The sequence below is a fragment of the Planctobacterium sp. AWH2_060 genome (genome assembly GCF_056158425.1).
The window spans coordinates 1,441,783-1,499,453 of the sequence record NZ_JBSWTG010000001.1 but is presented as its reverse complement, the minus strand read 5'-3'; the positions used below and the strand labels follow the sequence as shown (position 1 = coordinate 1,499,453).

51 protein-coding genes, 1 tRNA gene and 1 other RNA gene (2 of these 53 only partly in view) are annotated in these 57,671 nt (G+C 44.7%); 40 read left to right on the top strand and 13 right to left on the bottom strand.

Annotated features, from left to right (window positions below; translation table 11 throughout):
* From ACXAD8_RS06590 to ACXAD8_RS06575, 4 genes are all read left to right on the top strand, one after another.
* Positions 1-366, top strand: the final stretch of a protein-coding gene (locus ACXAD8_RS06590; protein WP_475226389.1) for a restriction endonuclease subunit S. It extends 807 nt beyond the left edge of the window; only the last 366 of its 1,173 coding nucleotides appear in the window; its start codon lies beyond the left edge, outside the window; it ends in the stop codon at positions 364-366.
* Positions 367-443: 77 nt separating this feature from the next.
* Positions 444-1,391: an IS1595 family transposase gene (locus ACXAD8_RS06585; protein ID WP_475226386.1), complete on the top strand. Its 948-nt coding sequence runs from the start codon at positions 444-446 to the stop codon at positions 1,389-1,391.
* A 54-nt stretch (positions 1,392-1,445) separates the two neighbouring features.
* Positions 1,446-2,798 (top strand): hypothetical protein, encoded by a 1,353-nt coding sequence (locus tag ACXAD8_RS06580; RefSeq protein WP_475226383.1) that lies wholly within the window; start codon positions 1,446-1,448, stop codon positions 2,796-2,798.
* A 344-nt stretch (positions 2,799-3,142) separates the two neighbouring features.
* On the top strand, positions 3,143-3,772 hold the full coding sequence (locus ACXAD8_RS06575) for a hypothetical protein (protein ID WP_475226380.1): 630 nt from the start codon (positions 3,143-3,145) through the stop codon (positions 3,770-3,772).
* Positions 3,773-3,866: 94 nt separating this feature from the next.
* Here the strand turns inward: ACXAD8_RS06575 and ssrA are convergent.
* Both ssrA and smpB read right to left on the bottom strand, forming a co-directional pair.
* Positions 3,867-4,223: a transfer-messenger RNA gene (gene ssrA, locus ACXAD8_RS06570) on the bottom strand.
* 195 nt (positions 4,224-4,418) lie between these two features.
* Positions 4,419-4,898 carry an SsrA-binding protein SmpB gene (gene smpB, locus ACXAD8_RS06565; protein WP_229530599.1) on the bottom strand — a complete coding sequence of 160 codons (480 nt, stop codon included), beginning with the start codon at positions 4,896-4,898 and terminating at the stop codon, positions 4,419-4,421.
* Positions 4,899-5,014: 116 nt separating this feature from the next.
* Here smpB and ACXAD8_RS06560 point away from each other — a divergent pair, with 116 nt between their 5' ends.
* Both ACXAD8_RS06560 and ACXAD8_RS06555 read left to right on the top strand, forming a co-directional pair.
* Entirely contained in the window at positions 5,015-5,449 is a 435-nt protein-coding gene (locus ACXAD8_RS06560) for a type II toxin-antitoxin system RatA family toxin (protein ID WP_475226378.1), read from the top strand.
* Between the two features lie 37 nt (positions 5,450-5,486).
* Positions 5,487-5,822, top strand: coding sequence for an RnfH family protein (locus tag ACXAD8_RS06555; RefSeq protein WP_475232901.1), 336 nt, complete (start codon positions 5,487-5,489; stop codon positions 5,820-5,822).
* Between the two features lie 23 nt (positions 5,823-5,845).
* Here the strand turns inward: ACXAD8_RS06555 and ACXAD8_RS06550 are convergent, their stop codons facing one another.
* From ACXAD8_RS06550 to nadK, 3 genes are all read right to left on the bottom strand, one after another.
* The gene (locus ACXAD8_RS06550) at positions 5,846-6,199 is read right to left on the bottom strand and encodes an outer membrane protein assembly factor BamE (RefSeq protein WP_475226375.1); all 354 of its coding nucleotides are present in this window, start codon (positions 6,197-6,199) and stop codon (positions 5,846-5,848) included.
* 224 nt (positions 6,200-6,423) lie between these two features.
* Positions 6,424-8,094: a DNA repair protein RecN gene (recN, locus tag ACXAD8_RS06545; RefSeq protein ID WP_475226373.1), complete on the bottom strand. Its 1,671-nt coding sequence runs from the start codon at positions 8,092-8,094 to the stop codon at positions 6,424-6,426.
* A gap of 92 nt (positions 8,095-8,186) precedes the next feature.
* The gene (gene nadK / locus ACXAD8_RS06540; protein WP_475226370.1) at positions 8,187-9,068 is read right to left on the bottom strand and encodes an NAD(+) kinase; all 882 of its coding nucleotides are present in this window, start codon (positions 9,066-9,068) and stop codon (positions 8,187-8,189) included.
* Between the two features lie 197 nt (positions 9,069-9,265).
* On the opposite strand from nadK, the gene grpE reads away from it, so the two are divergent.
* The 4 genes from grpE (at position 9,266) to ACXAD8_RS06520 (ending at position 13,790) form a co-directional block, all read left to right on the top strand.
* A complete protein-coding gene (gene grpE / locus ACXAD8_RS06535; RefSeq protein WP_473023096.1) occupies positions 9,266-9,895 on the top strand; it encodes a nucleotide exchange factor GrpE in 630 nt (209 codons plus the stop codon).
* A gap of 97 nt (positions 9,896-9,992) precedes the next feature.
* The gene (gene dnaK / locus ACXAD8_RS06530; RefSeq protein WP_475226366.1) at positions 9,993-11,912 is read left to right on the top strand and encodes a molecular chaperone DnaK; all 1,920 of its coding nucleotides are present in this window, start codon (positions 9,993-9,995) and stop codon (positions 11,910-11,912) included.
* A gap of 151 nt (positions 11,913-12,063) precedes the next feature.
* Positions 12,064-13,188, top strand: coding sequence for a molecular chaperone DnaJ (dnaJ, locus tag ACXAD8_RS06525; RefSeq protein ID WP_475226363.1), 1,125 nt, complete (start codon positions 12,064-12,066; stop codon positions 13,186-13,188).
* Between the two features lie 134 nt (positions 13,189-13,322).
* Positions 13,323-13,790 (top strand): c-type cytochrome, encoded by a 468-nt coding sequence (locus tag ACXAD8_RS06520; RefSeq protein WP_475226360.1) that lies wholly within the window; start codon positions 13,323-13,325, stop codon positions 13,788-13,790.
* 77 nt (positions 13,791-13,867) lie between these two features.
* On the opposite strand, the gene ACXAD8_RS06515 is transcribed toward ACXAD8_RS06520, so the two are convergent.
* The gene (locus ACXAD8_RS06515; RefSeq protein WP_475226357.1) at positions 13,868-14,548 is read right to left on the bottom strand and encodes a cytochrome b/b6 domain-containing protein; all 681 of its coding nucleotides are present in this window, start codon (positions 14,546-14,548) and stop codon (positions 13,868-13,870) included.
* Between the two features lie 181 nt (positions 14,549-14,729).
* On the opposite strand from ACXAD8_RS06515, the gene dapB reads away from it, so the two are divergent.
* The 4 genes from dapB to greA all read left to right on the top strand — a co-directional run bounded on the left by dapB (position 14,730) and on the right by greA (position 20,665).
* Positions 14,730-15,530, top strand: a complete 801-nt coding sequence (gene dapB, locus ACXAD8_RS06510) for a 4-hydroxy-tetrahydrodipicolinate reductase (RefSeq protein WP_475232900.1) — start codon at positions 14,730-14,732, stop codon at positions 15,528-15,530.
* A gap of 297 nt (positions 15,531-15,827) precedes the next feature.
* Positions 15,828-16,958 (top strand): glutamine-hydrolyzing carbamoyl-phosphate synthase small subunit, encoded by a 1,131-nt coding sequence (carA, locus tag ACXAD8_RS06505; RefSeq protein WP_475226355.1) that lies wholly within the window; start codon positions 15,828-15,830, stop codon positions 16,956-16,958.
* 12 nt (positions 16,959-16,970) lie between these two features.
* The gene (carB, locus tag ACXAD8_RS06500) at positions 16,971-20,192 is read left to right on the top strand and encodes a carbamoyl-phosphate synthase large subunit (RefSeq protein ID WP_475226352.1); all 3,222 of its coding nucleotides are present in this window, start codon (positions 16,971-16,973) and stop codon (positions 20,190-20,192) included.
* Entirely contained in the window at positions 20,189-20,665 is a 477-nt protein-coding gene (greA, locus tag ACXAD8_RS06495; protein ID WP_475226350.1) for a transcription elongation factor GreA, read from the top strand. The genes carB and greA overlap by 4 nt, the downstream gene beginning before the upstream one ends.
* Positions 20,666-20,739: 74 nt before the next feature.
* Here the strand turns inward: greA and yhbY are convergent, their stop codons facing one another.
* Entirely contained in the window at positions 20,740-21,036 is a 297-nt protein-coding gene (gene yhbY, locus ACXAD8_RS06490) for a ribosome assembly RNA-binding protein YhbY (protein ID WP_475226347.1), read from the bottom strand.
* A gap of 234 nt (positions 21,037-21,270) precedes the next feature.
* Here yhbY and ACXAD8_RS06485 point away from each other — a divergent pair, with 234 nt between their 5' ends.
* The 9 genes from ACXAD8_RS06485 to ACXAD8_RS06445 all read left to right on the top strand — a co-directional run bounded on the left by ACXAD8_RS06485 (position 21,271) and on the right by ACXAD8_RS06445 (position 31,073).
* A complete protein-coding gene (locus ACXAD8_RS06485; RefSeq protein ID WP_475226344.1) occupies positions 21,271-22,812 on the top strand; it encodes a sensor histidine kinase in 1,542 nt (513 codons plus the stop codon).
* Positions 22,802-23,263, top strand: a complete 462-nt coding sequence (locus ACXAD8_RS06480; RefSeq protein ID WP_475226342.1) for a response regulator — start codon at positions 22,802-22,804, stop codon at positions 23,261-23,263. The genes ACXAD8_RS06485 and ACXAD8_RS06480 overlap by 11 nt, the downstream gene beginning before the upstream one ends.
* Positions 23,244-24,971 (top strand): putative bifunctional diguanylate cyclase/phosphodiesterase, encoded by a 1,728-nt coding sequence (locus tag ACXAD8_RS06475; protein ID WP_475226339.1) that lies wholly within the window; start codon positions 23,244-23,246, stop codon positions 24,969-24,971. The genes ACXAD8_RS06480 and ACXAD8_RS06475 overlap by 20 nt, the downstream gene beginning before the upstream one ends.
* Positions 24,972-25,561: 590 nt before the next feature.
* Complete coding sequence (ftsH, locus tag ACXAD8_RS06470; RefSeq protein ID WP_475226337.1) at positions 25,562-27,523, top strand: ATP-dependent zinc metalloprotease FtsH; 1,962 nt, start codon at positions 25,562-25,564, stop codon at positions 27,521-27,523.
* A gap of 123 nt (positions 27,524-27,646) precedes the next feature.
* The gene (gene folP / locus ACXAD8_RS06465) at positions 27,647-28,426 is read left to right on the top strand and encodes a dihydropteroate synthase (RefSeq protein ID WP_475226334.1); all 780 of its coding nucleotides are present in this window, start codon (positions 27,647-27,649) and stop codon (positions 28,424-28,426) included.
* Positions 28,427-28,434: 8 nt separating this feature from the next.
* Positions 28,435-29,769, top strand: coding sequence for a phosphoglucosamine mutase (glmM, locus tag ACXAD8_RS06460; protein ID WP_475226331.1), 1,335 nt, complete (start codon positions 28,435-28,437; stop codon positions 29,767-29,769).
* Positions 29,770-29,859: 90 nt separating this feature from the next.
* The gene (gene tpiA, locus ACXAD8_RS06455) at positions 29,860-30,600 is read left to right on the top strand and encodes a triose-phosphate isomerase (RefSeq protein ID WP_475226329.1); all 741 of its coding nucleotides are present in this window, start codon (positions 29,860-29,862) and stop codon (positions 30,598-30,600) included.
* A gap of 18 nt (positions 30,601-30,618) precedes the next feature.
* Positions 30,619-30,981, top strand: coding sequence for a preprotein translocase subunit SecG (gene secG, locus ACXAD8_RS06450; RefSeq protein ID WP_475226326.1), 363 nt, complete (start codon positions 30,619-30,621; stop codon positions 30,979-30,981).
* 6 nt (positions 30,982-30,987) lie between these two features.
* Positions 30,988-31,073, top strand: a tRNA-Leu gene (locus ACXAD8_RS06445).
* 187 nt (positions 31,074-31,260) lie between these two features.
* On the opposite strand, the gene ACXAD8_RS06440 is transcribed toward ACXAD8_RS06445, so the two are convergent.
* From ACXAD8_RS06440 to ACXAD8_RS06430, 3 genes are all read right to left on the bottom strand, one after another.
* Entirely contained in the window at positions 31,261-32,373 is a 1,113-nt protein-coding gene (locus ACXAD8_RS06440) for a sensor histidine kinase (RefSeq protein WP_475226323.1), read from the bottom strand.
* Between the two features lie 14 nt (positions 32,374-32,387).
* Entirely contained in the window at positions 32,388-33,137 is a 750-nt protein-coding gene (locus tag ACXAD8_RS06435; RefSeq protein ID WP_475226321.1) for a LytR/AlgR family response regulator transcription factor, read from the bottom strand.
* A 170-nt stretch (positions 33,138-33,307) separates the two neighbouring features.
* The gene (locus ACXAD8_RS06430) at positions 33,308-34,528 is read right to left on the bottom strand and encodes a saccharopine dehydrogenase family protein (protein WP_475226318.1); all 1,221 of its coding nucleotides are present in this window, start codon (positions 34,526-34,528) and stop codon (positions 33,308-33,310) included.
* A gap of 164 nt (positions 34,529-34,692) precedes the next feature.
* Between ACXAD8_RS06430 and ACXAD8_RS06425 the strand changes: the two genes are divergently transcribed.
* The 16 genes from ACXAD8_RS06425 (at position 34,693) to ACXAD8_RS06350 (ending at position 54,409) form a co-directional block, all read left to right on the top strand.
* The gene (locus ACXAD8_RS06425) at positions 34,693-35,562 is read left to right on the top strand and encodes a sulfite exporter TauE/SafE family protein (protein ID WP_475226315.1); all 870 of its coding nucleotides are present in this window, start codon (positions 34,693-34,695) and stop codon (positions 35,560-35,562) included.
* Between the two features lie 44 nt (positions 35,563-35,606).
* A complete protein-coding gene (locus ACXAD8_RS06420; protein WP_475226312.1) occupies positions 35,607-37,517 on the top strand; it encodes an ATP-dependent DNA helicase in 1,911 nt (636 codons plus the stop codon).
* Positions 37,518-37,526: 9 nt separating this feature from the next.
* Positions 37,527-38,210: a tRNA (adenosine(37)-N6)-threonylcarbamoyltransferase complex dimerization subunit type 1 TsaB gene (gene tsaB, locus ACXAD8_RS06415; RefSeq protein WP_475226310.1), complete on the top strand. Its 684-nt coding sequence runs from the start codon at positions 37,527-37,529 to the stop codon at positions 38,208-38,210.
* A gap of 91 nt (positions 38,211-38,301) precedes the next feature.
* Positions 38,302-38,622, top strand: a complete 321-nt coding sequence (locus ACXAD8_RS06410) for a hypothetical protein (protein ID WP_475226308.1) — start codon at positions 38,302-38,304, stop codon at positions 38,620-38,622.
* Positions 38,623-38,739: 117 nt separating this feature from the next.
* Complete coding sequence (locus tag ACXAD8_RS06405; protein ID WP_475226306.1) at positions 38,740-39,447, top strand: Slp family lipoprotein; 708 nt, start codon at positions 38,740-38,742, stop codon at positions 39,445-39,447.
* 63 nt (positions 39,448-39,510) lie between these two features.
* Entirely contained in the window at positions 39,511-40,347 is an 837-nt protein-coding gene (locus ACXAD8_RS06400) for an alpha/beta fold hydrolase (RefSeq protein ID WP_475226304.1), read from the top strand.
* Between the two features lie 180 nt (positions 40,348-40,527).
* Positions 40,528-42,180, top strand: a complete 1,653-nt coding sequence (fadD, locus tag ACXAD8_RS06395) for a long-chain-fatty-acid--CoA ligase FadD (protein WP_475226302.1) — start codon at positions 40,528-40,530, stop codon at positions 42,178-42,180.
* A gap of 50 nt (positions 42,181-42,230) precedes the next feature.
* On the top strand, positions 42,231-43,358 hold the full coding sequence (gene rnd / locus ACXAD8_RS06390) for a ribonuclease D (RefSeq protein WP_475226300.1): 1,128 nt from the start codon (positions 42,231-42,233) through the stop codon (positions 43,356-43,358).
* A 24-nt stretch (positions 43,359-43,382) separates the two neighbouring features.
* Complete coding sequence (locus tag ACXAD8_RS06385) at positions 43,383-43,667, top strand: YcgL domain-containing protein (protein WP_475226297.1); 285 nt, start codon at positions 43,383-43,385, stop codon at positions 43,665-43,667.
* Complete coding sequence (locus ACXAD8_RS06380) at positions 43,663-44,658, top strand: lytic murein transglycosylase (RefSeq protein ID WP_475232897.1); 996 nt, start codon at positions 43,663-43,665, stop codon at positions 44,656-44,658. The genes ACXAD8_RS06385 and ACXAD8_RS06380 overlap by 5 nt, the downstream gene beginning before the upstream one ends.
* 3 nt (positions 44,659-44,661) lie before the next feature.
* Positions 44,662-45,339, top strand: coding sequence for a fumarylacetoacetate hydrolase family protein (locus tag ACXAD8_RS06375; protein WP_475226295.1), 678 nt, complete (start codon positions 44,662-44,664; stop codon positions 45,337-45,339).
* A 1-nt stretch (position 45,340) separates the two neighbouring features.
* On the top strand, positions 45,341-45,832 hold the full coding sequence (locus tag ACXAD8_RS06370; RefSeq protein ID WP_475226293.1) for a YcgN family cysteine cluster protein: 492 nt from the start codon (positions 45,341-45,343) through the stop codon (positions 45,830-45,832).
* 1,047 nt (positions 45,833-46,879) lie between these two features.
* Complete coding sequence (locus ACXAD8_RS06365; RefSeq protein WP_475226290.1) at positions 46,880-49,525, top strand: TonB-dependent receptor plug domain-containing protein; 2,646 nt, start codon at positions 46,880-46,882, stop codon at positions 49,523-49,525.
* A 129-nt stretch (positions 49,526-49,654) separates the two neighbouring features.
* On the top strand, positions 49,655-50,251 hold the full coding sequence (locus tag ACXAD8_RS06360; protein ID WP_475226288.1) for an RNA polymerase sigma factor: 597 nt from the start codon (positions 49,655-49,657) through the stop codon (positions 50,249-50,251).
* A 3-nt stretch (positions 50,252-50,254) separates the two neighbouring features.
* Positions 50,255-51,322, top strand: a complete 1,068-nt coding sequence (locus tag ACXAD8_RS06355; RefSeq protein WP_475226285.1) for a FecR family protein — start codon at positions 50,255-50,257, stop codon at positions 51,320-51,322.
* Positions 51,323-51,496: 174 nt separating this feature from the next.
* A complete protein-coding gene (locus ACXAD8_RS06350) occupies positions 51,497-54,409 on the top strand; it encodes a TonB-dependent receptor plug domain-containing protein (protein ID WP_475226282.1) in 2,913 nt (970 codons plus the stop codon).
* Here the strand turns inward: ACXAD8_RS06350 and ACXAD8_RS06345 are convergent.
* The 3 genes from ACXAD8_RS06345 to nhaB all read right to left on the bottom strand — a co-directional run bounded on the left by ACXAD8_RS06345 (position 54,400) and on the right by nhaB (position 57,159).
* Complete coding sequence (locus tag ACXAD8_RS06345; protein WP_475232895.1) at positions 54,400-54,804, bottom strand: FMN-binding negative transcriptional regulator; 405 nt, start codon at positions 54,802-54,804, stop codon at positions 54,400-54,402. The genes ACXAD8_RS06350 and ACXAD8_RS06345 overlap by 10 nt on opposite strands.
* A 161-nt stretch (positions 54,805-54,965) precedes the next feature.
* A complete protein-coding gene (gene dsbB, locus ACXAD8_RS06340) occupies positions 54,966-55,484 on the bottom strand; it encodes a disulfide bond formation protein DsbB (protein WP_475226280.1) in 519 nt (172 codons plus the stop codon).
* A 97-nt stretch (positions 55,485-55,581) separates the two neighbouring features.
* Positions 55,582-57,159 carry a sodium/proton antiporter NhaB gene (gene nhaB / locus ACXAD8_RS06335; RefSeq protein ID WP_475226278.1) on the bottom strand — a complete coding sequence of 526 codons (1,578 nt, stop codon included), beginning with the start codon at positions 57,157-57,159 and terminating at the stop codon, positions 55,582-55,584.
* A 432-nt stretch (positions 57,160-57,591) separates the two neighbouring features.
* Between nhaB and fadR the strand changes: the two genes are divergently transcribed.
* Positions 57,592-57,671, top strand: the beginning of a protein-coding gene (gene fadR / locus ACXAD8_RS06330) for a fatty acid metabolism transcriptional regulator FadR (protein ID WP_475226275.1). Its footprint extends 646 nt past the window's final position; 80 of the gene's 726 nt are visible here — the first part of the coding sequence; its start codon is at positions 57,592-57,594; the stop codon falls past the right edge of the window.

The following is a 57,671-nucleotide window of genomic DNA, read 5'->3' as shown; positions in this document are numbered from 1 at the left end:
CGTCCGTGGATTTCTAGTGGATTGAAAGTTTGTGTATTCCCAGAAAATGAAAGGGATACTTATCTTGTCCAGCGTGTTGCGAGAATAAGACCCAAAAATCCAAAGTATACTGACTTTCTGTATGCCAGCATATTGTCAAAGGCTTTTGAAAAGCACTGTTGCCCGACGGAAACTACAGTGCCACATATTTCGCCCGTGGAATTGAAAAACTTTAATGTACTTGTGCCTGATGAAAAGCTCGTGGATAAATATCACGATGCAGTAGTCAAAGTACGAAAGTCTAAATTAGCAATGCAAAAATCAGCAGTGGAAGCATCAAATGCATTCAACTCACTAAGCCAAAAAGCATTCGCTGGCAAACTATAGCTTTAGCCTTCCTGATTACCGATTTTGAGCATCCTGCGCTACACTGTATATAACAACAGTATTTAATGGGTGCAGAAATGGCGAAGAACAAAGTGCAGTTTCAAAAAGGGTATAGCGTTTTTGAGTTGATGGAAGATTATGGGACCGAAGAAAAGTGCAGAGAAGCCTTGTTCCGGTGGCGCTATCCTTCAGGGTTTGTATGTCGGGAATGCGGTCACAAGTCGCATTGTCAATTGAAGTGCCGTAACACGTTGCAGTGTAATCGTTGTAAACATCAACAATCACTGACCAGCGGTACAGTATTTGATAAGACCCGACTGCCACTGACAAAGTGGTTTATGGCGATGCACCTGCTAACGCAGTCTAAAACAGGTATTTCGGCCATGGAGCTAATGCGTCAGCTCAAAGTAAATTATGACACTGCATGGAAGATGAAACACAAACTGTTGCAGGCTATGAAAGAAAGTGAAGACGAGCACCAGATTGGCGGCATTATTCAACTGGATGATGTCTATTGGGGAGGTGAACGTCGTGGGGGAAAGCGCGGACGCGGCGCATCGGGTAAAACCCCGTTTGTTGCTGCGGTTGCACTGAATGAAGAAGGTCACCCCACCAGAATGAAAATGACAGTTGTTGAAGGGTTCAGAAGCCACGCTATGCGGAAATGGGCGGATAAGCATGTTCTGCCAGAAGCCATTGTGATTTCTGACGGATTACCTTGCTTCCGCGCTGTAGCAAGCGAAGACAGACATCACTTTTATGCGAAGACGGGAGGCGATCTGGAAAAGCTTGAGCATCCGGCTTTTAATTGGGGCAACACCATGATCGGGAATGTTAAGAACTCGCTGAGAGGGAGCTGCCACGCGATAGCCTCAAAGCACCTTCCGCGTCATCTGGCAGAGTATTGTTTCAGATTTAACAACCGATTTAATTTACGAAGATTGTTGCCCAGATTAGCAAAGGCGGCAGTTAAAACACCACCTATGCCGTATAAGCTATTGAAGCTGGCTGAGCTAAATGGGTAATCAGGTTAGCCTTTGGTTAGGTTATTGAAAATTAAAAAATAAAGGAAATGAAGAATGGAATTGAACCTACTATTGTCAGGTGCGCTTGGAGTCAGTTTTCTAGTATTTGTTGTGGTCTACCTCAAGCAAAGACAAAAGCTAATTCGGTTTAAAAGTGAGAAAGAGGCCATAGCTGTTCGAGATTACGAAACGCAACTATTGGCTATGCAAACTGAGAATGACAAAATTAAAGAACTCAATAATCAACTTCAATTAGGTATCGAAGATTCTGAATCACGTAATATATCTGGTTGTGTTATCCAAAATCAATCAGGTGAAAATCTGGTTACTGTCCACCAGTTGTTTAAGTTCCCAGAAAACGCAATTGATATTAGTGACAACAAAGATTTAAGCAAATGGGCAACACATCTTATGAGCGATATCGTTAAAGGTGGCATATCTATCCCTAATAAAAGTATCGAATTAGCTTTTAAGCCCAACACCCAAAAAGGCTTAGATAGTGGCAGTTATATTATGCAGACAACAAAAACTAATGAGGTTTTGGCTGATGTAATTGAACCAAAAACAGGGAAAATAGTAGGTAAAGGACGTATTGTGGAAGGCGGGAAAATGAAACGCTTTCTAACCGGTGGATATCATCTTGTTAGTATTGCTGTAGCGCAAGCGCATCTTTCTGAAATTACTGAAAAAATTGACCAACTTAATGCCAAATTGAATGAAATTCAAAAACACATGGAAATAGTCGAAAAGGCAAAAATTAAAGGCGCCATCAATTATTATCAAGAAGTATTGGATAAAACCTCAGAGAATAAGCTTGAGTTAGAAAAAGGATCTCCTGTTATAACAAATTTGGAAAGCTGTATTGTCGATTCACATGAGTGGGTTGAAGTGGCGCTGGGTAAATTTGAAGAGTTGAACGGTGCTATGAAGACCTTAGAAGATAAAGATACTTTTGGTACAGGGGCTTCTTACACTGAAGTTAAAAGGTTACTAGAAAACGGCAAAGCAATATCACATTATTATGATTTAATATTGAAATTTGACAACATCTCTACGGCCCTTCTTGGATACATTGATCCGCATGAAAAAAGCTTAACGAGGCCGGTTATTCAAAATGATGAATGGCGTAAGTTAATTAGTGAGTTTAAACGCTTGAGCCTAAGCAAAACTAAGAAGATCTTTAAAAGAGCCACTTTCAATTCATCAGATACTTTAGCGTTAAGAAGAGAAAACATAGAGTACAGCGTAATGAATACGCATGATCTAATGTTAGAAAACTTGGATAATTATCGAGTTCAACAGAAGTTGATTCATGAGCAATTAAAGATGTTAAAAGCGAATGAGATAAGAGTTGGTCTTTCATTTAGTGAAGATAAAACAATTCAAAAAGCAGTGCTTTTGCATTAAATGAAAAAGAAATGGTGATTTTTTATGGTTTGGCTGAAAGACTTGATATGAAAGGGTTTCAGAAGGTCTGGAGAAGTCCAGACCTTCTGAAGGTTTGGTGGAGCAAAGGGATGAACCTATGGAGTAGCTTGGTAGGTGGTGTTAACGCTCATAAAGTTTTTATAACTGCTACCCCGTACAGGAATGATTTAAGCTTGGGGCAAATTAGATTTCGGATCGGAAATTCTTATCCGTTCCGTATTTTTAACAGTGTCAATTTGGCAAATAGAATTATCACCTGAGGAAGCCGGTGCTGTCAGTTGCAAGGTGAAGATTTGTTTATCAACGATTAATGGAGTGACTATATGGAAAAAGTATTTTTTAGACCTTGGATTGGAAGTGAGTATGGCTTAGACGGCTCAGTTTTCAGTCAAAAAATTCTGGTTTTAGGTGATTCGCATTACGCTGATGAGTCTGATATCGGTATTTGGGGTGGTGAGCATAAGCAGGCTTGTGATTTTACTACAGGAGTTATTACCGATTACTTAAATCCAGAGTTAAGTGGGAAGTGGAAATCTACTTTTACAAAGTTCATGAATAGCTTGGTAAACTGTAGCGCTCACTCTGAACGCAGCCCCATCGAACTGTGGAATTCCGTTGCATTCTACAACTATTTACAAATCCCAGCCGGTAACGCCAGCCGCCTTACTCAGCATTTTGACTATTCAAAAGAAAAAGATAGGTTAGCATTTCTGGAAGTTATTGAAACGCTTAATCCCGATATCATAATAAGCTGGGGCAATAAGGTCTGGGATGCCTTACCTGAAGACATAGGATACGGACACTATGTTGCAAGTGAAGATTGTGGTGATTTTTTCTACAAATACCCATATAAAAATAAAGAACTAAAACTACTTGGCATCACTCACCCATCGACCTCCTATAAGTCTTCGTATTGGAGTGAAATATTTTCTAAATTAGGAATAAATATTTAGGTTGTACATAAAAAAGGGAATACGCACCCCCTGCGCGGGTCAGTCCCGCTCCACCAATAAAAAACCCCATACCTTTCGGTATGGGGTTTCTAATTGGTGGAGCAGGGGGGATTTGAACCCCCGTCCGCAATACCTACATCCTCGGTCCTACATGTGTAGTCTGTCTTTTATTTAACCAGTTGAACTCCGACAAACAGGATTTCTCGTGGCTGGTCTGATACTGTTTCGCGGTTCACCCTCAGACGAGGTTCCCTCGCTAGTCTTTTAGTATGACCTCCCGAGCCTTCACGAAAAGACAACGGCTGAAGTGGGAGGGCCTATGCAGGTTATTAAGCTGCTAGTGCGTAGTTTTCGTCGTTTGCGACTATTTAATTGCGGCTTTTTACGAGGCCAACCGCCCCTCGACATGCACCTTGGGTTTCGTGTATCCCGTCGAATCCTAATCTGCCCCAATTCTTTTCACATAACCCTTTATCGGCTTATGTTGTCAAAACTGGTGTAGAACACTTGCCTGTACTTAAATACATAGCAACGCTGTTCGAGGTTTTCAACCCAGAGTTCACTGATTTTATGGCTTTTGCCATACCCCTCAGCGAAAAAGGGGGAAGGAGGTTAACATAAAACTGCCAGGCTGCAAATAGCCGGATCAGGCTTTGTGTTTCATCATGCGCTCTTTTTGTCGCGCCCAGTCACGGTCCTTAATGGAATCGCGTTTGTCATGGGTTTGTTTACCCTTGGCAAGATGAATTTCTACTTTTACCCAGCACTTTTTCCAGTACATGGCGGTTGCCACGACGGTATAGCTTTGGCGCTCAACACTGCCTACCAGGCGGTTGAGTTCGCGGCGGTGCAAAAGTAGTTTCTTGGGACGAACCGGATCGCATATTACATGAGATGACGCTGATTCCAGTGGCGTAATTCGGCAATTAAGTAAATGTGCTTCCCCATCTTTGACATGCACATACACGTCGCTCAGGTTTACTTTACCGGCCCGGATACTTTTTATTTCCCAGCCCTGCAAAGCGACACCGGCTTCTAACTTTTCTTCTAAGAAAAAGTCATGACGGGCACGTTTATTCAGTGCGATAGTTCCGCTTGTATTGGATTTGTTCTGCTTCTTCTTCATGGCGGCGTATTATACGCAGTCGTAAATAATTGTCTTCTAGTTTGTTGCATCAAATCGTAAGTTACATGTTACTATTTCTGTTTTTCGTTATCAGACTCATAAGGAAGTAAGATTCAATGCCAGCGGTTCATCGCAGTGCCCTTGTGCCATTTAGTGCTGCGAAAATGTATGATTTAGTTAATGATGTTGAGCAGTACCCGCAGTTTTTGCCCGGTTGTGACGGTGCCCGTGTTTTGGAGCAGGAAGAGCAGTTAATGGTGGCTTCCTTGTTAGTATCAAAAGCGGGGGTAAAACAGTGGTTTACTACTCGCAATGAACTCACTAAAGATAGTGCAATTAGTATGAATTTGCAGGACGGGCCTTTTAAGCGCCTTACAGGTGGCTGGCGCTTTACTGAACTGGCCGAAAATGCCTGTAAAATTGAGCTGGAATTGGAGTTTGAATTCAGTAACTCCATCGCACAACTGGCATTTGGTAAGGTGTTTAGTAGTTTGGCAAATAGTATGGTAAAGGCGTTTACTGAACGTGCAAAGGAGGTTTACCGTGGCTGATAATACACCACCAGATACCGCTATTGAGTCACAGGAAGTGAAAAATAAGACCGCGAAAGTGGAAGTGGTATTTGCGTTACCGGATAAACAAACACTCCTGGATGTTGTGGTTGCTGCCGGGAGTTCCGTTGAAGAAGTTATTCAGGAGTCCGGTATGTTACAGCGTTATCCTGAGATCGACCTGACCCAAAATGCTGTGGGTATTTGGAATCGCACTTGTAAATTAAGCGACACTGTTGAAGATGGGGATCGCGTGGAAATTTACCGTCCCTTGATTGCCGATCCCAAAGAAGCAAGACGTCGTCGAGCGGAAAAGGCTAAAGAAGAAGGTAGAGCGGATAAAGTCACCGGTGGAAGAGCTAAAAAGCGATAGCTCTTCAACGGTTGCTTTGGATATCAGATATCTAATGGCGTGTTAAAGTCTTCAGGCTGATCAAAATCACCGGTCATTTTAGCCAGTTTGCCATCGTCAAAATGTAACACCAGATCTTTGCGGAAGTCTTCACCACGAGACTTCATACCACGCTTAATTTTATAGATATAGTAATAGGTGTTTTCGTCGAAGCTGTCTCTTAAAACCGGTGCACCCAAAACAAATTGAACCTGCTCTTTGGTCATGCCGATGCGCAATTTGTCTACGTCATCCTGAATAACATAGTTTCCCTGACCGACATCAATTCTGTATATCCAACTGGAACATCCGGTAATGGCAACAGCCAGAATTAATGATAATAACAACTTTAACTTCATGCTTCTCTTTTCATTCCTGAGTGGAAAACCGCTGTGAATCCTACTGTTTAATGACAACGACATCAACTCAATTGTTCCCGGCGATTTTATTTTTTGTTGGATCTAATGGAGATACGATTGGTTTGCCCGAATTAAACTTACCGATATTCGATACCTGGGGGTTGTGAGCCACGGAAGAGCAGGGCACTTTTGTGCCCTGTATCAATAGGAATGCTTTAACTTGGTTAGTTTTGTAGTAAGGCCCTGGCGTTAGCAATAGCTGTATCAGTGAGAATATCGCCTGCTAATAACCTTGCTAACTCTTCTACGCGTTTGTCTTCGTCCAGCGGGGTCATATGTGTTTCTGTGGTTTTGCCATCAGAAAACTTGGTTACCAGCATCTGGTTGCGTGCCTTGGCAGCCACTTGGGGGAGGTGGGTAACACAAAATACCTGAGCTTCGTTGTCTCCCAGGGTTTTCAGCAAGTCGCCTACCACCGAAGCGGTACTGCCACTGATGCCGGTATCCACTTCATCAAATATTAATGTAGGCACCGAGTGAGTTTTGTTGCCCAATACCTGTAGAGCCAAACCAATTCTGGAGAGCTCACCACCTGATGCGGCCTTTTCCAGTTTTTCCATATTCATGCCTTTGTTACTGCACAACAGGAACTCAATATGATCATGGCCCTTGCTGTTTATCTTATCTCTTTGGCTATCGGTAACAGCAATTTCAAATTCTGCGTCTGGCATGTTCATGCGGCGTATTTCAGTCGCTACGGCTTTTTGTAATCGCTTAGCCACTTTGCAACGGGTTGCATGTAGTTTGTCAGCCAGTAGCAGATAATCATTTTTCAATGTCTGCAGTTCTTCTTGTAGCGCTTCACCTTTATTTTCGCTGTCGAATAATGACTGGTACTCTGCTTTTAGTTGTTGATGGTGCTGGTACAGACTTTCTGGCTGAACCAGGTGCTTTCTGGCTAACTCTATCGCTTTGGAATAACGCAGTTCGGTTTGCTGCATTTTGAGCGGGTCGATTTCCAGACATTCTACGTAATTTGATAGTTCAACACCGGCTTCATCAATATTGATTTGCGCTTCCTGCAGCATTAACTGCACTGGTTTTAAGCTTTCATCGTGTTCCACCAGATCGCTGATGCGCTCCAGGCAGCGAGAAATGATACTAGCAGCATTGCCCTGTTCAGATTCGCACAATTCGTGGTAACTGATTTGCGAGTCTTCCAGCAACGACTGGCTGTGGCTCATCTTGCGAAACTCAGTTTCCAGGGATTCAAATTCGTTGTCCAACAGGCCGAACTCGTCCAATTCGGTAAGCTGGTATGACAGCAGGTTTTTGCGATCTTCGCTGCGTTGTCGCAGCTGATTTAACTGCTCCAATTCCTGTTGTACTTTGTTGTGTCTGGATACCAGGGTTTTTAGTTCGCTCAGTTGTTTTTGAATGACTTCATCACTGTCCAGTAAGGCTCGTTGGGCATCGCTTTTTAGCAGAGCCTGGTGAGCGTGCTGCCCGTGAATGGCGACTAATTTGGGACCCAGTTCTTTCAGTTGTTGCAAGGGCACTGGGCTGCCATTGATATAGGCACGTGAGCGTCCTTCACTGGAGATTACCCTGCGCAGAATACAGGTGTCGTCATGGTCGTCTAAATCGTGCTCCTGTAACCAGGTCAGGCAGCGAGGATTGTTTTTGATATTAAAACAGGCGGTGATTTCGGCTTTTTTCGCCCCTTTACGCACGCTGTTGCCTTCGGCCCGTTCACCTAAACATAAACCCAGGGCATCAATTGCAATGGATTTACCGGCTCCGGTTTCGCCTGTGATGGCGGTCATTCCCTGTTTAAATTCAATATCCAGAGATTTAACAATCGCAAAATTTTTAACGGAGAGTTGTGTAAGCATATCGAAAACCATGTATAGGTATACAGTTAACTGTAAATATATACATGTTTTTGTCGCTGTCTAGTGTTTGTGCAAAAAATATTTACAAAAGCTTAGTAAAGTTTACTGCCCCAATTTAGTTTGGTGCGCAGTACATTGAAATAGCTATAACCCTTGGGGTGGATGAGATGCAGTGAGCTGGGGTTCTTGCGGATCAAGATTTCATCACCCGGTACCACAGCCAGCATGACATGACTGTCACAACTAACCTGCAGGTTTTCGGTGTTGTCGTTTGATACTTTTAAGACTATCTCACTATTGGCATCTACTACTATGGGTCTGCTGCTGAGTGTGTGAGGAAACATAGGCACTATCGCCAGGGCATCCAGGTTGGGTGTCAGTATTGGGCCGCCACCAGATAAGGAATAAGCGGTAGATCCCGTTGGTGTGGCGACAATCAAACCATCCGAGCGTTGGCTGAACACAAACATGTCATCGACGTACAATTCGAACTCCATCATGTGCGCCACTTTCGTATGGTGCAGAACGGCCTCATTGATGGCCGCGTTGCTGCTTTTGAGTTCACCGTGACGATGAACTTCTACTTCCAGTAAAAAGCGTTCTTCACTGTTAAATTTGCCATCAAAAATATCGGTCATTTGCCGTTCTATTTCATCTGGTGCGATATCTGTTAAAAAACCTAAATTCCCTCTGTTAACACCTACTACGGCCACGTCGAAACGGGATAAAACCCGCGCTGCGCCGAGCATGTTGCCATCACCGCCCACCACAATGGCCAATTGTGCACTTTTGCCAATCGACACCATGTCCCGAACTTCCAGGTTATTTTCGTCGAGAACATTAGCAACACGCTCTTCAACCAACACATTACAGCCTTGATTCTTTAGGAATTTGTACAGAATTCGGAGACTTTCGCTGGCGCCAGAATGATTCGGTTTACCAATCAGACCAACTGTTTCAAACATTGGGGGCATAGGGTTGGCTCAAGGAAAAGTTAAAACAAACAGCCTTGTTATACACCAAATCGATTTTAAACGACAAGATAATTGCCCTCATTCGCAGGCTTTTCACAACAATATTAAAAATATGACAAATTGTAACTTGAATCATCTGTAACCATCCCCATCTAGCTCCCTAATTCAATTTTCATACATTTTCGGATTGCAAAATCATGAGTAACGACGTTCAAAATGACAAAGCAGTAAACCCTGAAGAGATGCAGCCAGAAGCGGTTGAAAATGAATCTCAGGAGTTACCTCAAGGTGAAACCGTTGATGCGGTATTGGAAACCGTAGAGCAACAGCGTATCGCAGAACTGGAAGTTGAGCTGGCTAAAGCACAGGCAACTGTGGTTGAACAGCAGGATTCAGTGTTGCGCGCCAAAGCGGAAGCAGAAAATGCTCGCCGCCGCGCAGAAGGCGAAGTAGACAAAGCGAAGAAGTTCGCGTTAGAGCGTTTTGCCGGTGAGTTGTTACCTGTTATCGACAATCTGGAGCGCGCGTTACAGGCTTCTGATAATGCCAGTGACGAAATGAAGCCAATTTTGGAAGGGGTTGAGCTTACCCACAAATCATTTGTGGCAACAGTACAGAAATTTGGTTTAGAAGTTATCGATCCGCAAGGACAACCTTTTAACCCGGAACTGCATCAGGCTATGTCTATGCAGGAATCCGCAGACGTTGCGCCTAATACGGTAATCGCTGTAATGCAGAAAGGTTACCAGTTAAATGGTCGTCTGGTGAGACCAGCTATGGTGGCTGTTTCTCGCGCTGCTTCTGAAGGTGTAAACACCGAAGCGTAAAAAAAATGCAAAAAACTGGGTGCCGCTTTGTTGAAAAAAGTCTGAGCAACCCTATTAAAAATACAGTTTTAAAGAATTTTAAGTTGGAGACATTCTGATGGGTAAGATCATTGGTATAGACCTCGGTACTACAAACTCATGTGTTGCAGTGCTTGATGGTGATAAAGCAAAAGTTATTGAAAATGCAGAAGGGGATCGCACAACTCCCTCCATCATCGCTTATACACAAGATGGTGAAACCTTAGTTGGTCAGCCAGCTAAACGTCAGGCGGTGACAAACCCTAAAAATACCTTATTCGCAATCAAGCGTTTAATTGGTCGTCGCTTCGAAGATGCTGAGGTTCAGCGCGACATCGACATCATGCCTTATGAAATTGTTAAGGCTGATAACGGGGATGCATGGGTTGCAGCCAAAGGCGAAAAGATGGCACCACCTCAGGTTTCTGCTGAAGTGCTTAAGAAAATGAAGAAAACAGCAGAAGATTATCTGGGGGAGCCAGTAACTGGTGCGGTAATCACTGTTCCTGCTTACTTCAACGACTCTCAGCGTCAGGCCACTAAAGATGCTGGTCGTATCGCTGGTTTAGAAGTTAAGCGTATTATCAACGAGCCAACTGCTGCGGCACTGGCTTATGGTATGGACAAGAAGAAAGGCGACAACATTGTTGCTGTTTATGACTTAGGTGGTGGTACCTTCGATATTTCAATCATCGAGATTGATGAAGTTGAAGGCGAGCACACTTTCGAAGTATTGGCCACAAACGGTGATACTCACTTAGGTGGTGAAGATTTCGATAACCGTGTTATCACTTACCTGGTAGACGAGTTTAAGAAAGATCAGGGTATCGATCTGCGCAAAGATCCTTTGGCGATGCAGCGTCTGAAAGAAGCTGGTGAAAAAGCCAAAATCGAGTTGTCTTCTGCACAACAAACAGAAGTTAACTTGCCATACATCACAGCTGATGCCTCTGGTCCTAAGCACTTAGTTATCAAGGTAACACGTGCCAAGTTAGAGTCTTTAGTTGAAGACATGGTTAAGAAGTCTCTTGAGCCTGTTAAACAAGCTCTTGCGGATGCCGACCTGTCAGTTTCTGACATCCACGACATCATTCTGGTGGGTGGTCAGACACGTATGCCTTTAGTACAGAAATACGTTACAGAGTTCTTTGGTAAAGAAGCTCGTAAGGACGTAAACCCTGACGAGGCGGTAGCTGTAGGTGCGGCGATTCAGGGCGGCGTATTAGCCGGTGATGTAAAAGACGTATTGTTACTTGATGTAACACCACTGTCTCTGGGTATTGAAACTATGGGCGGCGTGATGACTCCGCTGATTGAGAAAAACACTACGATTCCTACTAAGAAGTCGCAAACGTTCTCAACCGCAGACGACAACCAGGCAGCAGTAACGGTTCACGTACTGCAGGGTGAGCGTAAGCAAGCTTCTGGTAACAAGTCGCTGGGTCAGTTTAACCTGGAAGGTATTCGTCCGGCACGTCGTGGTGAACCACAAATCGAAGTTACTTTCGATATCGATGCTGACGGTATCCTGCACGTATCTGCGAAAGATAAGGATACAGGCAAAGAGCAGAAGATCACTATCCAGGCTTCTTCTGGCTTGAGTGATGAAGAAGTGGAAAAAATGGTACGTGACGCCGAAGATAATGCGGCGGAAGATAAGAAGTTCGAAGAACTGGTATCGGCACGTAACCAGGCTGACGCTATGATCCACGGCACCAAGAAACAACTGGAAGAGTCTGGTGACGCGTTAAGCGCTGAAGACAAGTCTGCGATTGAAACGGCGCTTTCTGCGCTGGAAACTGCGGCGAAAGGCGAAGACAAAGCTGAAATCGAAGCTAAGACTCAGGAGCTCATTCAGGCGTCTGGCAAGCTGATGGAAGCTGCTCAGGCTGCACAAGCGGCTGAAGCTGCTGCCGGTGAAGGTGCTAAGTCTTCTGGCAAGCCTCAGGATGACGTTGTTGACGCTGAATTCGAAGAAGTCAAAGACGACAAAAAGTAAGGAAAGGACAGCATCAGTATCGTGATGCTGTTGATTGAAACATGGGCGCACCTCAGACTGCGCCCTTGTTTGTGTTAACAGGTTTAATATCTGAAACGGAAATCTGCTTAAGATTTCTGAAGCAAGGTTAAAGACGGGACATATTATCTCCATGTCAAAAAGAGATTATTACGAAGTACTCGGTGTCAGCAAAGGGGCCGAAGAACGCGAAATTAAGAAGGCTTATAAGCGCCTGGCGATGAAGTATCACCCTGACCGTACGTCGGGCGATAAAGAACTTGAAGAGAAGTTCAAAGAAATCCAGGAAGCTTATGAAATCCTGTGCGATAAAGAAAAACGCGCTGCTTATGATCAGTTTGGTCACGCTGGTGTTGATCCTAATCGCGGTGCAGGAGCCGGTGCGGCTGACTTCGGTGATATTTTTGGCGATGTGTTTGGTGATATCTTCGGTGGTGGCCGTGGTGGCGGTCGTCGACGTGCCAGACAGGGCGCAGATTTGCGCTACAACCTGGAAATGTCTTTAGAAGATGCCGTCAGAGGTAAATCAGTCGAAATCAAGGTACCCACCCTGGTATCCTGTGATTCTTGCGACGGCTCCGGTGCTAAAAAAGGCACTTCACCGACAACCTGTCCCACCTGTCATGGTAACGGTCAGGTACAAATGCGTCAGGGCTTTTTTGCGGTACAGCAGACCTGTCCTACCTGTGGTGGTAAAGGTAAAATCATTTCTGATCCCTGCCGTAAGTGTCATGGACATGGTCGTGTAGAAGAAACCAAAACCCTGTCGGTTAAAATTCCTGCGGGCGTGGATACGGGTGACAGAATTCGTCTTTCTGGTGAAGGTGAAGCCGGAGAAGCCGGTGCTCCTCCTGGCGATTTGTATGTTCAGGTAAATGTGCGCGATCATGAAATCTTCGTTCGCGACGAAAATAATCTGTACTGTGAAGTTCCGCTGAGCTTTACTATGGCAGCTTTAGGTGGCGAGCTGGATGTGCCTACCCTGGATGGTCAGGTTAAGTTAAAAATTCCGGCGGAAACCCAAACCGGCAAAATGTTCCGACTGCGCGGCAAAGGCGTTAAATCGGTTCGCAGTGGCGCTGTGGGTGATTTAATGTGTAAGGTGTTGGTGGAAACACCGGTAAACCTGAATAGCCGTCAAATCGAACTGTTGAAAGAATTTGATTCAACCATGGATTCTGAAAAGGAAAAGTATCGTCCAAAGGAAAAGGGCTTTTTCGACAGTGTTAAACAGTTTTTTGATGATCTGAAAGGCTAAAAAGCCAATCCTTTAGAATTAATTTTGATAAAACCCTCTTTTTTAGAGGGTTTTTTATTTTAAGGTCTTTATTTGCAGGCCTTTAACGTTTTTAATAAGGCATCACGTCCAATAATGAATACAACAGGTTTACTATGAAAAAAATTATCGCGCTAATGCTTTCGTTTTCGCTAATTTCTTCAGTGGCAATTGCCGAAGAGGAAGCGGCTTCTGTTAAAGAAGCACGAAACACACTTAAATTCAGACAATCTTTGTTCCAGCTGATCCGCAGCAATATGGGAGATTTAGGCGCCATGGCGAAGGGGGTTAAACCTTTTGATGCTGCGGTAATGGAAAAAAACGGTATGCGCCTGGAGCAATTGAGTTTAATGATTGCTGACTACCTGGCTACGGATACCAGAGAGCATGACCTGGAAACCGACGCATTGGATAAAATTTGGGAAGAGCCAGACAACTTCAACGAAAAAATCCTGGCGTTAACTACCGCAGCGCAACGATTACAGGCTGTTGCTAAAGCCGGTGATGAATCCCAGTTTCGCTCAGCTATAGGCGGTGTAGGTAAAAGCTGTAAAGGCTGTCATGACGTGTTTAAAGCTGAGTAAGTATTATCTTTAGGTATTCAACATACTTTGCAGAGAAAGGGCCTTAATGGCCCTTTTCAGTTTAATGGGCACGTTGATTAGTAATAGTCATCCAGGCTAGCTTCAGGCGCGAGGGTTATCAAAATATAAATAATTGCTGCTGCTATCAACAGCATAACCAGCGCCAGCCACAATTTTGAAGACGCAATGCGCTGCTCTTGGTCAATCATTTTCTTGCCATTGATCATGGCCATGATCAGGTTATTTTTCTTGAACAATAAATAATAGAAGGCGGCAGCAATGTGAATGGCGGCCGCGATCTGAATCAAAGTGAACAGGTTGTGGTGAGCCCAGTCAGCTAAGTCCTGATACTCAGCACTTAAAACACTTCGCCAGGGACCATCGGTAAAGATCTCGTCGCTGGTAAACAGGCCACTTATAGCTTGCAGCAACACTGCCAACATTAACAACAAGGCCATATAACCACCTAATGGCGTATGTCCCGGGGTATCCTGTTGTTGCTTTAGTGAGCTAATCGCTTTAATCGGAGAAACAATAAAGTGTTTAAACAGGGCGTAACGGGTACCGAAAACACCCCATAATACTCGGAAAATAATGAGTCCCAGCACAAAATAACCAAGATAAAAGTGCCATGTTAGCCAGTCATCGCCTTGTTCACCGGTAAACCATAGCCCTGCTAAAGCTAATACTAAAAGCCAATGAAACAGCCGAACCGGCAGGTCCCAAACCAGTAACGATTTTTTATTATTTGAATTCATTCTCTTTCCTTATATCACCAGAGGTTCAAGTCTAACGTATTTCTGTGGTTTTTTAACTTCGGTTAATGTCAGGTATTTTGATTGGTATTATAGCCTTTTGTTCTCATGCATTTATGGAAAAAACAACGCTAAAACGCTAGTATCGGCAGCAAATTATGTAGCAGAGAGTAAACCGGTGAGTCTGGTAAATAGTGGAATATTTGGTGCCAATGGGCGTATGGGTAGGGCGTTAATAGAAGCCCATTTGCAGGAACAAGATATCAACCTCAATTATGCGCATGTCAGAGCGTCGTCGAAATGGCAAGGATTTGATATTGGCGAGTTGGCAGGTACGGCTAAGCAGGGCGTATTAACGACTTCTGATACCAGTAAATTACCGGTTGATGTGATGATCGACTTTACGCTACCAGAAGCGCTGGCAGCGAATCTGGAGTTATGTGTGGCGCAGCAGCGCCCTGTTGTGATTGGAACTACCGGGCTTGATGAATCGCAAAAAGCATTGATTGCAGAAGCTGCGCAATCGGTTCCTGTGGTATTTGCGGCAAACATGAGTATTGGCGTTAACCTGTTATTTAACTTAGTACGCCAGACCGCAAGAGTAATGGGCCAGACTGCTGATATCGAAATTTGGGAAGCTCACCATCGCTTTAAAAAGGACGCCCCTTCAGGTACCGCTGTAGCGATTGGTGAAGTAATCGCAGACGAACTGGGACGGGATCTAAATGAGTGCGCTGTCTACGGTCGTGAAGGCGACACTGGTGAGCGAGAGCAACAGACTATTGGCTTTGCTACCATCCGCGCCGGCGATATCGTCGGAGAGCATACCGCTATGTTTGCAGAGTTGGGGGAGCGTATAGAGTTGACCCACAGAGCGTCCAGTCGTTTAACCTTCGCCAAAGGCGCTGTTAGAGCAGCTAAGTGGCTTGTAAACCAGCCAACCGGGCTTTATGACATGCAGGATGTTTTAGGCTTAAAAGGCTAAAACAAGCATGTTTATGAAATGTTAACTGGAATTTTTGACCGTTTGGATAGGAAATCGTGTTAAAGGGCTTAAAAGGGTGAAAAATCAAATTAAATATGGACCAATTCGCGATGTTGCTCTACAATACGCGGAATTTGCCATAAATTTAGGTTGAACCTAAGTTGTACTCAAAAAATTATCAGTTTAGCCAGAAAAACGGGATGTAAATAAGTTTAGTAATAAGCTTAGAAACAGCCCGTTTTTTATGGGTGTTTGGCAGACTGGCTACGTTAATATTACCGCATTTGGGAGGTTATTTTGACGCATTCAGCGCTACTTGTACTTGCAGACGGCTCTGTCTTTAAAGGCACTGCATTTGGAGCCGAAGGTATTTCAGTTGGGGAAGTGGTATTTAACACTTCGATGACGGGATATCAGGAAATTCTTACTGATCCCTCCTACGCGGAACAAATTGTCACTTTAACCTATCCACACATAGGAAATACGGGTGTCAATTCAGAAGACGAAGAATCTGAACAAATCTGGGCTAAGGGGCTTATCATTCGTGACTTGCCATTAGTTACCAGTAATTTCCGCAGCGAACAATCACTGTCTGACTATCTAAAAGCGCGTAATGTCTTGGGTATCGCGGATATTGATACACGACGTCTGACCCGTATTCTGCGTGATAAAGGCGCACAAAACGGCTGTATTATCACCGGAGCGGACCTGGATGAAGCGAAAGCCTTAAGAATGGCTCAGGAATTTCCGGGTTTGAAGGGTATGGACCTGGCAAAAGTGGTTTCAGTTAAAGAAAAGTACGAGTGGAAAGAAGGCGTTTGGGAGCTAGGCAAGGGCCATTCTGAATTACAAGAAAACCCGGACTTTCACGTGGTTGCCTACGATTTTGGTGCAAAGCGCAATATTTTGCGTATGTTGGTATCACGTGGTTGTAAATTAACCGTAGTGCCAGCGCAAACTTCCGCTGAAGAAGTTTTAGCGCTAAATCCCGATGGCGTGTTTTTATCCAATGGTCCTGGCGACCCTGAGCCTTGTGACTATGCTATCACGGCAATTCAACAAATTCTTGAGACTGACATTCCGGTGTTCGGTATTTGTTTAGGGCATCAGTTGCTAGGTTTAGCATCGGGTGCGACTACTGAGAAAATGAAATTCGGTCATCACGGCGCTAACCATCCAGTTAAAGACCACAAACGTGGCGTGGTCATGATCACCAGCCAGAATCACGGTTTTGCCATTTCAGAAAGTAACTTACCCGAGAATCTGGAAGTCACTCACACCTCGTTGTTTGATGGCTCAATGCAGGGTGTTCATCGCAAAGACAAAGCTGCCTTTGGTTTTCAGGGACACCCTGAAGCCAGCCCCGGGCCTCATGACGCCGCGCCGTTATTCGACCACTTTATTGAACTCATGCAAGCACGTAAGTAACAGGATCCGACAATGCCAAAACGCAACGACATACAAAGTATTTTGATTCTGGGCGCAGGCCCAATCGTCATCGGTCAGGCTTGTGAATTCGATTATTCGGGTGCTCAGGCGTGTAAAGCCCTTCGCGAAGAAGGATATCGGGTTATTCTGGTTAACTCCAACCCTGCTACCATCATGACTGATCCAGAAATGGCTGATGCAACCTACATCGAGCCAATTCACTGGGAAGTGGTTAAAAACATCATTGCTAAAGAGCGTCCTGATGCAGTATTACCTACCATGGGTGGTCAGACAGCACTGAACTGTGCACTGGATCTGGAAAAGCACGGCGTACTGGCTGAGTTCAATGTAGAAATGATTGGGGCCACGGCTGATGCCATAGATAAAGCTGAAGATCGCGAGCGCTTCGACAAAGCCATGAAATCTATTGGTCTTGAGTGTCCTCGCGCTGAGATCGCTCATACGCTGGAAGAAGCCCACGACGTATTAAGCCGTATCGGCTTCCCTTGCATCATTCGGCCTTCTTTTACCATGGGCGGAACAGGCGGTGGTATCGCTTATAACGTTGACGAGTTTGAAGAAATTTGTCGCCGCGGTCTGGATCTTTCACCCACTAACGAATTGTTGATTGATGAATCACTGATTGGTTGGAAAGAGTACGAAATGGAAGTGGTGCGTGACAAAAACGACAACTGCATCATTGTCTGTACCATAGAAAACTTTGATCCTATGGGTATTCACACCGGTGACTCCATTACCGTTGCACCGGCGCAAACCTTAACTGATAAAGAATTTCAGATTATGCGAAATGCCGCCATGGCGGTTTTGCGTGAAATCGGTGTTGAAACTGGCGGTTCTAACGTACAGTTCGGCGTGAACCCGAAAGATGGACGTTTGGTTATTATCGAAATGAACCCGCGGGTATCACGTTCATCGGCTTTGGCCTCTAAAGCCACTGGTTTCCCAATTGCCAAAGTCGCGGCCAAATTGGCAGTAGGTTATACCCTGGATGAGTTGGCTAACGATATCACCGGTGGATTGACCCCGGCATCTTTCGAACCAGCAATTGATTATGTGGTTACCAAGATCCCACGTTTTAACTTTGAAAAGTTTTCAGGTGCAAACGACCGTTTGACCACCCAAATGAAATCTGTGGGTGAGGTGATGGCCATTGGTCGCAATCAACAGGAATCATTGCAAAAAGCATTACGCGGTTTAGAAATCGGCGTAAACGGTTTTGATCCAATCCTCGACCTGGAAGCGGCAGATGCTAAAAACCAGTTAGTGAGAGAGTTGACTGAAGCTGGCGCAGAGCGCATTTTCTATATTGCTGATGCCTTCCGCTTTGGTATGTCGGTGGATGAGGTGTTTAATCTCACCAACGTCGACAGATGGTTCCTGGTGCAAATTGAAGACATCGTGAACCTGGAAAAGCACATGCAACAGCAAGGCGTTGCTGCATTAAGCGGTGATTTTCTGAGAAAAATTAAGCGCAAAGGTTTTGCCGATGCCCGTATCGCAGATTTGACCAAACTGGCTGAATCTGACGTTCGTGACTTAAGGGTTAAAAACGAAGTATTGCCTGTTTATAAGCGTGTTGATACTTGTGCTGCTGAGTTTTCTACTACAACTGCCTACATGTATTCCACTTATGACGAAGAGTGTGAATCAAACCCATCTGATAAAGACAAAATTATTGTCTTAGGTGGCGGTCCAAACCGTATCGGTCAGGGTATTGAATTCGATTATTGCTGTGTACACGCTTCTTTGGCGTTGCGTGAAGACGGTTACGAAACCATCATGGTTAACTGTAACCCGGAAACTGTTTCTACTGACTATGACACGTCAGACCGTTTGTATTTTGAGCCGGTAACGCTGGAAGACGTATTGGAAATCGTTCGGGTTGAAAAGCCCAAAGGCGTTATCGTTCAGTACGGTGGTCAAACACCGCTTAAGCTGGCAAGAGCATTGGAAGAAGCGGGAGTGCCTATCATAGGTACGCCACCTGATGCCATTGATCGCGCTGAAGATCGCGAACGATTCCAGCAGATGGTACACAAGCTGCAACTTAAACAACCAGCCAATGCTACGGTCAGCAATATGGAGCAGGCACTGGCGGAAGCTGAAAACATCGGATTCCCATTGGTAGTGCGTCCTTCTTATGTTTTGGGTGGTCGCGCGATGGAAATCGTCTACGACATTCAGGATTTGAAACGCTACCTGAACGAAGCTGTTAGTGTTTCAAATGACTCTCCGGTGCTCTTAGACAGATTCCTGGACGATGCCATTGAAGTAGACGTGGATGCCATTTGTGACGGCAAAGATGTGACCATTGGCGGCATTATGGAACACATTGAACAAGCCGGTGTTCACTCAGGCGACTCAGCTTGTTCATTGCCTACCTACAGCTTGCCGAAAAAGGTACAGGATGTAATGCGTCAACAGGTTAAAGACATGGCGCTGGAGCTGGGAGTCATCGGTTTGATGAATACCCAGTTTGCGGTTAAAGATGGTGAGGTTTATCTGATAGAGGTAAATCCGCGTGCTGCGCGTACCGTACCATTTGTGTCCAAAGCAACGGGCAAGCCGTTGGCTAAGATTGCCGCGCGTACCATGGTGGGCCAGACTTTGCAGCAGCAAAACGAGATGGAAGAAGTGATCCCACCATATTACTCGGTAAAAGAAGTGGTGATCCCTTTTGCGAAATTCCAGGGAGTAGATCCGCTGATTGGTCCTGAAATGCGCTCAACCGGTGAGGTTATGGGGGTTGGCGAGAGCTTTGTTCAGGCCTACGCAAAGGCCAACCTGGGCGCGGGTACGCCGTTACCGAAAAAAGGTAAAGTCTTGCTGTCTTTGCGAGATAATGATAAAAATCGCGCTGTAGAACTGGGTAAAGCTATGCTACAAAAAGGTTTTGCACTGGAAGCCACCAGTGGAACCGCCCGGTTATTGAACAACGCGAATGTCGATTGTGATGTGGTTAACAAGTTGTCTGAAGGCAGACCAAACATTGTTGACGCTATCAAAAACGGCGAATACTGCTATGTAATTAACACAACTGAAGGACGTCAGGCCATATCTGACTCCGTATACATCCGTAAAGAAGCACTACTGAACAAAGTCGCTTATACCACTACCATGAACGGGGCTTTTGCCACCATAAACGCTCATGCTTCGGATGATCGCAACGTTGTTAATTCTGTGCAGGAGTTACATAAGAGAATAACAAAATGAATCAAATTCCGATGACAGCCAAAGGGGCTGAAATGCTAAAAGCGGAGCTGCACGAACTGAAAACCGTAAAGCGTCCGCAAATTGTCAATGCAATCGCTGATGCGCGAGAGCATGGCGATTTGAAAGAAAATGCAGAGTACCACGCAGCTCGTGAACAACAGAGCTTTTGCGAAGGTCGTATACAGGACATCGAAGGCAAACTGAGCAATGCCCAGATCATTGATGTCACGAAAATGACCAACAATGGCAAAGTGATTTTCGGTGCTACGGTAACCCTGTTAAATCTGGATACGGACGAAGAAACCACTTATCGTATTGTTGGTGATGATGAAGCCGATATTAAAAGTAATCTGATTTCGGTTAATTCACCCATTGCCCGCGGTTTAATTGGTAAGAGTCTGGACGATGTTGCTACCATTCAGACGCCTTCAGGCGCGAAAGAGTTCGAGATAATCGAAGTGCAATATATCTAAGCTATTATTTGCTGAAGACATTAAAAAGCCGTTCGATTGAACGGCTTTTTTAGTTCTAACGGTTAGAAGCACTGTTACTTTTTAGGTAACTCAATTTTCTTCTCTTCCGATTGCTTGTAAAGCACCAGCATGTGGCCAATGGTTTGCACTTTTATCGCGCCTGATTCACGCACAATGGCATCCATAATTAAGTTCTTTTCTTCTCTGTCTTCAGAAGGCACTCTGACTTTGATCAACTCGTGATGCGCCAGGGCTGCATCAATTTCAGCCATAACACCTTCAGTCAGGCCATTGCCCCCTAAAAGCACCACTGGTTTCAGGCTGTGGGCCAATCCTTTCAGGTGTTGTTTTTGTTTGTTAGTTAATTGCATAAAGCTCTCTTTCTTAGCTATTCTCGCCAAAAAATTTGCGAGATTTAAATTTGGTTAGTATTGCTTATAGATTACCACATTCCGGGTTTAGCAATAAAAAAATTGTCGATCTCTTACAACAAAGCGAGCAAAATCGGAACCATATTAAGGATAAAAATATACTAAAGTACTATTTTGCATCGCCGCACTAATGACTATGCTAAAAGCACTTACTAAGTTTTTGAAGTGTTGAAGATGACAGATTGTGGCGTTCATTCAGAGGATATATTGCGGTTTTCCAGCTCTGTCGGGCTGGTACCTGATAGCCTTAATCCCTACATCGAAAATTTAACCGACTACCTGAGAACCACTTTTAATCTCAGCACCTGTGCAGTCGCGTTGACAGACGTTGATTTTCAATATTTTGAGGATGGTCTGGCTGATGAAGATCCGATATATCGTCAGGTAATTGAAGCCAAAACACTGTGCTTTTTCAATGAACGCGCTTTGCAAGAATCTTTTAAGGGCAGTGGGTTGTTAAAATCTGCAGATCACGTTGGGTACTTTGTAGGTGTTTTATTGACGTCTGGCAGCGATAATCCGGTGGGCATGCTCTATGGTTTTGGTAGGGGCGATATGCCCGATCAAAGCGCGGAATGGAGCGGCTTTACCGCGATAGCCAAAAGTATTGAACTGTACCTACAGCAACAAACGGCCAGACCTGATTATTTGTCGAGTTTAGAGTTTCCGCATCTGCTGACCGCCGCTCATGAAGATCTGATTTTTGCAAAAGATGAGCAGTTTCGCATTGTGTTCGTGAATCCAGCATTTATGCAGCTTTATCCGGGAAAAAACCCACAGGACATTCTCGGAACCACGACTGTGGAAGATTATTTGCCAGAAGACGCAGAAGCGTTTCTCGAGCAGGACAAAATCGCTTTTGAGCAAGGAAAAAGCGAAGTCTTTGAGGAGGTACTTATGCCTGACGGGACTAATCGCATTCTTTGGACTATTAAAAAGCGTTGTATTGTCAACGATGGGCGTTCGTATATTCTTGGAATTGCCAGAGATGTAACGTTACAAGAGCAACAGAAACAGGAGTTGCGCCAGTCAAATGAAGATCTGGAAAATTTCGCCTATATTGCCTCTCATGATTTGAAGGCGCCCTTGAACTCTGTAGAAAAGATATGCGGTTGGATTCAAGATGACCTTGAGTCAAAGTTAGATGCCAGTGCTGAAGAGTACTTTAACCTCTTGCATGGCCGAATTGGTCGTATGAGATGTTTGTTAGATGATCTATTGGAATATTCCCGCCTTGGTCGTATGAATTTTAAAGTTGAGGAAATCTCTCTTCCTGATATAACGGCGAGTATATCTGCCTTCCTTGGAATCGGACCTGAATTCGACATAACAGCTGAAGACATAACGTTACATTTATCTTCTGTCCCGTTTGAGTTAGTCATGCGCAATCTTATACAAAATGCGGTAAAGCACCATAATTGTTCAGCTGGTCAAATATCTATATCTGCGGAGCGGAATAATCGTGAGTATATTATTTGTGTCGATGATGATGGTCCTGGTATTGCACCTGAGTATCGGGAAAAAGTAATAAAGATTTTTCAAACGTTGCGTCCACGAGATGAAGTGGAAGGATCGGGTATGGGGTTGGCGATTGTGTCTAAGACGCTAAGTGTATTGGGTGGTAAAATGAAAATTGATACTAGTCCGCTGGGAGGAACCAGAATACAACTTCATTGGCCAATATATATCAGGAAGGGGGTAAAATATGAGTGTTAATGAACGACAACCATTGGAAATATTGCTGGTTGATGACGATGATGTTGACGCAATATCCGTGCAACGTGCTTTTAAAAAGAGTAATCGTCATGAAGAGCTCATTCGTAAACGGAACGGGCTTGAAGCCTTAAATTATTTACGAAGTAGAAGTAATCAGTGTTCGCTCATCGTGATCCTTGACCTTGAGATGCCGATGATGAATGGTTTTGAGTTCCTTAAAACACTTCGGAAGGATAGTGATCTAAAAAGTACGGTCGTATTTATTCTTACTACCTCATCGTGCAATCAAGACATCCAAAAGGCGTATGAAAACTATGTTTCGGGTTATATTTGCAAGGACAATGTTGGTAAAAATTTTGAAAAGCTAATGAGTTTAATCAATGGATTTGGGCAAGTTGTAAGTTTGCCATTGTCGCACATTGGAGATGGTTATGCGTGTTCTGCTAATTGATGATGACAAAGTAGACCGAGAGGAAATTAAACGTGAATTGAACGGTCAGCCGGGAACGGTGATTGAAGAGGCCGCAACGGCACAATTGGGTCTGGCAGCCTTGACCAATATCAAATTTGATATTGTGTTGCTTGACTACTTACTACCTGATAAGGACGGGCTTAAGGTTTTAGCCGATATTAAAACCCTAAACTTGGCTTACCCGTGCGGTGTTATATTGATGAGCAACAGTGAAGATAGTGTGTTGCTGGAAAGCGCCCTGGAATTCGGGGCTCAGGACTTCCTGTCAAAGACCGAAATTAATCAACAAAAGCTTAATCGAACAATTCATCTGGCCAGAAAACGATTCGAATTAGAGTACTGTGTACGGAAAAATCAAGAACGTAGCAAATTAGCCGCCAGTATTGATAACCTGACAGGGTTGCTCAATCGAACCGCATTTGAATCATCGTTGGAAAACCTTTTAAACTCTGATTTAGCAAATAAAAACGGCGCACTTATTTTTTTGGATATTGACAATTTTAAATTTTTTAATGAATGCTATGGTCACGAACTTGGCGATGAATTTCTAAAACAAGTGGCTGAGCGAATTAAACAAGTTGTAGATCAAAAAAATCATGTGGCAAGAGTTGGTTCAAACGAGTTTGCATTGTTAATACAGTCAAATGAAATTGAATCTAAGAAAAGAGCTGTTTTTAATAGATTACTCAAAGCACTGGATACACCATTTGTTTTCGATGATGTAGAAATCAATTGCACATTCAGTATTGGCAGTACATACATTGCCGAAAATATCACGAAAAAAGAAGTGATCAAACAGGCTAATTTGGCGTTACATAGAGCTAAAGAGGGATCTGGGTATACAGTAACTGAATTTGATGAAAGTCTTTCAGCAGAAATTGAAAAACAGAGACTAATTAAAGAAGGCCTTGAATATCACTTAAATCAAAATGCATTTAATGTGTTGTATCAACCAATTGTTAGTTCTAAAGGTGAGCTGATGTCTATGGAGGCTCTGGTTAGGTGGCCCGAGAACAGTCCATTTGGTTTTTATGGCCCTGATGAGTTTATCCCCATTTCTGAACAAAACCAAACTATCGACAAATTGGGCGAATTTGTTTTTAAACAAGCAGTTATGACCCAGGCGGAGATAACTAAACGTGGTTTTCCTAAGGTTCGCGTTTCGGTTAATTTTTCGCCCGTGCAACTAAATCAATGGGAAATGTGTGTAAGATTAAAGAGTATTTGTCTCAGGGAAGGCGTTCTACCGTCCTCGGTAGTTTTAGAAATTACTGAGACTGCGTTGCTAAGCAATGACTTTGCAACGAAGCGAATGATTTCACAACTGGCAGAAACTGGTTTTACTATTGCTTTAGACGATTTTGGCACGGGTTACTCTTCAATAAGTCATCTTATTAATTTTCCGATTAACCAGGTCAAGGTTGATAGATCTGTAATGCCGGTAGATAAAAATGATACTAAACGTATAAACTTGCTTAACAGTCTGGTGAGTATGTGTAAATCAATAGGTGCGGTGGTTGTGGTTGAAGGAGTAGAGCAAAGTTGGCAGGCTGATCTGTGCCGGGAACTAGGTAGTGACAAACAACAAGGTTATTATTATAGCAAGCCCATTTCTAAGTCAAAATTACTTGAATTACATTTTTCACCAAATGAAGCGGTTGAAAGTGAGCTCATTGACTCAAAATAATTGTTGAACGTTTCGTGAACCAGAAACAGAATAATGAGTCTTTTATGACAACTCTATTTACAAATAAATCTCAACCCATAGGTTGAAAAGCTGTATTCTAGCGCCATTTCCTTCGTATCCTTATTTTTGATTCGTTTAAATGACCAAAAAGTGCACTCTGCCAGCAATAATCACTGCATTGTATAACGCTTTGTGTATAAGACTTTAAAGTAAGGTCTGCGCTTAAAAAAGGTTTTAATTTGAACAGAATCGGTGGCAAGAGCGTATGTGTAAATGGGTCTGATACGGCGCCCAGGACTGATAACTACGTGTCAGGCAAGGGTGATGTATCTTGTAGAGTTGGCGTAATTCACGGTTCGGCAACTTTTAATGAAGATAACGCCTGGGTGATATTGGTATTTTCAAGGGCTGGTTTTGAGTGAGATTTTACGGAGCCAATAAAGGCTTTTAAATCGTCAAAACCCGCAAACATGATTTCTTATGAGCGCGCTCCAGAGAAGTCCGCCTTGTAGCTACCGGCTGGAAACTATAGTATTCTTTGTCGATAGTGATGTTGTTTCGCAATTTAAGTATTTATTGAGGTTATTACATTGAGTGATATGGCTAAAAACCTGATTCTTTGGTTGGTTATTGCTGTGGTATTGATGTCTGTTTTTCAGAGCTTTACTCCTGGAGATTCTGGCAAACGGCAAACCAGTTACGACCAGTTTATCAAAGAAGTTAATCAGGGCATGATCCGCGAGATCAGCATCGATAAAGAAACCGGTGAAGTTCGCGGACTTAAGCGCACTGGTGAAAGCTTTAACACCAACATTCCATATTATGATGATGGTTTGATGGCTGACCTGCTGAAAAATAATGTTCGAGTCGTGGGTATACCACCTGCCGAACCATCCATGCTGGCAAATATTTTTATTTCCTGGTTCCCGATGTTGCTGCTAATAGGCGTCTGGATTTTCTTCATGCGACAGATGCAGGGTGGTGGAGGCCGAGGGGCGATGTCCTTTGGCAAGAGCAAAGCACGACTGCTGGGCGAAGATCAAATTAAAACCACATTCCAGGACGTGGCTGGCTGTGATGAAGCCAAAGAGGAAGTTGTCGAGCTGGTTGACTTCTTGCGCGATCCTTCCAAGTTCCAGAAGCTGGGCGGCAAAATTCCTAAAGGCGTTCTGATGGTTGGACCGCCCGGAACAGGTAAGACATTGCTGGCGAAAGCCATTGCCGGTGAAGCAAAAGTGCCTTTTTTCACCATTTCGGGTTCTGACTTTGTTGAAATGTTCGTTGGTGTTGGTGCATCTCGGGTTCGCGACATGTTTGAGCAAGCTAAAAAGTCTGCCCCTTGTATTATATTTATTGACGAAATAGACGCCGTAGGCCGTCAACGTGGTGCCGGTTTAGGCGGTGGTCACGACGAGCGTGAGCAAACCTTAAACCAAATGTTGGTTGAAATGGATGGCTTTGAAGGTCACGAAGGTATCATCGTAATCGCAGCCACAAACCGTCCTGACGTATTGGATCCTGCATTATTGCGTCCTGGTCGTTTTGACCGCCAGGTGGTTGTTGGATTACCCGATATTCGAGGCCGTGAACAAATTCTTAAAGTGCATATGCGCAAGGTTCCTATTGCCGACAATGTTGAAGCCTCTGTAATTGCACGTGGTACACCAGGATTCTCAGGTGCTGATCTGGCCAACCTGGTCAACGAAGCCGCGCTGTTTGCCGCCAGAGCTAATAAGCGCCTGGTGAACATGGAAGAGTTTGAAAAAGCGAAAGATAAAATCATGATGGGTACAGAGCGACGCTCCATGGTGATGTCTGAGGAAGAAAAAGCCATGACCGCCTATCACGAAGCGGGTCATGCCATTGTGGGACGACTAGTACCAGAACATGATCCGGTATATAAAGTATCTATCATTCCACGTGGACGTGCACTAGGTGTGACTATGTACTTGCCAGAGCAAGACCGCGTCAGCCACACCAAGCAACACCTGGAGAGTATGGTGTCCAGCTTATTTGGTGGGCGTCTGGCGGAAGAGCTGATTTACGGTGCTGACAAAGTAACTACCGGGGCATCAAACGACATTGAGCGCGCAACAGATATCGCCCGCAAGATGGTCACCCAGTGGGGTCTGTCTGATAAGATGGGGCCGATGCTATATGCGGAAGAAGAAGGCGAAGTTTTCCTTGGCAGAAGCGTTGCGCAAGCGAAGCACATGTCTGATGATACTGCCAGAGCGATTGACGCTGAAATTAAAGGCGTAATCGACAGAAATTATGAGCGTGCTAAAAATATCCTGGAAGAAAATATGGATATTCTGCATTCCATGAAAGATGCATTGATGAAATACGAAACAATCGATGCCAAGCAAATTGATGATTTGATGGCCCGCCGTGAAGTTCGTCCGCCTGCTGACTGGGATAAAGACAATGACAAGTCTGATAAGCCCAGGGGAGGCGCTGGTGCAGAGGCAGAATCTGATGCCAAACCAGAAGCAGAAGACAAAAAATCTTCTAATGGTTCAGTCGGTAAGCCAGGTGACCTGCCAAGCTAAATCCGCTAAACTAACAGCAGTATGGAGTTAATAACGCCTCATTTGAGGCGTTTTTTATAAGCGATATTAATCATCCTTCCTTCGATGGCACTACTACACACAATTGATAAGCACCCTCAAATTATGGGCATATTGAATGTAACGCCCGATTCGTTTTCTGATGGTGGTAAATACCGAAATTCGGATGCTGCGATAAAACAAGCGGAGCAAATGATTTTGCATGGCGCTGAAATCATCGATATAGGCGGTGAATCCACAAGGCCAGGGGCACAAGCGGTATCTGTGCAGGAAGAGTTGGACAGAACTATCCCCGTAATAGAGGCCATTGCAGCCCAATTTGAGGTGTCGATATCCATAGATACCAGTAAACCAGAGGTAATCACGGAAGCGGTAAATGCCGGAGCTGACTTGATCAATGATGTCAGAGCGTTGCAGTATCCTGGGGCACTGGAGGCGGCAGCACAAACCGACGCCGATATTTGTTTGATGCACATGCAGGGGCAGCCTCGCACTATGCAAGATTCGCCCAGTTATCAGGATGTATTAAAAGAAGTTAAACAATTCTTTGAACAACGCATTACAGCATGTGAAAAACAGGGGATAGCGAAGCAGCGATTAATTTTGGATCCAGGTTTTGGATTTGGTAAAACCCTGGACCACAACTATCACTTATTAGCAAACTTGTCATACTTTGAAGCACTTGAGTTACCATTACTTGTCGGTGTTTCAAGAAAATCCATGATCGGTAATTTATTAAATCGCCAGGTTGAGGAACGGCTGGCTGGCAGTATTGCCGGAGCTTTAATCGCACTGCAACAGGGCGCAAAAATCGTGCGTGTACATGACGTAAAAGAAACGTCAGACGCGCTGAAAGTATTACAAAAAACAATAGAGTTGATTTGAGAGTCAGTATGAGAAAGTACTTTGGAACAGATGGAATTCGTGGCCGCGTTGGCGAGAACATGATCAACCCGGAGTTTGTCACCAAGTTGGGATGGGCAGCCGGTAAAGTATTGGCGGGTTATGGTACCAATAAAGTACTGATAGGCAAAGATACACGGATTTCAGGTTATATGCTGGAGTCTGCGTTAGAAGCTGGGCTGTCCGCCGCTGGTATCAATATTGGATTGCTGGGGCCTATGCCGACTCCAGCCATTGCTTATTTAACAAAGACCTTCCGTGCGGAAGCTGGCATAGTGATAAGTGCATCCCATAACCCGTATTATGACAACGGCATCAAGTTCTTCGGCTCTTCTGGTTATAAACTGGATGATGATATTGAGCTGGCGATTGAAGCTGAAATGGAAAAGCCTATGACCTGTGTTAGTTCAGATAAATTAGGCAAGGCAACCCGTATCAACGATGCTGCTGGACGTTATATCGAGTTTTGTAAAGGCTGTTTCCCATCAGAGCTGTCCTTGCAGGGTTTAAAGATTGTCGTAGATTGCGCCCACGGTGCTACGTATCACATCGCTCCCGACGTATTAATAGAGTTAGGCGCTGAGGTTATCGAAATTGGTACCAACCCCAACGGTTTAAATATCAACGACAAAGTTGGAGCAACGTCCCTTGACTTAATTCAACAAAAAGTACTGGAAGAAAAAGCGGATCTCGGCTTTGCGCTGGATGGCGATGGCGATCGCATTATGATGATCGATCACAAAGGCAATATCCTCGACGGCGATCAAATTGTTTATATCATCGCCAGAGACAACCTCAAGTCTGGTAAACTGAATGGTGGTGGTGTTGTTGGTACAGCCATGAGTAATTTGGGATTAGAGATTGCTTTAACCAAGCTGGGAATTCCTTTCGCAAGAAGTAAAGTCGGTGACAGATATGTATTAGAACTTCTGCAAGAAAAAGGCTGGTGTATAGGCGGCGAAAGCTCCGGTCATGTCTTGAATCTAAATGTAGCTTCGGCAGGAGATGGCATTGTTTCAGGATTGCAGGTTATTGCTTCGATGCTGAAATCCAATATGTCACTTTATGACTTGTCCAGAGGCATGGAAAAGTATCCTCAGAAGCTCATTAATGTGCGTTTTAATGAAGGCAATGATCCTCTGCAAATTCAGTCGGTGAAAGACGCCGTAAAAGAAGCTGAAGCGGAACTGGGAGATACCGGACGAGTATTGTTGCGCAAGAGCGGAACAGAGCCATTGATCCGGGTTATGGTGGAAGCTCATGATGCGCCATTGGCGAATAATTGGGCGGAATACATTGCTGGTGCCGTAAAAGACGCATTGTAAGCAATTATTTTGATTTGAAATCTTGTAACTTGTGTGCGTCTTCGTTAATATCTCGCACCGCTTGAAAATGCAGAAATAGCTAATATAACTATGGCAATACAAAGAAAACCATTAGTGGCAGGAAACTGGAAACTGAATGGTTCAGACAGTTTGGTAGAGGGAATGAGTTCAGCGTTAAGTGAGGCTGAATTATCATCTGCTGATGTTGTTGTTTGTGTTCCAGCACCTTATTTGGCTAAATTTCAAAGTCGAGGCTTTGACGTAGGCGCTCAAGATGTCAGTGAACATGAGTCCGGTGCTTATACCGGCGAAGTTAGCGCTGCAATGCTCGCAGAGTGCGGCGCAAAATGGGTGATTGTAGGGCATTCTGAAAGACGCACCTATCACGCAGAATCTGACAGTCAGGTAGCTCAAAAAGCGGCTTGTGCTATAAAAGCCGGTTTAACCCCGATTGTTTGCTTTGGCGAAGAGGAAGAAATACGAGATAAAGGTAAGTTTACCGAGCATTGTATTTCCCAGGTTAAAGCTGCCATTGACGCACTCGGAATCGAGACGTTTTCCAAATGCGTACTGGCTTATGAGCCTGTCTGGGCAATTGGAACTGGTAAAACTGCCAGCCCTGAGCAAGCACAAGACATGCACAAGTGTGTGAGAGAATTTATTGCGACTCATTCTGCCGAAGTAGCAGCGGAAATGAGAATTTTATACGGTGGTAGTGTAAAAGCTGATAATGCATCAGAGTTGTTTTCACAGCCGGACGTAGACGGTGGCCTTATTGGTGGGGCGAGCCTTAAAGCTGAAGATTTCATTAAAATTTGTCGTTCAGCCTGAACTAATTAGAGACAGTAAATGTTATACGAAGTACTTTTAGTCATAGATTTGATTGTAGCGATTATGTTGATCGGCCTGATCCTTATCCAACAAGGTAAGGGCGCCGATATGGGAGCATCCTTTGGTGGTGGCGGTTCAAACACCGTATTTGGTTCTACCGGCTCTGGAAACTTCCTGACCAGAACTACTGCTGTTCTGGCCACAATATTCTTTTGCGTCAGCCTTGCGCTGGGTAACATGTCAAACAACCAAGGTGTTACTGAAGATACCTGGGAAAACCTTGATGTACCGGCTGTAGAACAAACAGAAGAGCAACCTGCTGCAGGCGATGTACCAGCTGCAGACCAGCAAGAATCAGACAGCGACGTACCTAATACCTAATAAAACGCGGATGTGGTGGAATTGGTAGACACGCCATCTTGAGGGGGTGGTGAGCATAGCTCGTGAGGGTTCAAGTCCCTCCGTCCGCACCAAATTAAAGTCCTGTAGGCCGGACTTCAGTCCGGCACCTCAGCTTGCAGTTTGGACTTGTGTCCAACCATGACACTTGATTAACCTCCTTAGTTCATATTTCATTCTGAATCTTATTCCAGATTCAAGCAGCGCTTTCGGACATAACTCCCCATAACAATCAATACACTATAACCAGCCAGATAGCATCTACTGGATTTCATTAATGGCGGGCAAAACCATTTCAACCACAAAGTTATCAGCTTCGATAAATTGATTGAATTGGCATTCTTCACCGTATATTAAGGAAAGTCTGGCTTTATTATTACCAATTCCTAATCCAAAGCCTTTGTTGTTTCCGTGCTCGTCTAGTGGGTTGCTGATACGAATGTGCAGACCCTGTGCTATCACATTGGCTTTCAGCAGTATATTGCAGCGAGTTTTTGAACCGTGTACTACGGCATTTTCTATCAGAGGCAGTAACAACATGCCTGGCACTCGTCGATATAAGGCCTCACGAGAGACCTCTTTTTGAAAAGATAATTTGTCACCAAAACGCAACTTTTGCATGTAAATAAAGTGATCCAGCAAAGACAACTCTGCTTCCAGGGTACTGAAGTTACTCATCCTGTTATCAATAATTCCTCTTAATAACAAAGAAAGCTCATTCAGTGCATCCAGCGCATCGGGTTTGCGTTCTGTTCTGACCAGAGCAGAAATGCTGTTCAGTACATTAAATAAAAAGTGAGGGTTCAATTGTGCCCGAAACGCAGCCAGTTCTGACTGAACCAGTTTACGATTGAGTTTTTCTTGTTGTAACTGTGAATAAACTCCGGTTTCATACCATTGCCAGCCAATGCCAAGTAACAGGTACAATAAATACATCTGAAAATCCAGGTTCCACCAGTTGTGAGTGGTGTAGTGTCTGAAGGCGGCCAGAACAGTGTCCAGACTAAGCGGCTCCAGTCCGGGTAAATAATTGTTTATCAGGTATAGAGCGTGAACGCCGAGTGAGGCCTGAATACAAAACACCAGAGCGATTAAAGGAATAAAGCTCAATAGCTTGGCAAATTTGCCTAATTTCTGCTGCGAAATATAACAGGCCGCGGCTATGAGAGCTGGCATTACCAGAAAGTTGCCAGCCCACCATTGCAACCCCTCTGCAAAATAGTGCCAAAAAGTGGAGAAAGTCCAATCGTTGAGGTAGCGAACTCGTCTTAGTGAATAACCACTTAATGTGATTAGCCAATAAATGGCACATAGTTGCCACAGTAATGGCGTAAAAAGACGCTGAGAAAAGCGCGTTGTTTTGGTATTTGTCATGGAAGGCGTGGTCATTAACTGAAGAAATTTAAAACCTGGTTTTTTAATTGTCTCGAAACGGGTAGCTTGGCGCCGCATTTTAGCCTTGCAGTGTAATCTCCCCGGCTGCTGGCGATTAGTTCTGAAATAGCGCTAACCCTAACAATAGAGGAGCGGTGTATTCGAATAAAGTCCTGCTGACTGAGTCGGTTTTCCATGTTGAGCATGGTTTCACGATGTAACACCATTTGCCCATTTTTCAGATAAATTTCTACGTAATTACCACTGCCCAGCAAATAGTCGATGTCCCTGATTTCAATGATGCGGATTTTACCCACTTCTTTAACCGGGATGACGTCGCTGACTGGATTGCTGAGCTGTTTCGAAACCAGGCTAAAGACTTCCTGTATTTCTGTTTGCTCAGTGACAGGCGTTATCAGTCTTTGTCGGACCCGTTCATAAGATTCGGCAAAGCGTTTTTCGTCTATGGGTTTCAGTAAATAGTCTATGGCACTGAGTTCAAACGCTTCGATTGCAAATTCGCTGTAAGCTGTGACAAAAACGATGATTGATTTTCCGGTAAAGATTTTGGCTAAATCGATACCCGAAATTCTGGGCATATTGATATCAAGGTAGGTAACATCAGGTTTTTCTGCGAAAAACAGATCAACCGCATTGCTGGCATTGTCTGAGGTTATTATTTCGCTGGCTGGGTCGTGGCTTCTGATCAATGAAACCAGATTATCAATGGCCAGTTGCTCATCATCTATAACAAGGATTTTCACACTTTAAGTTTTCGCTGTACAAAAGCAGGTAATGATAGATTAGCCTAGCGTAAAGGTAATCACCAATTCGTCCCCGAATACCTGCAATTGGAATACATTGTCTTTAGAGCGGGCTGACCTTTGCTGCAAAATAGTACTGCAAAGAGCGATACGCTCTAAATTTAAGGCTCTTACAGCAGTTCAAAAGTCAGGCCGGCTTTCTCTTTCAGGCGTTCAATCAGCGGCAAACCAAACAGAGTCGATGGCGTCCAAAACCCTCCCGCGGGCTTTTCTTCAGAATTAGCATCAAGATTGGCAAACAAGATGGCCGTTTCAGCCAACATTTTTGCTGTCGAGCCATAGCCGGGATCTTTGTCGCCAGTCACCTTGCCTTTGATTGAGTCGCCAGTGGCTGTTTCACCGAAAAAGTGCATATTGTAGAAGCCTTTTTCCTGGTCTTCGGGGGAGGGACCTTCGCCGGGTTTAGGAAGAATTAGCTTTTCCATGGCACTGCGCAGTGGTGAGACAGCGGCTGAAACCATAAAGGCGCCCAGCCCGAGGGTCATTGCTTTTGCCTTAAATGCTGATGGGCATAACATGGCTTCGTCGTAGAGGAAGTTTTTGCCATACCTGGCACTCAACAGCGCGTTGCTACGGTGCACTATACGGGTATTGATGGTGGCCATAATAAAAGGGGCCGTCCACTGATTAAAATCACTGTCGTATTTTGCTTTGTTGTTACTGGCTTGTCGGGCAAAAAACGGATGATCATTTGGGCATAGTGCGTATGGGTTAGTTAAGGTTCTACGCAGCGCAGGATCGCCAGCGGCCTCTTTGGCGACATTGAGCAAGCTAGCTACGGTACCACCTGAAAACCCGCCTTTCATGGCTTTTACCCGCATTTTGACGCGATAACAGTAGTGACCAAACTGCTGCTTAGCAGCATCCTGCAAAAATAGAACGCCCAAATCCGAGGGCAGGGAGTCAAAGCCGCAGCAGTTAACAATTCTTGCGCCACTGGCCTGTGCCTGATCATGATACTTTTCTATCATGTGGGCAATCCATTGGGTTTCTCCGGTGAGATCACAGTAATCCGTACCAGTTTCACAGCAAACTTTGACCAGTGGTTCGCCATACAGGGCATAGGGACCCACCGTCGAAACCACTACTTTGGTTTGCTTGACCATGGCCTTAAGTTGCTCTTCATTTGCTGCGTCAGCCAGGATTACCGGAATCGATGCTGCCTTTTCTCCCAGCTCATTTTTCAACTGTGCTAATTTTTGCTCTGAACGACCGGCAATGGCCCAGCGAGGCTCAGAGCTTTGGTAGTTTTCCGCTAGATAATTACACAAAATTTTGCCTACAAAACTACTAGCACCAAAAATTACGAAGTCAAATGTTGTGTCGCTCACGAGCGGAAATTCCTTGTTTTGTCATTGGAAATAAAAATGTAGGTACAACCGGTTCGATTTACAACCAGGACTGTGAACTTTCTTTGCATATTTAGCAAATCTGCAGATAATGAGCGCCGGTCTGAGCAATTCGTGGCGAAGTGGCACTTATTTTTAATTAACGCATGAACAGAATTAATCCAAAATTATTGCGACTTTTGCTGGTAGCCCTCTGGTTTGTCGCTTTTTATTTTATAACATCTGATCCAGTAGCCTTGTTTTTGGAATATGGTGGCTTTGCCTTGCTTGGCATTATAGGTGCTGTCTTTGCCAATGCGACCGGAGCCGGTGGTGGCGTAATCTTTGTGCCCTTTTTTAGCCAGTTGGGATTGGACAACACCACCATAGTTGCAACCAGTTTTGCTATCCAATGCTTTGGCATGACAGCCGGTGCGATATCCTGGTTCAGGTGGTATCGACGGGATAAACACACGGATCCTGAGTGGCAGTCCATTTATCAGGTTTTGTGGTGGACGATTCCGTTTTCCATCGGCGGAATCGTTTTTGTGCAAATTGCCGGTATTGAATCCCCGAATAGCCTGCATGCTACTTTTGGGGCTTTTTCGGTACTACTGGCGGTAGCCATTTTTGCATCTATACCTATGCTGAAAAAGCAGTCATTCAACAAGCAATTGCAAAAGGTAGATTACTTGTGTTTGCCGTTAATCGCTTTAATTGGCGGTGGTATAACCGCCTGGTTGTCGGTTGGTGTCGGGGAGTTAATCGCTATATTTTTGATATTCCGGCGCTTTAATGTGTCGTTTGCCATTGCCTGTGCCGTTATTTTAAGTGCCTTTTCCGTTTGGTTTGGCGTGCTTTATCACGTTTTTGATACTCAGTCAGTTTACTGGTCTGTCGTTATCTTTGCCGGTCTTGGTGCGGCAATAGGAGGCACCATCGCAAGGCACCTGGCACTGTATTTTTCGGTAACACACCTTAAAGTGTTTTTTGCCGCCTGGGTACTTATCATTGGTATTGCGTCTCTGCCGCTGTAAAATACCCGATTTTCCGCCGAATCAATGAATAATAAGATGATTTTATGACTGATGTGAAAAGCGCCTTTGCGCCAGACGGTGCACTGGCCAGCAGTATTGAAAACTTTAATCCGCGAGAAGCGCAAATAAGCATGGCGGAAGCGGTGGCTCAGTCAATAAAAGGGCTATCTCAACTGGTGGTGGAGGCGGGAACCGGCACAGGGAAAACTTTTGCCTATCTGGTGCCTGCGTTGCTCAGTAAACGCAAAACCATTGTCTCAACTGGGACTAAAAACCTTCAGGAGCAACTGTTCCTTCGGGATTTACCACTAATTAAAAAAGCACTCAAAAGCAATAAAAGTACGGCACTACTAAAAGGGCGGGCAAACTATTTGTGTTTGGCCAGACTGGCACAACACAGTCGCGGTACTAACCTGATGAGTGCTGATGTGCTTGCCGATTTAACTCGGGTGAAAAACTGGGCGGTGACCACTGAGTCTGGTGACATTGGCGAAATATCCGCCATTAAAGAGGATTCAGGCATACTACCCTATGTCACATCGACGGTGGACAACTGTCTGGGGCGTGATTGCCCGGATTATGAAGATTGTTATTTAGTTAAGGCGCGCAAAAAAGCGATGGACTCGGAAATCGTAGTGGTTAATCACCATTTGTTTTTTGCCGACCTGGCGCTTAAAGATACCGGATTTGGTGAGCTGATACCTGAAGCTGAGGCTATTATTTTCGATGAAGCCCATCAGATACCGGATATTGCCACAGAGTACTTTGGCGAGGCACTGTCTGGCAGACAAGTGCATGACATTTGTAAAGACATCGAAGCTTTACAACGAACAGTGTTAAAAGATGCCAGCCAGTTGTCACAGGCGGCGGAGCAGCTACGTGGCTGCATGGCTGAACTGAGATTACTGTATCCGCTGCAACCGCAAAAAGGCAATTGGTTCGAGCAGTTACGACGCGAAGAAGTCATTGAGCAAATGGCTCGCCTCGCAGAAGCATTCGATGTCTTATATCAGGTGAGTAAGTTACATCTCAATCGGGATAAGGCCTTTGATGCTTTGTTCGAACGCCTGGTGGAAACCCGAAGTCGACTGGCTATCATGCAAGATGAGCAGCAGCTAAACATCAGTCTGTGGTACGAAACCACGCCCAAGCATATTATATTGCATGCTACGCCGCTGAGTATTGCCGGGAAGTTTGGCGCGATTCTGGAGCACAGCGACAGTGCCTGGATATTTACTTCTGCTACGCTGGCAGTAGGTGATAACTTTAATCACTTTAAAAAGCAGTTGGGATTAAAGCCAGAAAAAGAGCTGATCCTGGATAGTCCCTTCGATTATCAGAAGCAGTCATTGTTGTGTGTACCGCGTTACTTATCTGAAGCCAACCATTTTGAGCGCAAAAAAGCGCTATTGCAGGTGGCTTTGCAAATCATAGACGCCAGCGGCGGCAGATGCTTCTTGCTGTTTACCAGCCACAATATGATGCGCCAGTTGGCCGGCTTGTTGGAAGATGAAATAGATAACCCCATATTGGTTCAGGGAGACACCAGTAAGCGCGAGCTGTTGGAGCAATTTATTGAGAATGACAACGCCGTGTTGTTGGGTACTGGGGCATTTTGGGAAGGGGTTGATGTCAGAGGCGACAAACTCACTTGTGTGTTGATTGACAAGTTACCTTTTGCCTCGCCTGATGATCCTTTACTACAGGCAAAAGTAGAAGATTGTCGCAAAAAAGGGCTAAACCCGTTTGCTACAATGCAAATACCGCAGGCAGTTATTTCCCTGAAGCAGGGAGCAGGACGTCTGATCAGAGATGTTCAGGACAAAGGGGTTTTGATCATCTGTGATGACCGTCTGGTGAATAAAGATTATGGCAAAACATTTATTAAGAGTCTGCCAGATATGAAGCGGACTCGTTCGCTACAATTGGCTCTGGACTTTTTGAAAGCATTATAGGACTCAGCATTGAATATTCTTGCAATTGATACCGCAACAGAGGCTTGTTCTGTCGCGCTGGAAACCAATAAGGGGATTGTTTCCCGTTTTGAAGTCTGCCCACAAGAGCACAGCAGAAAACTGCTGCCTATGGTTAAAGAAGTATTGCAACAGGCTGCGCTCAGTCTCAATGATTTGGACGTATTGGCGGTTGGAGCTGGCCCGGGCAGTTTTACCGGAGTTCGCATTGCAATGGGCATGATCCAGGGACTGGCTTTTGGTGCGACGTTACCCATTGTAAAAGTAAGCACGCTTCAGGCTATGGCACAGCAAATAGCGAAGCAGGAAAACTGTTCAGAAGTGGTGGCGTTGATTGATGCCCGCATGTCAGAAGTTTATTTTGGGCACTATGTGGCAGACGAGCAAGGCATACTGCAATTGCAAGGTGAAGAGTTAGTTATTCCACCAGAAGAACTACTGGCAGGGCCGCTGGCAGCATTAAACAACTATGCTTTGGCCGGAACAGGCTGGCAGGCTTACGAGTCACTTAAACCCAAGATGGATAAACCAGTGAGCGTGCTGTACCCCAGTGCCGAGTTTATGTTACCTAAGGCAAAACAACTGTGGCAGTCGGGGGAGAGTTACCAACCTGACAATGTAGAGCCTACCTATTTGCGAGATAAAGTGACCTGGAAAAAGCTGCCGGGCCGGTAAAAGTGCACAATTTTTAATTTTGGCGGAAAATTTGCTTAATATTTACAAAGTTGATCCGATATAGAGGATAAGATGTCTGTGGAAGTGTTAAGTGAACTTTGAATCAACCGTATTAACCCGACCGGGAACGCTGATCATCAATCCGCCTGTAAAAGAAAGCGGACAGCAAACGGCTGCGCTCAAATCAAGGCAGGAAGATAGTTCACCACAGCAACCACCATTTCAATATGAAACGGTGGTTAAAAAAGGCGATTCTCAAAGCTATGCGGAAGCGGATAAATACCGTGAGCAGCAAGAGGGAGCCTATGGCGCAACTGGCAGACGTAGCGGCGTTGATGCTTATCAAAGTCTCGCCTTAGATTATCGTCGTGAAGAAATAAAACAAATGATGGGCGTTGATACCTACGCTTAGACACTTTGTTTTAACAAGTCAAAAATTCTCTCCCAATTAATTCAGTAGATGTTCACATTAGCCGGCTATACTTATACACTGGTGTTAAACCAATTTTGCATTACAGAGGGTAGTATTATGAAGTGCAGTACCATCAAACGACACCTGTTATCTCTGATTGGGGTTTTAATCTTAGCGGGGTGTGCTTCTGTACCTGAAAGTGTGCAATTACCTGAAGACACGCCATTGGTCCCTTATCAGCAGGCGGCTGCGGAGCCGGAAATACAAAAAGGCAAGATGGCCCGCTGGGGTGGTGTGATAGCAAATATTGAAAACAAACAAGATAAGACGCAGCTAGATTTGGTGTTTTACCCACTGCGTGGCTATGGTCGTCCCATTGTAGGCAAAGAGAGCATTGGCCGCTTCCGGGTTTACGTTAAAGGCTTTCTGGACCCGATGGTGTACAAAAAGGGCAAAAGTGTCACTTTTGCCGGTAAAATTAAAGGCATCGAAGAAGGTTTAGTCGGGGAGCATGTCTATCAGTATCCAACCTTAGATGCCTCAGGGTACTACCTGTGGGAAGATATTGATCGCATCGAAATCGAAACCATATCAGTGTGGCCGCATTTCCGTTATGGCTATCCTTATGGCTACCGTGGGATATATGGCTGGAATCATTGGCCTTTTCACCAAAGACATGTGGTGATCCGCAAGCGCCACACAAACACGTCTTCTGACAATAGTTCGGATAGCAGTAATAATATTAGCACTAACAATAATACTACCTCTCGAACTACCGACAGAGGTAATAATCGGGATACTCGGCGCGGCAATATTGAGCCTTAACGCTTGTTGCCGGTTGGCAAAAAATGATACAAAGCGGCAACTTATTGCCGCTTTTGAGTTTTTATGAGAGAGATCGAAATTCCCCTTGCCAATATTGTTCTGCGTGGACTGGAGTTTGGCGATAGCAGTAAACCCAGTGTTATCGCGTTACATGGATGGCTGGATAATGCCGCCAGTTTTATTCCTCTGGCAGAGTACCTTTCTGAGTTTCACATCATTGCCATTGATTTTGCCGGACATGGCAAAAGTGATCATCGGGCACCTGGTGCACATTATCACCTGATGGACAATGTGCAGGATTTACAGGAAATACTCACCTGTCTGCAATTGGATAAGGTTTCATTGCTTGGTCATTCAATGGGGGGCATCATAGCTTCAGTTTATGCCAGTTGCTTTCCTGAGAAAGTAAATCGACTTGCAGTCATTGAGTCTTTTGGCCCTTTGACTATGGAAGCAGACACCAGCCCGGAACAGCTTAGAAAGTCTATAGAAAGTCGCATAGCCATTCAGCATAAAACCCCAAGACATCCGGGTTCCTTAGAGTCCGCTGTCAAAGCCCGGCTTATGGCGGGTTATATGAAACCTGAATCTGCACAGATACTCATGGAGCGCAACCTGACACAAACTCCTGAAGGTTGGCGCTGGCGCACCGATCCGGGATTGCGCACATTATCCTCATTGCGACTTACTGAGGCACAGGCCAATGCATTTATCGCTAATGTGCAGTGTCCCTGGCTGACGATATTAGGTTCACAGGGTTTTGAGAAGCTCAAGGTCAATCTCAATAAGCGGCAATCTCTGGTTCAACAACTAAGCGTGGAAACCTGTGAAGGCGGCCATCACCTGCACATGGATAATCCTCAATCGGTCGCTGAAAAAATCAGCACATTTTTTCTGTGAATGATGAAATTTCAAAAACTCATGTTAATGAGTTGTGATTAAAAGTTTAATTTTGCGATGGCTTTGGCTAGTATTGAAAAGAATCTCTGGTCCGAGGACTATTTTTTATATTATCGTAATGCCAGAGCTACAATTAAAAACAAACCTATAAAGACCTCAGCACCCTCAGGAGCCAATACAGTGGAAAAGATTTGGTTGCAGAATTACCACGAGAGCGTACAACCCGAAGTAGATCCCGATAAGTACACTTCATTAGTTGATATCTATGAACAATCTGTCGCTAAATATGCCGACAAAGATGCCTATATCAATATGGGGCATAAGATTACCTTTCGGGAACTGGATGATTACTCCAGACAGTTTGCCGCTTATTTGCAAGGCCAGGGTCTTAAAAAAGGCGATGCCGTTGCAGTGATGATGCCCAACCTGATCCAATATCCCATTTGTATTTTTGGCATATTGCGAGCGGGTATGTCAGTGGTCAATGTTAACCCTATGTACACGGAACGGGAGCTGGAGCACCAACTAAATGACTCTGGTGCTAAGGCCATTGTTATAGTGGAAAACTTTGCCAATACCTTGACCGCTGTGATTGACAGGACGCCGGTTAAGCTAACCATGCTGACCAAAATCGGCGATATGCTGCCAATACCTAAGCGCTGGATTGTCAATGCTGTGCTGAAGCACGTTAAGAAGATGATTCCGGATTTTAATTTGCCTGGCGCCGTGCCTTTCCTGGACGCCTTGAGTCGCGGTAAAAATTTGCCTTTCAATAAACCGGATATCAGCAATGATGATATCGCGTTTTTGCAATACACAGGTGGTACGACAGGAGTTTCAAAAGGCGGAATGCTGACTCATCGCAATATGGTGGCCAACCTGGAGCAGGTATCCGGCATCTTAGAGCCGGTTATTACTCCCGGAGAAGAGATAGTAGTAACCGCTTTGCCGCTGTACCATATTTTTGCCCTGCAGGGGAACTGTCTGACGTTTATGAAGTTTGGCTGTCCCAATCTGTTGATCACAAATCCACGCGATATGCCTGGGTTTGTTAATGAGCTGAGCAAATACGATTTTTCAATCATTACTGGTGTAAATACGCTGTTTAACGGATTGCTAAACACCCCGGGCTTCAGTGAATTGGATTTTTCTCGTTTTAAATTTGGTTTGGGGGGTGGCATGGCTGTGCAAAGCTCGGTAGCTGAGCGCTGGCACGAAGTTACCGGCACTGTTCTGTTGGAAGGCTATGGCCTGACAGAGTGTAGCCCGGTTGTTACCGTAAACCCTCCGCAGTTAGAGCGTTATAAAGGTTCAATTGGGATGCCATTACCTTCAACTGAAATCCGCTTGTTGGATGAGGAAGGTAACGAAGTCGCGATGGGCGAAGCTGGTGAAATGTATGTACGGGGTCCTCAGGTTATGAAGGGCTATCTGAATCGTCCAGAAGCCACTGATGAAATTATAAAAGATGGTTGGTTGGCTACTGGAGACATCGCTAAATGTGATGAAGATGGCTATTTTTACATCGTTGATCGCAAAAAAGACATGATTCTGGTATCTGGTTTCAATGTCTTCCCCAACGAAGTTGAAGATGTGGCAACCATGCACCCCGGAGTCTTGGAGGCTGCCGCAATAGGTGTCCCTCACGAAGTTTCGGGAGAGATTGTGAAGCTGTTTATCGTCAAAAAGGATGAGGCGTTAACGGATAAAGATGTTCTCGCCCACTGTAAATCTCACCTCACCGGCTATAAAGTGCCGAAAATTGTTGAGTTCAGAGACGAGCTTCCTAAATCAAATGTTGGTAAGATACTGCGTAGGCAGCTCAGAGATTAATAAAAACAACCGGCGCCAGCCGGTTTTTTTTACCCCAAAATTTTATATTTATGGAATTCCAAATAATCACCGACAACGGAAGCCTGGCAGAATATTGTCAGCAATCTAAAGGGGTAGAGTTTATCTCCCTCGACACAGAATTTGTAAGAACCCGAACCTGGTACCCGCAGTGCGGCTTAATCCAAATCAACAATGGCAAGCGCATTGTACTGGTGGATCCACTCACTGTTTCAGATTGGGAGCCTCTCAAGGAAATTTTAGTGGCTCCTGACATTGTTAAAGTGTTGCATTCTTGTTCAGAAGATCTGGAAGTATTTTCCCGCTTACTGGGAGTTTACCCTTCGCCCATTTTTGATACACAGTTTGCAGCTTGTCTTGCTGGACTAGGCAATACGCTCGGTTATGCAAAGCTGATTGCAGACATGTTAGATATCGAAGTGGATAAAGGTGAATCGCGCACCGATTGGTTGCGGCGCCCATTGAGTGACACTCAGTTGCAATACGCCGCTAACGATGTGCTGTATTTGCACCAGATTTACCCCACATTGAAATCCAAAGTTGAAGAACTTGAAAGGTTTGACTGGGTTATTCAGGAAATTGACAATCTGGCCGCCAAAAAATCAGCCAGTCTTGCCCCCGAATATCGCTATTTATTAGTAAAAAACGCTTGGCAATTAAGCCCTCGTTCGCTTGCTGTATTGCGGGATTTGGCGGCCTGGCGATACAATAAGGCGGTGTCGGAAGATCTTGCGGCTAATTTTGTTATCAAAGAAATCGCCATGCTGGAAATTGCAAAAAGAGCACCTAAATCTATCGCTAAATTGGCTGCGCTGAATGTGCTTTCCGGCAAAGAAATGCGTTTGTACGGTGAGGAATTGCTATCTCTGATTATTGCCGCTTCGCAGCTTGAGGAAGCGCAACAACCCGAGCGAATTCGACGCCTGGTGGATGTCAAAGCCTACAAAAAAATCAGCCAGAGCATCCGTAATGACTGTATTGAAGTGGCAACTCAACAGGATATACCACTGGAAGTTTTGGCTTCAAAAAAACAAATTAATCAATTTTTAAAATGGTTATGGTTTGATATAGAAGAGTGCAAGTTGCAGGGCATAGAACCCGATCTATGCCTCGGCTGGCGGGGCCATTTGCTGGCAGACACTCTGCGAAACTACCATTAAAATTACACAGAACAGAAAAACACTATGCTTTGCGCCATTTATAAAAGTAGTAAAAAAAACGAAACCTATCTGTACGTTGAAAAACGCGACGACTTTAGTCGGGTGCCAGAAGCCTTAATGGCGTCATTTGGCAAACCTCAGTTTGTCATGTTGTTTAACCTTGCTGGCGAAAAAAAACTAATCCGCACCAGCAAAGAAAAGGTATCTGAAGCATTGCGGGAAACTGGTTTTTATTTACAGTTGCCGCCTAAAACTGAAAGTTTGTTAGCGCAACACAAAGCGATGCAAAAAGGGGAGTTGGATGATTAATAAAGTGTTGTTTAAAGCTTTATTGATAACTGGCTCGCTGTTGTGGCAAACCGGCTCTCTGGCCAAAGAGCAACAGGAAAAGCCAAGTTTTGAGCAGTATATAGCGGATTTCAAAGTGGAAGCGCTGGAGAAGGGGTTCAGCAAAGCGTTTCTGGATGACAGTTTTGCAGATATACAGTTTTATCAACGGGCGGTGAGCTCAGATAAAAATCAGCCTGAATTTAAGCAAACTCTGGATACCTATTTGCCAAAAAGGCTGCCTGACTGGAAAGTAAAAAAAGCCATTGAACTGTACCACGAACATGCTGATATTTTAGCTAAAGTGAGCCAGAAGTACGGTGTCCAACCTCGATTTATCGTCGCTCTGTGGGGCGTTGAGAGTAATTATGGTAAGTTGACCGGAGGTTATCCGGTACTGTCGGCATTGGCAACCTTAGCCTATGAAGGACGTCGAGAGGCTCTGTTCAGAAAACAGCTTTATGCGGCGCTGACGATTCTTAAAGATGGTCACATACAGAAAGCCGATTTTAAAGGCTCCTGGGCCGGGGCTATGGGACAAAGTCAGTTTATGCCCACCTCGTTTTTAAATTATGCACAAGACTTTGACGGTGATGGTAAAAAAGACATCTGGAACAATATCCAGGATGTGTTTGCGTCTATCGCGAACTTTCTGGCGACCGAAGGCTGGGATGACAGCAGTACCTGGGGACGCCAGGTTAAGCTACCGGAGGGTTTTGACTATAAGCTGACCGGGTTAAAAAGAGACAAGATGAAATCCCTGAGTGACTGGCAGGCTATCGGAGTTCGGCGCATGGATGGCAGAGACTTACCAGACAGAGAGTTGATGGCATCTTTAATTATGCCAGATGATGAAAAAGGTCGGATTTACCTGGTTTATGAAAATTTTCACACGCTGATGGGCTGGAACCGTTCCACTTATTTTGGGGCATCTGTGGGTCATCTTGCAGACCGCATTAAGCTGGGGCGATAAACCATGAAGGTATATCAACACCAATTCATTAATGACATTCCTTGTGCATTGACGCCGGGTAAAGTGATTTGTGTCGGGCGTAACTATGCCGATCATATTGCTGAGCTGGAAAATGAAACGCCAGAAGAGCCGCTGTTATTTATCAAAGCGAATAATAGTTTGGTTCATTTGCAGGAAGTGATTCACATCCCAAGCGAGGGGGAATGTCACAACGAATTAGAGTTGGCATTTTTGCTCAATAAGCCGCTGCGCAATGCTGATACCAAAGCCGCAACAGAAGCGGTGGCAGGTGTCGGGTTGGCTTTGGATCTAACGTTACGGGATATGCAAAGCAAATTAAAGGCGAAAGGGCACCCCTGGGAAAGAGCCAAAGCCTTTGACGGCAGTTGTCCTGTGAGCCAGTTTGTTCCTGCTTCTCAACTAAATTTGAATAGCGCCTTTGAGTTTCAACTTGAAGTGAACGGTGAAATCCGGCAACAAGGAAACTCTGGCAATATGTTGTGGCAATGGCCGCAATTATTAGCTCACATATCTCAAACATTTACGCTCTATCCCGGAGATATTGTACTTACCGGCACACCCAAAGGGGTTGGTCCTTTGCACTCTGGTGATCATCTGCAGGCCAGTTTGATGGATGTTCTTGTTTGCAAGGCTCTGGTAAAGCAGGGAATAGGGGAATAACGTGGCGGCATTTTGGGAAGAGAAAACTTTATCAGAAATGACCAGGACGGAGTGGGAGTCGCTTTGTGATGGCTGTGGCAAATGCTGCCTGCATAAATTTATTGATGATGAAGCGGTTGAAACCCCGGAAAGTACAGATGTATTGCAGGAAGGTGAGACGGTGGAGTTCACCAATATTGTTTGTGATTACCTCAACACCAAAACCTGCTCCTGTACTCAATATCAAAAACGCACAGAACTGGTACCCGATTGTGTGCAGTTAACCAAGGATAACTTGCAGGATATTTTCTACATGCCCAATAGTTGCACTTATCGCCGTTTACACGAAGGACGGGGGCTTCCACAGTGGCATCCATTGTTAAACCGCAATAAGAAAACGGCAATGCACAAGGCCGGAATGTCAGTACGAGGCAAAACCGTGTATGAGCATCAGGTGGATAAAGAAAAGTATGAAGATTACATCGTGCTGTGGCCACTTCAGGATGTTGACTGAGTAAACTGCTATATTATTGATTGGTATTAGTCGCACTGGGCGAGAGCATGAATGCTCATTTAGTGACCATGGTGTCCAGAAACTAATATTTTTCTTTTAGCATTAAAGCAAAATTAATTCGTTTACAGGTTCGGTTCTGGCAATATTTGTTCGGAGTACTGAACCTAATCTCCCTTTACGCGCAATAAACTTCGACATCAGTTCAAACAACGATGAGAGATATCAGGGATGATATCTCAATCAATGCCCAGCACAGGGAAGTGCTGTCATTGATGGTCGTCGTTGTTCTGATGGAGAAGTTTATGCTTTTGCGCGTCAGGGGCTGCGGGGGATTCTTAAGGGGGGCGCAGCCCGGTCACCTTAAGGCGCAGTCGGCGCCCCGACAATGATTTCAATCAAATGATAATGGTTGAATTAGACCGCGGTGCCAAAAAAGTCTATCTAACAGTAAACTCAAAACCAGAGCCTGTAGTTAGGTTGAGTACTGCAAAATCGATAATTTAAGACGTAGCCAAAATAATTAGGTTTTAGCTTCGGTTAGGTCAGGCTGTGTCGGATGTCGCTCAAAAATCGTTCGCGATATTGCCTTGATTTGTGGCAGCTTGGTGTTTTGCCTGGAAGTTACCTGCAAAGGGCGGTTTTTTTCGAAAAACGGGCGATAGTTTCCGCATTGTTGCAGATGCAAAAATTATACGAAAAATGTTACCAGTGTTTTCACTTTACTCATTTCAGAGAAAAATTCTGTAATGAGTAACATCAGGCCAAAAAGAGTCGGGGTCATCCCTGACCCCTGATAACAAGCGTGTTTAAGCTTCTTTTTAGTGTGTTCCATAAGGTACAGACAGGTCAAAAATCAAAATCCTCTATCAAAAAAAATATATTTTTTAATTTGCTAAAAAGTGTTTGTTTTCCGCGATTTATCTGTCTATAAATAAATGGCGCATATGGGCGTTGGCTCAGTGTGCAGGAAAAAAATCCACAAAAATCACATACACAATGGCTCTGTAAAAAGAGCTTAAACACTTAGAATAAAATTGGAACACAGCTATGAACAGTCAATTATCAAAACTGAGCAAATGCATTCGTTTTGTGACAATGTCTTCATTGGCAGCGTCAATTACCGCAGTACCTGCAGTTATGGCTCAAGAGTCGGGCGAAAATGCGGACGCCAGCGTTGAAAAAATCGCCGTAGTCGGTACCCGTTCAGCACCTCGCTCTGTCGGTGAGTCAGCCGTACCGGTAGATATTATTTCTGAAGAAGAATTCCGTAATCAGGGCTCCACTGACATGGTTTCCATGATGCAGGCGGCAGTACCTTCATTTAACGTAAACGAACAGCCTATCAACGATGCGTCAACACTGGTTCGTCCGGCTAACTTACGTGGTATGGCATCTGACCACACTCTGGTACTTTTAAACGGCAAACGTCGTCACCGCTCTTCCGTTATTACCTTCTTAGGTGGTGGCTTATCTGATGGTGCCCAGGGCCCAGATATTTCCGTTATTCCTTCTATTGCATTGAAGCAAGTAGAAGTATTGCGTGACGGTGCGGCAGCTCAGTACGGTTCTGATGCTATCGCTGGTGTTATTAACTTTGCGTTAAAAGATGATTCTGAAGGCGGTAGCCTGGAAGCCCGTTACGGCTCATATTACGAAGGCGATGGAGACATGATGATGCTCTCCGGTAATATTGGTTTGCCTTTCACAAAAGACGGTTTCCTGAATCTGAGCTATGAATATCGCGAGTCTGACGATACGTCTCGTAGTGTACAGCGTGACGATGCAGCGGCTCTGATTGCTGGTGGTAATACGCACGTAGCGGATCCAGCGCAGATCTGGGGTAATCCAGAAGTTAGCGGTGATATTAAATTTGTCTTCAATGGTGGGATTGAGCTGAATAATACTGATTCTGCGTATTTCTTCGGAAACTATGCAGAGCGTGAAGTTGACGGTGGCTTCTATTTCCGTAATCCACACACCCGTGGCGGTGTTTATGACGGTGGTACAAACGAAGACGGCGAGCAGCTACTGTTAGTTGCCGATGTAACTGGCGATATGTCAGGTAACTGTCCTACTGATATCGTAGTGGGTGACAACGTTCTGGATAATCCACGTTATCAGAGCGAAGTGGCTAATAACCCCGATTGTTTTGCCTTCAACGAAATGTTCCCGGGCGGCTTTACTCCTCGCTTTGGTGGTAAAATCCAGGACGCATCTATCGTAGTTGGTACTAAAGGTGAATTTGGCGACGAAATTAACTACGACATCAGTGCTTATGTGGGCATGAACGAAGTAGACTTCTCCATTCGCAACACCATTAACCCATCTCTTGGTCCAGATACACCTACTGAATTTAAACCAGGTCGATACATTCAGTCTGAGCAAAGCTTCAACATTGATTTGAATAAGTCCTTTGAAGTGGGTTTGTATGAGCCTCTGTTCCTGGCCGGTGGTCTTGAATACCGCAATGAATCTTATGAGTCGATTGCAGGTGACGCTAAGTCATATGAAGTAGGACCTTATGCCGCTCAAGGGTTTGGTATTGGTTCCAACGGTTTCCCTGGCCTTAACGCTAAATTCCAGGGTAAAGAAAGCCGTAACAGCGTGGCTATGTATCTTGATTCTGAAATGTATTTGACTGAAGACCTGATGGTCGGTGCCGCAATTCGTTTCGAAGACTTCTCTGACTTTGGTAATACCACCAAAGGTAAATTGTCTGCTCGCTGGCAGATGACGGACGATTGGGCATTGCGTGGTGCGGTTGCTACTGGCTTTAAAGCGCCAACCATTGGTCAAAGTAATGTACGTAACGTAACTACGGCCTTTGCACCGGGTGGTCTGCAAGACCAGGCAACGTTGCCGCCAACCGACCCAATTGCGCAGCAAAAAGGTGCTACACCACTACAACCTGAAGAAAGCACCAGCTTTAGCTTTGGTTTAGTGGGCCAGTTGGACAATGGTCTGTTTATTACAATGGATTATTACAACATCGAACTGGAAGACCGTTTAACAACGACTTCTGCTTTGGCTCTGTCACAAGAAGATATTGATGCTCTGTTAGCAAACGGTGTAACCGATGCCAGCAGCTTTAGCTCAGTTAAGTTCTTCACCAATGACTTCACCACGACTACACAGGGTGTGGATTTAGTGGCTAACTACACCATGGAGATGTTAGGCGGCGATACTGTATTCTCATTGGCATATAACTGGACTGAAACTGAAGTTGATTCAGTTAAAGCTACAAATGTAAACAACGGTAGCGTAAGAGAAATCAGCCCTGACCAAATCGGCAGCATTGGTGCTGACGAACGTGTTAACATCAACGCAGCACGTATCGAAATGATTGAAGACAACTTGCCAGGTGTTCGTTATAGCTTAACGGCTAATCACACAAATGGTGACTGGCGTGTTATGGGCCGTCTGAACTACTTCGGCGGTATTTATGAGGATCACCTGGATTCAGGTGGTGACCTGGATATCTATCTGGGCTCAGAAGTAACAGTTGATCTTGAGTTGGGTTATACCGTTAACGATTCTCTGACATTGGTATTAGGTGCGAAGAATGCATTTGATGAATACCCAGACGAGAATACTCAGTGGGATACTGAAGTCGCTGGTGCTCAATACCCGGTAACTTCACCCATCGGTATCAATGGTGGTTTTTACTACTTGAGAGCCTTGTATAACTTCTAATATAGTGTCCTCCCTGACACTGAAGTGAATGGGGGCATTTGCCCCCATTTTATTGGATGAGATTTCAATCTATTGCTATGGCTACTATTTATGTGGACATAGCAATAGATTGCAAAAACTAATAAAGATATGACTAAACCCTCAAACATTACTGACGTATTTCTTAAATATCGTTCGCAATTAAAGCGTGCGGTAAGTGGGATCGTAAGTTCAGAGGAAGTGGACGATATAGTTCAGGAAACGTGGTTGCGCAGTTACGAAGCGGAATTAAAGCAGGAAATTCAGTTTGAAAAAACCTATATGCTGAAGACCGCACGGAACCTTGCGTTAAATCATATCTCTAAAGCTTCAGAAAAACACAATTTTTCAATGGAAGAGCTGGATGAGCAAGACGCAATTTTTGCCGGGATGCAGTTGGAACGACAGGTTGAAAGTAAGGAGCGGTTTTTACATTTCTGCCGTGCTACCGATCACCTGTCCCCGGAAGTAAAGCGGGTATTTCTATTGAAAAAAGTTTATGAGTTGAGTCAGCGAGAGATTGCTGATTACTTGCAGATTAGCGAGAGTACCGTAGAGAAGCATGTTGCTAAAGGATTGCATCAATGTGCTAATTTTTTAAAAACGAGTCAGGCTGCCGGTAGTGGTCGTCAAAGTGAAAAGTCTGAAAAGGCGAAGAAAGGAGATTATAAAAATAATCTTTCTAACCTGTTCGGACGTGGTAAATAAGTTATGAGTAATGTGACCCCGCTTATTTCGAAAGAGCAGATTCAAGAGCAAGCCTGTGAATGGATCAGTCGAATAGATCGAGGATTAAAAGAGCCTGAGCGCAATCAGTTGCAGCTGTGGGTAAAGCAAAGTGATAATCACCAAAGCTCTTTGTTTGAGATGGCAGCTTTGTGGGATGACTTAAGTGTCATGCATGAGTTAAGTGGTTTGTTTCCACTTGCAGAAAAAACTAAGCCTGAAGGACATCCTAAATTGGCAGGCTTTAAGCGACCGGTTATGGCGACGGCTGCGAGCTTTACCTTGCTGTGTGCAATTTTATTTATGTGGCTACAATGGCAACCACAAAGTGGTGCTCAGCAGCAAATCGCAGCGCAAAGCCAGATTCATCAGACCTCAGTTGGCGAGCAGAAAACAATTGCGTTGCAAGATGGCTCCTTGGTAGCACTAAACACTAATAGTGCTGTTGAAATCAGTCTCAATGAAAAAGTGCGCAGTATTACGATTCTTTCCGGCGAAGCGCATTTTGAGGTAGCCCCTGATGCCAGCCGACCCTTTGTAGTCTCGGCAGGGCAAAATAAGGTAACCGCCATAGGAACCGCTTTTAACGTCCAGTTACTCGAAAACAAACGTTTCGAGTTGTTGGTAACCGAAGGCAAGGTGTTGGTTTCCGAAATCAACCAGTCGATGCCGGATGATATATACAAACTTAAAAGTGATGACTTTAGTGCTCTGGGAACCATTATGGTGTCCGGAGATACTGCGGTGTTTGATGGCTTTTTATCCGAACCGATGATCCGCTTGTCACTGGACCAGGTGCAGCGCAATTTGTCGTGGCAGCAGGGCATGTTGGTATTTCAGGGAGAAAACCTTGAGTATGCGATTGCGGAAATGAACCGCTATACAGCGAAACAGTTTGTGTTAAAAGACGATGGTATTAAAAGTCGTCGTGTCGCAGGTTACTTCAAAGTAGGGGATACCGAAGGCTTGTTACATGCACTGCAAAATAACTTTGCCATTGAGCATGAAATTGTGGGCGAAGTGATTTATCTAAATGCGGCGCAAACTAATTAATTAGCAAGCGTTTTCTAAGTTTTTTTGGTAATGTGCCAGCCATAAAAACCAAAATAAAAATTAACTTTGCCAGTATTCGGGAACGCATATAAAAACTATTCTGCGAGGTTGGGAGTCTTTGTTTCAGGCTTCCCGGCGGCCTTTGCCCGGGTGAGAGCCGGTATTCTTATTTTTTTGTGCTTCTTTTATTTAGTACTCCCTGTCAGCAGTCACGCCGATGACAAGATTTTATTTGCCATTCCTGCTCTTCCGGCCCATGAAGCGCTGACCGAGTTTGCGCTGCAGGCTAACACCACACTTTTATTTCCCTACGAATTAGCAGAACAAGAGCGAACCAACGCTCTGGAAGGGGAGTACACGATTGAGTTAGGTATCGTTAAACTGCTGGAAGGAACCGGGCTGTATCCTGTGACAGATATTAACGGTCAGCTGAGTGTGCGTCCAATCCGGCACGTACCGGCAAAATATGCTACTGCGCGGCCGGTATTAACCAGTGACATGGAGGAAGAGTTCTCCAGTTATAAGGTTGAATTACAGGAAACCTACATAGAGAAAATAGCCATAGTCGGCACTCGCACCAGCCCGCGTAATGCGATTGAGTCCTCGGTGCCTTTAGATGTTATTTCTGCCGCTGATATGCGCCGACAGGGCAACACTGACATGTTGTCTATGCTTTCTAAACTGATCCCCTCATTTAATGTTAATGATCAGCCTATTAATGATGCTTCTACCCTTATCAGGCCTGCAAATTTACGGGGTATGGCGTCAGATCACACACTTGTTCTGATAAATGGTAAAAGGCGACATCGCTCTGCAGTGATTACATTTTTAGGCGGTGGACTCTCTGATGGCGCTCAGGGGCCAGATATCGCCGCTATCCCCATTTCAGGAATTAAACAAGTTGGGGTATTAAGAGATGGCGCCTCTGCTCAGTATGGTTCGGATGCGATAGCTGGCGTATTAAATTTCACTCTCAAAGATGAAAGCGAAGGTGGCTTGTTTGAAAGCCGGGTAGCACAGTATTACGAAGGGGATGGTCAGGCTTTACAACTGCTGGCTAATCGCGGGTTTGAATTGGGTGACAATGGTTTTATTAATTTAAGCGCTGAATCCATACACAAAGACCCTACCAGTAGAAGCACACAAAGGCATGACGCCAGCTTTTTGGCTGAAAATGGCCTGTCGGTAGCTGATCCGGCTCAGGTTTGGGGAACGCCTAAAACCTATTATGATTTTAAGGCAATGGCCAATATCGGCATAGAGCTCAATGCAGAGAGCCATTTGTATAGTTTTGCCAATATCGCTAAACGCAAGATAGAAGGTGGCTTTTTCTATCGCAACCCGCAAACGCGATCAGGAGTTAATGCCATCCCTGTTTATGATTCAGAACAAGGCAATAATGAAGCTAATAATGAGTTTTTAATGCCTTCAGCTTATCAATGGATTGTGTTGGATTTAACCCCAGAAGATGACCACCAGTGTCCCGAATTGACATACACAAGTGACACTGTGCTGCATTTAACACCGGAATATCAGCAAGTATTTAGTGATCCCAATTGTTTTGCTTTTAATGAAATGTTTCCAGCTGGTTTTACGCCTAAATTTGGCGGTGTAGTGGAAGATGGCTTTTGGGCAATAGGGGTAAATGGTGCTATGAGCAAAGGTTGGGAGTATGACTTTAGTGCCGCGTTGGGCTATTCCGCTGTTGACTACTTCCTTAGCCAATCAGTAAATCCCTCGCTGGGGCCAGAGTCACCGACCTCGTTTTACCCGGGTGGAGCAAGACAGATTGAAAAAAGTATTAATCTGGATCTTAAGAAGTCTTTTGCTCTTGGGTGGTATGATGAATTGAGTCTGGCCACGGGTTTGGAGTGGCGCCGAGAAACGTATCGGCAGGTGGCTGGCGATTATGCTTCCTGGGTTACCGGTCCTTATGCGCTGACGGCTGAGACGCGTCAGGCTACGGGGCTGACAATCGGTTCAAATGGATTTCCTGGATATCGTCCGGAGTCACAGGGCAGCTGGACCCGAGGGAATTGGGCTGCCTATGTTGAATTGGAATCCTGGCTACGTGAAAATTTATTGATAAACACATCTCTGCGTTACGAAGACTACACCGACTTTGGCAATACTCTGGATGGCAAGTTGTCATTTCTGGCCCAAATAGATAATGCTTTCGCGGTTAGAGGCTCAATTAATAGCGGTTTTAAAGCTCCCACTGTCGGGCAAAGTAACGTGATCAATGTCACTACGGCATTTTACAACAATCAACTTCAGGATCAGGCCACACTGCCTCCGACAAATCCGATTAGCCAGCAGGTAGGCGCTACCGCATTGCAACCCGAAGAGTCGGTTAATATTAGCCTCGGCTTTGTCGGACAGTTTGCCAAACAATTTTTCGTGACATTGGACTACTTTCAGATTGCGCTAAAAGAGCGTATTAGTACAACTTCGGGTATCGCGTTAACGGATGAGGATCTGCTTGCTCTGGTGCGCTTAGGCATAGATGACGCTGATCGATTTGCCTCGATAAAGTATTTTACCAATGATTTTGATACCCAAACACGGGGTATCGATTGGGTGATGAATTATGTCACTGATATCGAAGGTGTGCAGACCCAGTTTTCGTTTAACTATAACTGGACCAAAACAGAAGTAGAACGAGTATCGATGTACACCAGAACCGATATTCATGGCAATCAGGTAACCGAGTCCAATCTGACAGAGCAGCGAATTCGGATGATTGAAGAAAACATTCCAAGGCACCGGGCGTCTTTGGCCATCAGTCAAACTTGGGACGATTTTAATACGCTGTTGCGTTTTAATTATTACTCAGGGTACTACGAGGATCACCTTGATGCCTCTTCAGGGTTTGATATTTTCGCCGGGCCTGAGGTTACCGTAGATATTGAGTTTGGTTACCAGTTTTCACCGTCCTGGTCATTAGTGCTGGGTGCTAACAATCTGTTAGATAACCGACCTGATAGCAATCCCTGGGCAGGCAGAGCGGGGGCACTGTATCCCTCTACATCGCCCATGGGAATAAATGGTGGCTTGTGGTACGCGAGGCTGTTATATCAGTTCTGATACTGTGCATTAAACTGAGCCAACGCTCGATCATCAAAGTTATCACTGTTGGCTAATCTTTGCCGTGTTTTGAGCTGATCGGTTTGGCTGCGATTTTGACCCAGCTTAAATTTACCCTGCACCTGGTTCACTGAAATGTGAAAACTCACGATGGCTCTACTGAGTTTATCAATATAATCGTCGCTGTATACTTCGCTATGCTCTTTGTGATCTGCCTCATAGGCACTTAGCATGCACAATGCTACCTGTTTGTTATCATCTTCGGGTAATCGCTGGGTCGTGCCACTGAAGTGCACCGCTGGTCCTTTCTCGTAATCTAGCCCGGAAATATAAGCATGAGATCCGGTAAAAATACACAAGGCCTCTCGGCCATCAAACGCCTTGTGATGGCATATGGCCTGCCAATAGCAACTGATTTTCTGCGTTCTCAGATAACGTCAAAGGCACGTGTGTGGCTTACAGAGGTTGGACCGTGGTGATGCTGGCAAACGGATAAGCCCGGATAAATGCCAGGCTTGAGGTATCATCAACCGCAAAAGGTTTTGGGATATACCTATTAAAATTTCTTTTGCACGATAAGGCGCGGTATCAGGATGGCACCCAACATTAGGCTATACAGGCCAAATAAGATAATCATCCATTGCGGCATAGAAAAGTGTAAAAACTGCCAGTCGATATTGCCACAGTCGCCGGTGGCGGCAAAAAATGACGGAATTAACTCGTGTAGTGGTAAGAAGGTCGGGAAGTTAGGCACAATCTCACAAGATGCAAAAAACGGGTTTGGCTCCATCTGAATATCAACGTGCTCAATGGCAATCAATAATCCCCAAATGGCAGAAAGTCCCCACAACATAAAGCCAAGCAGGCGTGTTGCGAAATGATTGTAAACAAAAGGGATTAGACCGGCGAACAACACGCCTAACATAGCGGTACGCTGATAAATACACATGATGCAGGGCGCTAATCCCATGTAATACTGGAAAAATAGCGCGGTAACTTCAAAGCCTAAGGCGCTTAGCCACAAGGCCCCCCAGGCGCTTTTTTGGTCAGGAAATTTACTCAGAAGGTCAAGCACGATGATTTCTCTTGTTTTTTGCGACATTATAAAGGCTTATGCAAAAAAAAAGCACCTGCCATGAGGTGCTTTTCAGAATAAAATATGTAAATGACTGTTAGTGACCTGTCACTTCGCCCAGCTCAGCTGAGTGGTGTTGAATCCAACCCATTTCATAGAACCAGTCTGTCATGTCATAAAGATTAAAGTAAACCGCTAGCAAACCAACGATGGTTAATACCACAGTGTAGGGCAGCGCCATGTATACCATCTTACCGTAAGAAAGACGCAATAAAGGGGCCAGGGCCGAAGTTAGCAAGAACAAGAATGCCGCTTGACCATTAGGAGTCGCAACACTTGGCAGGTTAGTACCAGTGTTGATCGCAACGGCTAACATATCGTACTGGTCGCGAGTAATTTCCCCCGCTTTTAATGCATTTCCTACTTCCGTGATGTAAACCGAGCCAACAAACACGTTATCACTCACCATCGAAAGCACGCCGTTTGCCATATAGAACACCAGCAACTGAGTTTTACCTTCGAAGGTCAGTACCCATTGGATAACCGGAATAAATAATTTTTGGTCAATAATTACGGCTACTACACCGAAAAACACACACAGCAATGCGGTAAAAGGCAGCGCTTCTTCAAAAGCATGACCGATTGCATGTTCTTCGATGACACCGCAGAATGCGGTTGCCAGTACAATTATGGATAAACCAATCAGGCCAACTGCCGCAAGGTGCATTCCCAGGCCGATGACTAACCAGATTGCAATAATAGATTGAATAAACAGCTTAGCACGGTCTTTATCGGTGCGTTGCTCATCTAAGTGAGTACTATAGCTGGTTAATATCTCACGTACGGCTGGTGATAATTGTGCACCGTAGCTAAATATCTTGGCCTTTTCTAATAAGGCGGTTGTTAACAAGCCACAAATAAACACTGGAATGGTAATAGGGCTCATGCGAATAAAGAATTCCAGGAAGCCCCAACTGGCTTGCTGCGCAATGATCAAGTTTTGTGGCTCACCCACCATGGTCATAACGCCACCGAGTGCTGTGCCGACAGCGGCATGCATCATCAGGTTGCGTAAGAAGGCGCGGAAGTCTTCTAAGTCATCACGGGTAGGGTGGTGTAGTCCGTCATCGTCCGTGTGATCATGATCGTGGTGAAATGATTTACCTGAGGCGACTTTGTGGTAAATGGAGTAGAAACCAGTCGCAACGGCTATAATTACTGCTACAACGGTCAGGGCATCTAGAAAAGCCGATAAAATTGCTGAAGCGGCACAAAATGCCACAGAAAGGGCAATCTTGCTTTCCAGCTTTATTAACAGCTTGGTAAAAACGTGCAGCAGCAGGTCTTTCATGAAGTAAATACCTGCCACCATAAACACCAATAGCAGCACCACTTCGATGTTAACTATGATTTCATGCCGCATCATTTCCGGTGAGGTCATGCCTATCGCCAGTGCTTCCAGCAATAGTAAACCTCCAGGTTGTAATGGGTAGCACTTAAGTGCCATCGCTAAAGTAAAGATAAACTGTAATACCAGAGCCCATCCAGCAATATATGGGTTTAATTGAAATAAGAATGGGTTAATAAATAGAAACGCAATAATGGCCTTTTTGTACCAGTCCGGGGCGTTACCCAGAAAGTTTTGGTACAGGGACTTAAGCAGATATTGGGGCATTGAAAACCGTTCCTTTTTTCATACTAATAAGTTGACACCTGTTTTAGAGGTTGTGCACTTAAATTGCAAGCTATAAAACACTATTAGCGTTAAGTTTAATCGTTAATTAGCTGGTTTTTAAACAAAATCTCAAAATATATACAAGCAGGTACCTGGAGTTGCTATTTGAACTTGCAGCATGAAAATTAACCAGTTACTTTGCCATTTTCCATAATTAGCGGATATTTATTGCCTTTCCTTAAATTGTTTATTGATTCACTTTGCATTCGTTGTTAGCTTTAGCATATTAACTGGTAGAACCTGTACAGGGACCAGTGAAAATAAAACCTTCCGGTGGTTTGAGTTGTTAATTGAGCACCCTTGTCAGGTTGCTAAAATTTGAACCTATCAGTAGGTCGAAAACGCCATAATAATAATTAGTGAGCGATCTGAATGATTTACAAAGCGCAAAGCCCTGCCGGGTTCGCAGAAGAATATATTGTTGAATCAATCTGGAGTGGACGCTTTCCGCC

Bases quoted from the DNA above. Each gene is read 5' to 3' on its own strand.
- ACXAD8_RS06585 (WP_475226386.1), top strand. From the start codon at position 444: ATGGCGAAGAACAAAGTGCAGTTTCAAAAAGGGTATAGCGTTTTTGAG.
- ACXAD8_RS06580 (WP_475226383.1), top strand. From the start codon at position 1,446: ATGGAATTGAACCTACTATTGTCAGGTGCGCTTGGAGTCAGTTTTCTA.
- ACXAD8_RS06575 (WP_475226380.1), top strand. From the start codon at position 3,143: ATGGAAAAAGTATTTTTTAGACCTTGGATTGGAAGTGAGTATGGCTTA.
- smpB (WP_229530599.1), bottom strand. From the start codon at position 4,898: ATGAAGAAGAAGCAGAACAAATCCAATACAAGCGGAACTATCGCACTG.
- ACXAD8_RS06560 (WP_475226378.1), top strand. From the start codon at position 5,015: ATGCCAGCGGTTCATCGCAGTGCCCTTGTGCCATTTAGTGCTGCGAAA.
- ACXAD8_RS06550 (WP_475226375.1), bottom strand. From the start codon at position 6,199: ATGAAGTTAAAGTTGTTATTATCATTAATTCTGGCTGTTGCCATTACC.
- recN (WP_475226373.1), bottom strand. From the start codon at position 8,094: ATGCTTACACAACTCTCCGTTAAAAATTTTGCGATTGTTAAATCTCTG.
- nadK (WP_475226370.1), bottom strand. From the start codon at position 9,068: ATGCCCCCAATGTTTGAAACAGTTGGTCTGATTGGTAAACCGAATCAT.
- grpE (WP_473023096.1), top strand. From the start codon at position 9,266: ATGAGTAACGACGTTCAAAATGACAAAGCAGTAAACCCTGAAGAGATG.
- dnaK (WP_475226366.1), top strand. From the start codon at position 9,993: ATGGGTAAGATCATTGGTATAGACCTCGGTACTACAAACTCATGTGTT.
- dnaJ (WP_475226363.1), top strand. From the start codon at position 12,064: ATGTCAAAAAGAGATTATTACGAAGTACTCGGTGTCAGCAAAGGGGCC.
- ACXAD8_RS06520 (WP_475226360.1), top strand. From the start codon at position 13,323: ATGAAAAAAATTATCGCGCTAATGCTTTCGTTTTCGCTAATTTCTTCA.
- ACXAD8_RS06515 (WP_475226357.1), bottom strand. From the start codon at position 14,548: ATGAATTCAAATAATAAAAAATCGTTACTGGTTTGGGACCTGCCGGTT.
- carB (WP_475226352.1), top strand. From the start codon at position 16,971: ATGCCAAAACGCAACGACATACAAAGTATTTTGATTCTGGGCGCAGGC.
- greA (WP_475226350.1), top strand. From the start codon at position 20,189: ATGAATCAAATTCCGATGACAGCCAAAGGGGCTGAAATGCTAAAAGCG.
- yhbY (WP_475226347.1), bottom strand. From the start codon at position 21,036: ATGCAATTAACTAACAAACAAAAACAACACCTGAAAGGATTGGCCCAC.
- ACXAD8_RS06485 (WP_475226344.1), top strand. From the start codon at position 21,271: ATGACAGATTGTGGCGTTCATTCAGAGGATATATTGCGGTTTTCCAGC.
- ACXAD8_RS06480 (WP_475226342.1), top strand. From the start codon at position 22,802: ATGAGTGTTAATGAACGACAACCATTGGAAATATTGCTGGTTGATGAC.
- ACXAD8_RS06475 (WP_475226339.1), top strand. From the start codon at position 23,244: ATGCGTGTTCTGCTAATTGATGATGACAAAGTAGACCGAGAGGAAATT.
- folP (WP_475226334.1), top strand. From the start codon at position 27,647: ATGGGCATATTGAATGTAACGCCCGATTCGTTTTCTGATGGTGGTAAA.
- glmM (WP_475226331.1), top strand. From the start codon at position 28,435: ATGAGAAAGTACTTTGGAACAGATGGAATTCGTGGCCGCGTTGGCGAG.
- tpiA (WP_475226329.1), top strand. From the start codon at position 29,860: ATGGCAATACAAAGAAAACCATTAGTGGCAGGAAACTGGAAACTGAAT.
- secG (WP_475226326.1), top strand. From the start codon at position 30,619: ATGTTATACGAAGTACTTTTAGTCATAGATTTGATTGTAGCGATTATG.
- ACXAD8_RS06440 (WP_475226323.1), bottom strand. From the start codon at position 32,373: ATGACAAATACCAAAACAACGCGCTTTTCTCAGCGTCTTTTTACGCCA.
- ACXAD8_RS06425 (WP_475226315.1), top strand. From the start codon at position 34,693: ATGAACAGAATTAATCCAAAATTATTGCGACTTTTGCTGGTAGCCCTC.
- ACXAD8_RS06420 (WP_475226312.1), top strand. From the start codon at position 35,607: ATGACTGATGTGAAAAGCGCCTTTGCGCCAGACGGTGCACTGGCCAGC.
- ACXAD8_RS06405 (WP_475226306.1), top strand. From the start codon at position 38,740: ATGAAGTGCAGTACCATCAAACGACACCTGTTATCTCTGATTGGGGTT.
- ACXAD8_RS06400 (WP_475226304.1), top strand. From the start codon at position 39,511: ATGAGAGAGATCGAAATTCCCCTTGCCAATATTGTTCTGCGTGGACTG.
- rnd (WP_475226300.1), top strand. From the start codon at position 42,231: ATGGAATTCCAAATAATCACCGACAACGGAAGCCTGGCAGAATATTGT.
- ACXAD8_RS06385 (WP_475226297.1), top strand. From the start codon at position 43,383: ATGCTTTGCGCCATTTATAAAAGTAGTAAAAAAAACGAAACCTATCTG.
- ACXAD8_RS06375 (WP_475226295.1), top strand. From the start codon at position 44,662: ATGAAGGTATATCAACACCAATTCATTAATGACATTCCTTGTGCATTG.
- ACXAD8_RS06365 (WP_475226290.1), top strand. From the start codon at position 46,880: ATGAACAGTCAATTATCAAAACTGAGCAAATGCATTCGTTTTGTGACA.
- ACXAD8_RS06360 (WP_475226288.1), top strand. From the start codon at position 49,655: ATGACTAAACCCTCAAACATTACTGACGTATTTCTTAAATATCGTTCG.
- ACXAD8_RS06355 (WP_475226285.1), top strand. From the start codon at position 50,255: ATGAGTAATGTGACCCCGCTTATTTCGAAAGAGCAGATTCAAGAGCAA.
- nhaB (WP_475226278.1), bottom strand. From the start codon at position 57,159: ATGCCCCAATATCTGCTTAAGTCCCTGTACCAAAACTTTCTGGGTAAC.